At 54.3% G+C, this 57,671-nt stretch carries 49 protein-coding genes and 3 pseudogenes (2 of these 52 cut by a window edge); 25 read left to right on the top strand and 27 right to left on the bottom strand.

What is annotated here, in order from left to right; genetic code table 11:
* On the bottom strand, positions 1–624 hold the start of the coding sequence (locus B3729_RS04995; protein ID WP_286787280.1) for an ABC transporter substrate-binding protein. Its footprint begins 954 nt before the window's first position; the window shows 624 of its 1,578 coding nt (coding positions 1–624); it begins with the start codon at positions 622–624; its stop codon lies beyond the left edge, outside the window.
* Positions 625–974: 350 nt separating this feature from the next.
* Here B3729_RS04995 and rpmB point away from each other — a divergent pair, with 350 nt between their 5' ends.
* On the top strand, positions 975–1,211 hold the full coding sequence (gene rpmB, locus B3729_RS04990; protein WP_010796458.1) for a 50S ribosomal protein L28: 237 nt from the start codon (positions 975–977) through the stop codon (positions 1,209–1,211).
* An 11-nt stretch (positions 1,212–1,222) separates the two neighbouring features.
* Positions 1,223–1,378 (top strand): 50S ribosomal protein L33, encoded by a 156-nt coding sequence (rpmG, locus tag B3729_RS04985; RefSeq protein WP_010796459.1) that lies wholly within the window; start codon positions 1,223–1,225, stop codon positions 1,376–1,378.
* Between the two features lie 108 nt (positions 1,379–1,486).
* On the opposite strand, the gene B3729_RS04980 is transcribed toward rpmG, so the two are convergent.
* The 3 genes from B3729_RS04980 to xpt all read right to left on the bottom strand — a co-directional run bounded on the left by B3729_RS04980 (position 1,487) and on the right by xpt (position 3,830).
* Positions 1,487–1,885, bottom strand: a complete 399-nt coding sequence (locus tag B3729_RS04980) for a YkgJ family cysteine cluster protein (RefSeq protein ID WP_010796460.1) — start codon at positions 1,883–1,885, stop codon at positions 1,487–1,489.
* Positions 1,886–2,040: 155 nt separating this feature from the next.
* Positions 2,041–3,054, bottom strand: a complete 1,014-nt coding sequence (locus B3729_RS04975; RefSeq protein WP_074821168.1) for an SDR family oxidoreductase — start codon at positions 3,052–3,054, stop codon at positions 2,041–2,043.
* A 203-nt stretch (positions 3,055–3,257) separates the two neighbouring features.
* Entirely contained in the window at positions 3,258–3,830 is a 573-nt protein-coding gene (xpt, locus tag B3729_RS04970; protein ID WP_010796462.1) for a xanthine phosphoribosyltransferase, read from the bottom strand.
* Between the two features lie 378 nt (positions 3,831–4,208).
* Here xpt and B3729_RS04965 point away from each other — a divergent pair, with 378 nt between their 5' ends.
* The 3 genes from B3729_RS04965 (at position 4,209) to B3729_RS04955 (ending at position 7,834) form a co-directional block, all read left to right on the top strand.
* Positions 4,209–6,146: a RecQ family ATP-dependent DNA helicase gene (locus B3729_RS04965; RefSeq protein WP_286787362.1), complete on the top strand. Its 1,938-nt coding sequence runs from the start codon at positions 4,209–4,211 to the stop codon at positions 6,144–6,146.
* 305 nt (positions 6,147–6,451) lie between these two features.
* Complete coding sequence (locus B3729_RS04960; RefSeq protein ID WP_286787279.1) at positions 6,452–7,180, top strand: alpha/beta fold hydrolase; 729 nt, start codon at positions 6,452–6,454, stop codon at positions 7,178–7,180.
* A gap of 129 nt (positions 7,181–7,309) precedes the next feature.
* Positions 7,310–7,834: a cupin domain-containing protein gene (locus tag B3729_RS04955; RefSeq protein WP_286787361.1), complete on the top strand. Its 525-nt coding sequence runs from the start codon at positions 7,310–7,312 to the stop codon at positions 7,832–7,834.
* Here the strand turns inward: B3729_RS04955 and B3729_RS04950 are convergent, their stop codons facing one another.
* Positions 7,835–8,422 carry a 3-keto-disaccharide hydrolase gene (locus B3729_RS04950; protein ID WP_125888090.1) on the bottom strand — a complete coding sequence of 196 codons (588 nt, stop codon included), beginning with the start codon at positions 8,420–8,422 and terminating at the stop codon, positions 7,835–7,837.
* Positions 8,423–8,584: 162 nt separating this feature from the next.
* On the opposite strand from B3729_RS04950, the gene B3729_RS04945 reads away from it, so the two are divergent.
* The 4 genes from B3729_RS04945 to B3729_RS04930 all read left to right on the top strand — a co-directional run bounded on the left by B3729_RS04945 (position 8,585) and on the right by B3729_RS04930 (position 14,280).
* Positions 8,585–9,583: an SDR family oxidoreductase gene (locus tag B3729_RS04945; RefSeq protein ID WP_010796467.1), complete on the top strand. Its 999-nt coding sequence runs from the start codon at positions 8,585–8,587 to the stop codon at positions 9,581–9,583.
* Between the two features lie 152 nt (positions 9,584–9,735).
* Positions 9,736–11,535, top strand: coding sequence for a thiamine pyrophosphate-requiring protein (locus B3729_RS04940; RefSeq protein ID WP_286787278.1), 1,800 nt, complete (start codon positions 9,736–9,738; stop codon positions 11,533–11,535).
* A gap of 192 nt (positions 11,536–11,727) precedes the next feature.
* Positions 11,728–12,774, top strand: coding sequence for an asparaginase (locus B3729_RS04935; RefSeq protein WP_286787277.1), 1,047 nt, complete (start codon positions 11,728–11,730; stop codon positions 12,772–12,774).
* A gap of 303 nt (positions 12,775–13,077) precedes the next feature.
* Entirely contained in the window at positions 13,078–14,280 is a 1,203-nt protein-coding gene (locus B3729_RS04930; protein WP_286787276.1) for an MFS transporter, read from the top strand.
* A 45-nt stretch (positions 14,281–14,325) separates the two neighbouring features.
* Here B3729_RS04930 and B3729_RS04925 read toward each other — a convergent pair whose 3' ends face one another.
* Positions 14,326–15,729 carry a sugar porter family MFS transporter gene (locus B3729_RS04925; RefSeq protein ID WP_074821710.1) on the bottom strand — a complete coding sequence of 468 codons (1,404 nt, stop codon included), beginning with the start codon at positions 15,727–15,729 and terminating at the stop codon, positions 14,326–14,328.
* Between the two features lie 305 nt (positions 15,730–16,034).
* On the opposite strand from B3729_RS04925, the gene B3729_RS04920 reads away from it, so the two are divergent.
* The 4 genes from B3729_RS04920 (at position 16,035) to B3729_RS04905 (ending at position 18,993) form a co-directional block, all read left to right on the top strand.
* The gene (locus B3729_RS04920) at positions 16,035–16,637 is read left to right on the top strand and encodes a nitroreductase family protein (RefSeq protein WP_286787275.1); all 603 of its coding nucleotides are present in this window, start codon (positions 16,035–16,037) and stop codon (positions 16,635–16,637) included.
* 214 nt (positions 16,638–16,851) lie between these two features.
* Positions 16,852–17,043, top strand: a complete 192-nt coding sequence (locus B3729_RS04915; RefSeq protein ID WP_010796474.1) for a hypothetical protein — start codon at positions 16,852–16,854, stop codon at positions 17,041–17,043.
* Between the two features lie 356 nt (positions 17,044–17,399).
* On the top strand, positions 17,400–18,704 hold the full coding sequence (shiA, locus tag B3729_RS04910; RefSeq protein ID WP_286787274.1) for a shikimate transporter: 1,305 nt from the start codon (positions 17,400–17,402) through the stop codon (positions 18,702–18,704).
* A 64-nt stretch (positions 18,705–18,768) separates the two neighbouring features.
* Positions 18,769–18,993: a hypothetical protein gene (locus B3729_RS04905; RefSeq protein WP_286787273.1), complete on the top strand. Its 225-nt coding sequence runs from the start codon at positions 18,769–18,771 to the stop codon at positions 18,991–18,993.
* Positions 18,994–18,999: 6 nt separating this feature from the next.
* On the opposite strand, the gene B3729_RS04900 is transcribed toward B3729_RS04905, so the two are convergent.
* The 13 genes from B3729_RS04900 to B3729_RS04840 form a co-directional block, all read right to left on the bottom strand.
* Positions 19,000–19,680 carry a class I SAM-dependent methyltransferase gene (locus B3729_RS04900; protein ID WP_286787272.1) on the bottom strand — a complete coding sequence of 227 codons (681 nt, stop codon included), beginning with the start codon at positions 19,678–19,680 and terminating at the stop codon, positions 19,000–19,002.
* Positions 19,681–19,864: 184 nt separating this feature from the next.
* On the bottom strand, positions 19,865–20,074 hold the full coding sequence (locus tag B3729_RS04895) for a cold-shock protein (protein WP_010796478.1): 210 nt from the start codon (positions 20,072–20,074) through the stop codon (positions 19,865–19,867).
* A gap of 284 nt (positions 20,075–20,358) precedes the next feature.
* Positions 20,359–20,910 carry a sugar ABC transporter ATPase gene (locus B3729_RS04890; protein WP_286787271.1) on the bottom strand — a complete coding sequence of 184 codons (552 nt, stop codon included), beginning with the start codon at positions 20,908–20,910 and terminating at the stop codon, positions 20,359–20,361.
* 274 nt (positions 20,911–21,184) lie between these two features.
* Positions 21,185–21,715 carry a Dps family protein gene (locus tag B3729_RS04885; RefSeq protein ID WP_010796480.1) on the bottom strand — a complete coding sequence of 177 codons (531 nt, stop codon included), beginning with the start codon at positions 21,713–21,715 and terminating at the stop codon, positions 21,185–21,187.
* A gap of 317 nt (positions 21,716–22,032) precedes the next feature.
* Positions 22,033–22,650, bottom strand: coding sequence for an adenylyl-sulfate kinase (cysC, locus tag B3729_RS04880; RefSeq protein WP_286787360.1), 618 nt, complete (start codon positions 22,648–22,650; stop codon positions 22,033–22,035).
* A gap of 95 nt (positions 22,651–22,745) precedes the next feature.
* Positions 22,746–23,693, bottom strand: coding sequence for an NAD-dependent epimerase/dehydratase family protein (locus B3729_RS04875; RefSeq protein WP_286787270.1), 948 nt, complete (start codon positions 23,691–23,693; stop codon positions 22,746–22,748).
* On the bottom strand, positions 23,690–26,104 hold the full coding sequence (locus B3729_RS04870) for a rhamnan synthesis F family protein (protein ID WP_286787269.1): 2,415 nt from the start codon (positions 26,102–26,104) through the stop codon (positions 23,690–23,692). Before B3729_RS04870 ends, B3729_RS04875 begins: the two co-directional genes overlap by 4 nt.
* 33 nt (positions 26,105–26,137) lie before the next feature.
* Entirely contained in the window at positions 26,138–30,478 is a 4,341-nt protein-coding gene (locus tag B3729_RS04865; protein ID WP_286787268.1) for a rhamnan synthesis F family protein, read from the bottom strand.
* On the bottom strand, positions 30,475–31,887 hold the full coding sequence (locus B3729_RS04860) for an ABC transporter ATP-binding protein (protein ID WP_286787267.1): 1,413 nt from the start codon (positions 31,885–31,887) through the stop codon (positions 30,475–30,477). The genes B3729_RS04865 and B3729_RS04860 overlap by 4 nt, the downstream gene beginning before the upstream one ends.
* Complete coding sequence (locus B3729_RS04855) at positions 31,877–32,716, bottom strand: ABC transporter permease (protein ID WP_286787266.1); 840 nt, start codon at positions 32,714–32,716, stop codon at positions 31,877–31,879. Before B3729_RS04855 ends, B3729_RS04860 begins: the two co-directional genes overlap by 11 nt.
* Before the next feature lie 204 nt (positions 32,717–32,920).
* Positions 32,921–34,930 (bottom strand): DNA helicase Rep, encoded by a 2,010-nt coding sequence (gene rep, locus B3729_RS04850; RefSeq protein WP_286787265.1) that lies wholly within the window; start codon positions 34,928–34,930, stop codon positions 32,921–32,923.
* Positions 34,931–35,162: 232 nt separating this feature from the next.
* Positions 35,163–35,492 (bottom strand): hypothetical protein, encoded by a 330-nt coding sequence (locus B3729_RS04845; RefSeq protein ID WP_150348307.1) that lies wholly within the window; start codon positions 35,490–35,492, stop codon positions 35,163–35,165.
* Between the two features lie 275 nt (positions 35,493–35,767).
* Positions 35,768–36,478 carry a hypothetical protein gene (locus B3729_RS04840; protein WP_286787264.1) on the bottom strand — a complete coding sequence of 237 codons (711 nt, stop codon included), beginning with the start codon at positions 36,476–36,478 and terminating at the stop codon, positions 35,768–35,770.
* A gap of 198 nt (positions 36,479–36,676) precedes the next feature.
* Here B3729_RS04840 and B3729_RS04835 point away from each other — a divergent pair, with 198 nt between their 5' ends.
* The 4 genes and pseudogenes from B3729_RS04835 to B3729_RS04820 all read left to right on the top strand — a co-directional run bounded on the left by B3729_RS04835 (position 36,677) and on the right by B3729_RS04820 (position 41,793).
* A complete protein-coding gene (locus B3729_RS04835; RefSeq protein ID WP_286787263.1) occupies positions 36,677–37,549 on the top strand; it encodes an alpha/beta fold hydrolase in 873 nt (290 codons plus the stop codon).
* A 243-nt stretch (positions 37,550–37,792) separates the two neighbouring features.
* Positions 37,793–39,644, top strand: a pseudogene (locus B3729_RS04830) (cation:proton antiporter).
* 88 nt (positions 39,645–39,732) lie between these two features.
* Positions 39,733–40,338 carry a flavin reductase family protein gene (locus tag B3729_RS04825; protein WP_197872495.1) on the top strand — a complete coding sequence of 202 codons (606 nt, stop codon included), beginning with the start codon at positions 39,733–39,735 and terminating at the stop codon, positions 40,336–40,338.
* 138 nt (positions 40,339–40,476) lie between these two features.
* Entirely contained in the window at positions 40,477–41,793 is a 1,317-nt protein-coding gene (locus B3729_RS04820) for a Na+/H+ antiporter family protein (protein ID WP_286787262.1), read from the top strand.
* 126 nt (positions 41,794–41,919) lie between these two features.
* Here B3729_RS04820 and B3729_RS04815 read toward each other — a convergent pair whose 3' ends face one another.
* On the bottom strand, positions 41,920–42,795 hold the full coding sequence (locus B3729_RS04815; RefSeq protein WP_037030654.1) for a CAP domain-containing protein: 876 nt from the start codon (positions 42,793–42,795) through the stop codon (positions 41,920–41,922).
* A 156-nt stretch (positions 42,796–42,951) separates the two neighbouring features.
* Entirely contained in the window at positions 42,952–43,512 is a 561-nt protein-coding gene (locus tag B3729_RS04810) for a histidine phosphatase family protein (RefSeq protein WP_010796498.1), read from the bottom strand.
* A gap of 643 nt (positions 43,513–44,155) precedes the next feature.
* Between B3729_RS04810 and B3729_RS04805 the strand changes: the two genes are divergently transcribed.
* The 4 genes and pseudogenes from B3729_RS04805 to B3729_RS04790 form a co-directional block, all read left to right on the top strand.
* A complete protein-coding gene (locus tag B3729_RS04805) occupies positions 44,156–44,323 on the top strand; it encodes a general stress protein (RefSeq protein WP_073450083.1) in 168 nt (55 codons plus the stop codon).
* A 61-nt stretch (positions 44,324–44,384) separates the two neighbouring features.
* Positions 44,385–44,555, top strand: coding sequence for a general stress protein (locus B3729_RS04800; RefSeq protein ID WP_409438593.1), 171 nt, complete (start codon positions 44,385–44,387; stop codon positions 44,553–44,555).
* A 91-nt stretch (positions 44,556–44,646) separates the two neighbouring features.
* Complete coding sequence (locus tag B3729_RS04795) at positions 44,647–44,817, top strand: general stress protein (protein ID WP_010796500.1); 171 nt, start codon at positions 44,647–44,649, stop codon at positions 44,815–44,817.
* A gap of 116 nt (positions 44,818–44,933) precedes the next feature.
* Positions 44,934–45,083, top strand: a pseudogene (locus tag B3729_RS04790) (general stress protein); the annotation flags it as partial.
* A gap of 231 nt (positions 45,084–45,314) precedes the next feature.
* Here the strand turns inward: B3729_RS04790 and B3729_RS04785 are convergent.
* The 3 genes from B3729_RS04785 to B3729_RS04775 all read right to left on the bottom strand — a co-directional run bounded on the left by B3729_RS04785 (position 45,315) and on the right by B3729_RS04775 (position 48,729).
* The gene (locus B3729_RS04785; protein ID WP_286787261.1) at positions 45,315–45,986 is read right to left on the bottom strand and encodes a c-type cytochrome; all 672 of its coding nucleotides are present in this window, start codon (positions 45,984–45,986) and stop codon (positions 45,315–45,317) included.
* Between the two features lie 3 nt (positions 45,987–45,989).
* Complete coding sequence (locus B3729_RS04780) at positions 45,990–46,820, bottom strand: copper resistance protein B (protein WP_286787359.1); 831 nt, start codon at positions 46,818–46,820, stop codon at positions 45,990–45,992.
* A 151-nt stretch (positions 46,821–46,971) separates the two neighbouring features.
* Positions 46,972–48,729, bottom strand: a complete 1,758-nt coding sequence (locus tag B3729_RS04775) for a copper resistance system multicopper oxidase (protein ID WP_286787260.1) — start codon at positions 48,727–48,729, stop codon at positions 46,972–46,974.
* Positions 48,730–48,963: 234 nt separating this feature from the next.
* Here B3729_RS04775 and B3729_RS04770 point away from each other — a divergent pair, with 234 nt between their 5' ends.
* Complete coding sequence (locus B3729_RS04770; protein WP_286787259.1) at positions 48,964–49,401, top strand: YqaA family protein; 438 nt, start codon at positions 48,964–48,966, stop codon at positions 49,399–49,401.
* A 54-nt stretch (positions 49,402–49,455) separates the two neighbouring features.
* Here B3729_RS04770 and B3729_RS04765 read toward each other — a convergent pair whose 3' ends face one another.
* Positions 49,456–50,853: a NorM family multidrug efflux MATE transporter gene (locus tag B3729_RS04765; protein WP_286787258.1), complete on the bottom strand. Its 1,398-nt coding sequence runs from the start codon at positions 50,851–50,853 to the stop codon at positions 49,456–49,458.
* Positions 50,854–50,978: 125 nt separating this feature from the next.
* On the opposite strand from B3729_RS04765, the gene B3729_RS04760 reads away from it, so the two are divergent.
* The 3 genes and pseudogenes from B3729_RS04760 to B3729_RS24720 all read left to right on the top strand — a co-directional run bounded on the left by B3729_RS04760 (position 50,979) and on the right by B3729_RS24720 (position 54,060).
* Positions 50,979–51,905: a LysR substrate-binding domain-containing protein gene (locus B3729_RS04760; protein ID WP_219651435.1), complete on the top strand. Its 927-nt coding sequence runs from the start codon at positions 50,979–50,981 to the stop codon at positions 51,903–51,905.
* 184 nt (positions 51,906–52,089) lie between these two features.
* A pseudogene (locus B3729_RS24725) lies at positions 52,090–53,205 on the top strand (Cache 3/Cache 2 fusion domain-containing protein); the annotation flags it as partial.
* A complete protein-coding gene (locus tag B3729_RS24720) occupies positions 53,200–54,060 on the top strand; it encodes a methyl-accepting chemotaxis protein (protein WP_414704022.1) in 861 nt (286 codons plus the stop codon). The pseudogene B3729_RS24725 and the gene B3729_RS24720, both read left to right, overlap by 6 nt.
* Before the next feature lie 62 nt (positions 54,061–54,122).
* On the opposite strand, the gene B3729_RS04750 is transcribed toward B3729_RS24720, so the two are convergent.
* Positions 54,123–56,111 carry a BCCT family transporter gene (locus B3729_RS04750; protein ID WP_150348294.1) on the bottom strand — a complete coding sequence of 663 codons (1,989 nt, stop codon included), beginning with the start codon at positions 56,109–56,111 and terminating at the stop codon, positions 54,123–54,125.
* A gap of 110 nt (positions 56,112–56,221) precedes the next feature.
* A protein-coding gene (locus B3729_RS04745; RefSeq protein WP_286787256.1) for a YifB family Mg chelatase-like AAA ATPase crosses the window boundary here: on the bottom strand, positions 56,222–57,671 show its 3' portion. 56 nt of this gene lie beyond the right edge of the window; 1,450 of the gene's 1,506 nt are visible here — the last part of the coding sequence; its start codon lies off the right edge, out of view; the stop codon is at positions 56,222–56,224.

Below are 57,671 nucleotides of genomic sequence, written 5' to 3'. Positions count from 1 at the left end.
CTGAAAGCGGTGAAACACAAACGGGCCGGTGCCGATGGGCTCGCTGTTGAGCTGTTCGGGCTTGCCTGCCTTGAGCAGCTGATCGGCGTACTCGGCGGAATAGATCGAGGCGAACCCCATGCTCAGCGTGGGCAGGAATGTCGCATCCGGACGGTTCAGGACGATACGCACCTGATGGTCGCCAACCTTTTCCACTGACTTGATCAGGTCAGGCCACTGCATGGATTGCGCATGAGGATAGCCACCCTTGGCGACCCCGTGCCAGGGATGCTTGGGATCGAGCATACGCTCGAAGCTGAACACCACATCGTCCGCATTGAGGTCCCGACTGGGCTTGAAGTAGTCGGTCTGGTGAAATTTCACATCCGGGCGCAGCGTGAAATCATAGGTTAGACCGTCCTGGGAGACCTGCCACCGCTCAGCAAGGCTCGGGACCAGCTCTCCACGCGTCGGTTCGAACTCCACCAGTCGGTTCATTAACACATCTGCTGAAGCATTCGTCGTGGTCAGCGAGTTATACTGCACCACATCAAAGCCGTCAGGGCTTGCTTCGGTACAGACGCTCAATGTGGCGGCCTGGGCCAGCAGCGGCGCGAACAGCAGTGGCAAAGCGGCAAAGCGCATGGGGTGCTCCTTCTGAATAGGTAGGTGGCCGTCCATGGAGCTCATGGTGCCAAGGGTCTACGCTAGACCACTGCACCGTTCATCTCAATTCAATTTCACGACGAATGGTCGAATTGTTTTGGGAAGCCCCTCTGCAGCGCAGTATCCATGCGGGTCTCACCTGGTCGGCCCAATAGGTTATGTCCTTGATGTATCAAGGCTCTTCTGGTATAAAACAGCGCTCTTTTTTCGGGGCATGGCTCTGTGAGTGTTGCAGAAAAGCCGACACCGCCCCGACTAAACGGAATTTTCAAACGATTCAAGCGGCCAACCCATGCCGGGTTTGGCATGTGGTTTATGAGGGCTGAGGCATGTCTAGAGTCTGTCAAGTGACCGGTAAGGGTCCGGTTACTGGGAACAATGTTTCCCACGCTAACAACAAAACCCGTCGTCGTTTCCTGCCGAATCTGCACTACCATCGTTTCTGGGTTGAGTCCGAGAAGCGTTTCGTGCGTCTGCGCGTTTCTGCCAAGGGCATGCGTATCATCGACAAGCGCGGTATTGATACCGTACTGTCCGAGCTGCGCACTCGCGGCGAAAAATTCTAAGGAGCTTCATCATGCGTGAATTGATCCGTTTGGTGTCCAGTGCCGGTACCGGTCACTTCTACACCACCGACAAGAACAAGCGCACCAAGCCCGAAAAGATCGAAATCAAAAAGTTCGATCCGGTTGTGCGTAAGCACGTGATGTACAAGGAAGCCAAGATCAAGTAATTGATCCTGTCTTTCGTGACCGCTTCGGCGGAATCACGGCACACAAAAAACCCAGCCTAACCGCTGGGTTTTTTGCTTTCTGATATCGAAAAATGGTGTGCTGAAGCCTTAGCCCTTGGGCTTGTAGGCGCAATAGCCCGGACGCGGCCCAATCTGCGGGTGGTTGCGGCACGTATCGGGGCGCTTGTCGTAGATGGTGCACAGGCGGCTCTTGCGATCCAGATAGAGGCAGTCGTTATTGGCCAGGCGGGTCAGGGTAAAGATGCCGCTTTTCTGGTTGAAGCGTTCGACAATGCCTTCCTTCATGAGGCGCTTGGCGACATTCTTGGGCGGCTCGCCCGCTTCGAACTCATCCACTACACCAATCCGGATCAGGTCCTTGATGCGGACCTCTACGGGAAGCGTGCAGCAGGTAGCCATGCAATCACGGCACAGCCCTTTGTAGTATTTGGCCCAGGTATCAAGACGGTCGAGTTCGGCCGCGGCGACCAGTTGCGGTTTTTTCATGGATCAATCAGCAGGAGAAGCGGGGCGCGGATCATACCGGGCCTGACGAGCGTTTGCTCGCCGATTGATCGATCACATACGGCGATCCGTCGCTTTTATCGCGCGGTGCAAGCCCTGCCTGCGCGGGTGCTAAGCGGCCGGCAGGGTAGGCAGCGTCAGTGTCGGCGTCCTTTTACCAGCGCACCAATGACGAGACCGCCCAGAACAGCCAGGGCTGTGCTGGCAATTGGATGCTGGGAGGCCTGGGTGTATAGGCTGTGCTGCATCTTGGGACCGGGATTGCGGCCGCTGGCCTGACCGTAATTGCCTGGGGTGTAATCGGCCGAATACATCTCGCCCTCACGGTTATTGTCGGGGCGTCCGCTGGGAATGACATTAGCCAGGAGCTTCTCGCTGATGAGGTCATACAGCTGCGGGAAGTTTTGAGCGATCTTGGTCATGGTCTTGGCGGGGCTGCCGACAAACACATCGCGTTGCGGGTGAACGGCTGCCTTCAGGATGGCTCTGGCGACGGTTTCCGGGGTATAGATGGGCGGGGGAAGCACAGGCGCACTGGACAGGTAGTTCTTGGCGTGGTCGTTGAACAGCGTGTCGATGGAGGCTGGACGGACCAGCGTCACCGATACAGGTGCCTTCTCCTTGCGCAGTTCGACCCGCAATACATCCGTCATCGCCTTGATAGCGTGTTTGCTGGCGCTGTACATGGAGTGGTAGGGAAGCGGTGCAGCGGACTCGAGGCTACCGATGTTAATGATCGAACCGCCACGCTCACGCAGGTGGGCCGCCGCGATTTTTGAGCCATACACGGTACCCCAGAAATTGGTCTCGAACAGTTGGCGGCAGTCCTCGTCGCTGACCTCCTCAACCGTGCCCCAGACGGAGGTCGCCGCGTTGTTGATCCACGTATCGAAGCCACCAAAGCGCTCCAGTGCCTTGTCGGCCACCTTCTGCAGCTCGTCACGCTGGCCAACATCGGCAACAACCGTCACTACCGTATCGCCGCCTCCAAGGCTGCGCTCGATTTCCTGCAGCGCTTCTTCATTGCGTGCCGTCAGAACCAGACGGGCACCCTGCTGCGCAGCCATTCGGGCCGTCGCAAGACCGATACCACTGGAGGCACCGGTAATAACGATCACTTGCTCGTTGAGCGGTTTAAGCCTGACGTTCATGTGTCCTCCTTTCTGTGAGGAAAAGAAACCGAGCACAGCCGCTGGCTGTGTCGGGCATTCACATCAGTAGAAGGTCAGGCATTCAGTGAGGTTCCTTGTGCCGGGAACCGACTGTCGATCAATCGTGAAGGATCACAACCGTTTATGGCAAAAGACGGCTGTTTTCGTGCTAACGGCTTCGCGCGTCGCTATCGAGGCCAGAACTACTCGACGAACGTGACCTGTCCGCCTTCCAGCGATTTCACCCGAGCCAGGGACTCGACACGATACCCTTGTTTCTCAAGCTCCTGACGGCCGACCTGGAAGGACTTCTCGATCACGATGCCCAGTCCGGCGATGCTGGCGCCAGCCTGCTGGATGATGGAGATCAGTGCCTGGGCCGCCTTACCGTTAGCCAGGAAATCATCAATGATCAGGACGTGGTCGTCGCTGGACAGATGCGTCATGGAGATCGCGATGGTGCTCTCGACACGCTTGGTGAACGAGTAGACCGTGGAGGTCAGCAGGTTGTCGGTAAGCGTCAGGGACTGATGCTTGCGAGCGAAAATCACCGGCACACCCATCTTCAGACCAGTCATGATGGCGGGCGCGATGCCGGAGGCCTCGATCGTAACGATCTTGGTCACGCCTGCATCGGCGAACCGGCGGGCAAACTCGTCGCCAATTTCACCCATCAGGCTCGGATCGATCTGATGGTTTAGAAAGGCATCGACTTTCAGTACTTGGTCGGAAAGAACTTGGCCTTCAGCCTGGATCTTGCTTTTAAGGGTGTCCACACAGGTGTCCTTCAAAGGCGATCAGAGACGGTAAAAAGATACTGTCAACGCCTTGGTAAGAGGCGCTGCTGATCGAAATCGTTTAAGGGGAAAAGACAATTTTGCCGGATATTAAGACGTATCGACATACCACTAATAAAAAACAGCAGTAATTTTGTTTCATCTCATCGTTTTTTGGCGTTATTACGCCTGCAGATCACCTCTGAATTGACTCTGTGCATGGATTGTTTACAGCACACCGCCCATGTTGAACGCCAGCGTGATACAACCACTTTATCGAAAAGGCGCGTACCGCTTCGATGGCCTAAAGACTTCTTGCATGACAGCACCGGCTTGCTCACTCTTTAGCGATTACACCCATTTCCTGGAAGCGCTGTGATCGAGCAAACTCTGGCCGATGTGTTCGGCTATACCTCTTTTCGCCCTGGTCAGGGTCAGGTAGTTCGTACCGTCATGGCTGGCCGTTCGGCTGCTGCTATCTTTCCAACCGGCTCGGGTAAGTCGCTGTGCTATCAATTGCCCGCCTTGCTTCTGCCACACCTCACTCTGGTCATTTCGCCTCTGCTGGCCCTGATGCAGGACCAACTTGCGTTTCTGAAGGCCCGCGGGATCGCTGCTGCCAGTATCGATTCGGCACAGCGCCGTGAAGATATCCAAGCCACTATGGCCAGAGCCCGCTCCGGTGAATTGAAGATTCTGATGATCTCGGTAGAGCGGCTTAAGAATGAACGCTTTCGCCAGTTTATCGCCCAGGTACCTATTTCCTTGCTGGTAATCGACGAAGCCCACTGCCTATCCGAGTGGGGCCATAATTTTCGTCCTGACTACCTTAAGCTCCCTGATTATCAGCGTGATTTCAGGATCCCTCAGGTCTTGCTGCTAACTGCGACGGCAACGCCTCGGGTTATTGCAGACATGCAGGCCCGCTTTGGAATCGCTCATGACGATGTGGTGACGACCGGCTTCTATCGCTCCAATCTGGACTTGCAGGTCGAACCTGTCAGCGGGGAGGACAAACGACGTTATTTGCTGGATTGGATTGCGCCACGGACCAGTCAGTCCGGCATTGTTTATGTCACGCAGCAGAAAACAGCCGAGCAGCTGGCGGATGAGTTGGTACGTGCCGGGATTCGTGCCGGGGCTTACCACGCTGGCCTGACTCATGAACGGCGCGACAGCATTCAGCAGCAGTTCATGGCCGGCACACTGACCTGCATTGTGGCCACCATTGCCTTTGGCATGGGAATCGACAAGCGCGATATCCGTTACGTAGTGCATTACGACCTGCCCAAATCAATCGAGAGCTATAGCCAGGAAATCGGTCGCGCCGGACGTGACGGTGAGCGCTCCGAGTGCCTTGTACTGGCTAACCGCGATGCCTTGAATGTGCTGGAAAATTTTGTTTATGGTGACACACCGGAGCTGAGTGGTATCCGCAGCGTTCTTGAGGACCTGCAGGCGGCGCCGAAAGGCGAATGGGTGTTGCAGCTCAACAGCCTGTCCGATCAAAGTGACATTCGCCTGTTGCCGCTCAAGACTTTGCTCGTGCAACTGGAGCTTCAGGGCCTGATTGCACCGCAATACAGTTATTTCGCTGATTATCGTTTCAAATACCTTCGTGAACCAGAAGCCTTGATTGAACGATTTGAAGGTGAGCGTCGGCAATTTGTTGAGGCTATTGTCGAAACCTCTGTTCGGGCGCGTACCTGGTGCACGGTCAATTTTGATCAGTTGCACCGTGAGTATCGCGCTGAACGTAGCCGGGTAATCACTGCGCTGGAGTGGCTTCACGAGCAAGGCTGGATTGAGCTGGAAAGTAAGCAGATGACCGAGGTGTATCGTCGCTTACAGGCTGCAATCGACGTCGAGATACTAGGCGCTACGTTGCATCGGTACTTCCAGGAAAAAGAGCAGGCCGAGGTTGCGCGAACCCACGCCATGCTTGATCTATTCGCCAGTGACCGTTGCCTGAGCTACCGTCTGGCTGAGTGGTTTGGTGATACGCAGGCGCCTGAGCAATGCGGGCATTGTTCCGTCTGCCGCGGCACGGTGGCAGTCCTTCCAGCCCCGGCAGCCTTGCCGCCTTTGGATAGGCAAAACCCTGAAACGCTATGTGGCGCCTTTCGGGAGTACTATATGGCCTCCCGGGGAGGCGTACCCAGTGTTGAGTCCATGACACGGTTTCTATGTGGCCTCAACACACCCGCCTTCACTCGACTCAAAGCCAGAAGCTTGCCTGGTTTTGCTGCGCTGGAGGCTTATCCCTATGCGGAGGTAAGAGCTTGGCTGGCCCAGGCCGGCTTTAACGTCAAATGATGACGTGCCCGTGATGAGATCACTGCGTCCGCCCATAACAGACGCAACTGTGCCACGGCTGCCCTGTCATGAGGCTTGAGGGCCCCTTGCCAGGCTAGTCGCGCTCCTCCAGCGGGTGAGAGTCGATAGGGTGTGCCTGAATCAACGGCTTACGCGGTCCGGCGGTCTGTGGGCATCACTCTGTGGTGCAGGGCAGCTTGATGCAGGTGTGATCCATCCTGTTTTGCGCCGCCATAAGGGGTCAGTACTTGCATCGCTGACGAAGGCCGTATAGAACGCAGCTTTTGCTGCTGAAAAACCCTCTGATGATCACTTCTGCTGCCTCCTCCAGACCTGAGGCCCGCGTCCCGCTGTTGTTTCTTCCCGGACTTCTGTGCGATGCCGCCTTGTGGCGTTTGCAAGCCGAAGCGCTGGCCGACGTGGCCGATACGCACATTGCCAACCTGACCCGTGATGGAAGCATTCAGGGCATGGCGAGGCGGGTTCTGGCCGAGGCACCGGCCCGGTTTGCGCTGGCGGGGTTGTCCATGGGGGGATACGTGGCGCTCGAGATCATGCGCCAGGCGCCGGAGCGGGTTATGCGGCTGGCGCTTGTCGATACCATGGCCAGCCTCGATGCCCCTGAGCGTACCCGCCAGCGGGTCGGCATGAAGGCCCTGGCCGAGCGTGGACGCTTCTTGGGAATCAGCCCTCAGTTGTTGCCAAACCTGATCCATCCAAGCCGGATCGGTACGCCGGTTGCCGATGAGGTGATCGCTATGGGCAAGCGGGTAGGGCGCGATGCGTTTCTGCGCCAGCAGCAGGCTATTATCGATCGTCCGGATTCGATTCCGACCCTGGCATCCATTACTGTGCCGACGCTGATTGTCGTGGGTGAAAACGACAAGCTCACGCCTGTGGCTGAGGCGCAGAAGATGCACGCCGGCATCCCGGGCTCATGCCTGGAGATACTGCCCGAATGTGGTCATCTGCCGCCGTTGGAGTGGCCGGAGCGAACTACCGAGCTGCTGAGGAGCTGGCTGCACGGCCTGTGAAACTTCCCACCCGGATAGCCCTTCGAATCTGTTATACCTATCGGGGGAATAGCTATGGGTTCCACACGCTCTACCTACAATGCGGTGCTGTTTGCCTTGAGTCTTGCGCCCGCGGTGTCGGCGCTGAGTATGCCCGCCCAGGCGGGCGAGCCGGATCGGTTGTTCTTCAAGGATGATGGACGTATTCCCAACAGCACGTTTCCAGTGCTGGTCTATCGTGCCGTACCGCTTGAGGGTAAGGACAACGCCGCCGCCTTCGAAAAGCTGTTCGCTGCGAACGACTGGCCACCGCAATGGCGGGCCGGCATCTTCGACTATCACCATTACCACTCGACTGCTCACGAGGTGCTAGGTGTGGCATCCGGACACGCGCGGATCATTCTGGGAGGCGAGTCCGGCCAGGAACTGACGGTGGAGGCAGGGGATGTGCTGGTGTTGCCCGCCGGAACCGGGCACTGCCGCATCGAGGAAAGCGATGACTTCGTGGTCGTTGGGGCCTATCCGCGCGGGCAGGAGGACTATGATATCCAGCGTGCCAATGCCGCCACTCATGATGCCTCGGTTACTCGTATTGCTCACGTGCCCATGCCAGAGGCCGATCCGGTCACAGGCAAGGACGGCGTACTGCTTAAGGCATGGCGTCTACAGCAGTGATCAGAGCAAGGCTTCGACTTGCAGGCAACGAAAACACACTTCATCGCCATGGTGCTGAAGGATGATATGTCCCTCTGTGAGACCAAAATCAGGATTGTGTTTGAACTTACTCTGGCTGATGGCCTCACGCAGGGCAGTATCGTACAGGTCGTAGCGTAATACACATCGTCCAGCGAGCCAGTGTTCAACGTGGTTTTCGCGAACGATGAGTTGGCCGCTCATGAATTCACCGGGCTGAATCGGAGTGGGCTCGGTAGGTGCCAATAGCTGATAAAGCGCGCCATGGGTGGTAAGCGGATTCTGCCCGTCCGGGTGGCTGGCATTGTCCAAGAGCTGCATCTCTGGGCCGCCCTGCCAGGATTCGGGCCAGGATTCGGCAACCCGGTACAGCACCCCGGCATTTCCACCCGCCGCCAGGCTGAATTCAAACGTCAGGGAAAAGTTTCGATACGATTGCCGTGAGATCAGATCGACTCGCGCGGCAGCAGGATCGGCACGCAGGATTCCGTTGTCGTCTTTCCAGCTGCCAAGCGGGAAGTCTTCACCTTGATAAGCCCGCCACTGATGGGCATCGAGTACCTCGATCATGGTGTTGCGCCTCCTGTAAAGCGATACGCCTGACCATAAGACTGGCATCCCGTCTGCTCGGTTCATAGCCGTAAACCCGATGGGCGTCATCGCAGCGGAGTGAACTGGCTTCCTGACAGGGCAGTCCGTTGAAGACACCTCCAACAATGTCGGGGCATCAACATGGCGCATGAATCACCTGTAGTCGTCATCACGGGCGGCACGGCCGGTATCGGTCGCGCAACCGCTCACTATTTTGCTCAAGCGGGTTACAAGGTCGCAGTCATCGCCCGGGGCGAGCAGGGGCTGACCGAGACGGTTGCCGAGCTGGAGGCCTTGGGTGCCAAGGCGTTGGGCTGCAAGGCTGATGTGGCTGATGCCGCCCAGGTCGAGCAGGCCGCGGAGCGTGTGGAAACAGAACTCGGACCGATCAACGTCTGGGTCAATGCGGCCATGACCACAGTTCTTGGGGCTTTTGGCTCGATGACGCCGGAGGAATACCGCCGCGTGACAGATGTGACCTACCTGGGCTGCACGTACGGCACCATGGCTGCCCTCAAGCGCATGAAGGTGCGGGACCGTGGCACTATCGTGCAGGTCGGCTCGGCGGTGGCGTACCGGTCGATTCCACTGCAATCGGCCTATTGCGGTGCCAAGGCGGCCATTCGTGGATTTACTGATTCCCTGCGCAGTGAGCTGATCCATGACAAGAGTCGTGTCCGGCTTACCATGGTTCACCTGCCAGCCCTCAACACGCCGCAATTCGACTGGGCCCGCAACAAGTTGGGCAAGCGCGGCCAGCCACTGCCTCCCATCTATCAGCCGGAAGTCGCAGCACGGGCCATCTTTGATGCCGCCATGCGTGCGCCTCGCGAGATCTGGCTGGGCAAGACCACGATCCAGGCCATCCTGGGCAATATGGTGGCGCCAGGGCTTCTGGATACGGTCATGGCTAAACAGGCCTACAGCGGGCAGATGACCAACGAGCCGGAAAACCCCGAGCGGGCGGATTACCTGTTCGAGCCGGTCGAAGGGTTGCACCGCACCCACGGGCGCTTCAATCAAAAGGCCAGCAACAAGGCCGTTTCGGTGGATTCGGATATCGTCAGCATGGTGGCCCTTGTGGCTGCGGGTGCCGGACTAATGGCGTTGGCCAAGCTGCGTCGCCTGAAGCCCTTCTAAATGTCTGTGCGGGAGGCATAAGTCTCCTGCAGACGCAGAGGCTCACGGACGAGTCGGCCATCTATTTTCAGATACTGAGGACTTCTCGCCGAGTGAGCCTGTCTAGGTCAGTAAGCACCCATTCCGCTTACAGCCGATCTAGGGAGGTTCTCATGGCGATGACCGTCGGTGATTTCATAGTCGAACGCTTGTACCAGTGGGGCGTACGCCGCATCTATGGCTACCCGGGTGACGGGATCAATGGCGTCTTTGGCGCTTTGAACCGTTCGAACGAGAAAATCAAATTCATTCAGGCCCGCCATGAGGAAATGGCCGCCTTCATGGCAGCGGCCGATGCAAAGTTTACCGGCGAGTTGGGCGTTTGTATCTCCACTTCCGGCCCTGGCGCCTCGCATTTGCTGACCGGCCTTTACGATGCCCGCATGGACCACGTACCGGTGCTGGCTATCTGTGGTCAGCAGGCCCGAGCAGCCCTGGGTGGCCACTATCAACAGGAACTGGATCTGGTGTCCATGTTCAAGGACGTGGCTGGCGCGTTTGTCCAACAGGCTTCGGTGCCCTCTCAGGTCCGTCATTTGGTGGACCGTGCGATTCGTACGGCGGTAGGTGAGCGGCGTGTCACGGCCATCATCCTGCCCAATGACATTCAGGAGCTTGAGTACTCCGATCCGCCCCACAAGCACGGCACCATCCACTCCGGTGTGGGCTACAGCAAGCCCAAGGTCGTACCCTACGAGGCGGATCTGCAACGAGCCGCCGACGTCCTCAATGCGGGCGAGAAGGTTGCCATCCTGGTGGGCGCCGGCGCGCTGGGTGCAACAGATGAGGTAATCGCAGTAGCCGAAAAACTGGGTGCCGGCGTAGCCAAGGCGCTGTTAGGTAAGGCTGCGCTTCCTGATGCACTGCCCTGGGTGACAGGCTCCATTGGCCTGCTCGGCACCGAGGCGAGCTACAAGCTGATGAGTGAATGCGACACGCTTCTAATGATCGGTTCCGGCTTTCCTTATTCTGAGTTCCTCCCTGAAGAGGGCAAGGCTCGCGGCGTGCAAATCGACCTAAAGGCCGACATGCTCAGCCTGCGCTATCCCATGGAAGTGAACCTTGAGGGCGATTCAGCCGAGACCCTGCGTGCGCTATTACCGCTGCTGCACGAGAAAACGGATCGCTCCTGGCGTACCTCTATCGAAAACTGGCGCAAGGACTCGGACGAGACGCTCAAGGCCCGTGCACTCACGGATGCCAAACCGATCAATCCACAGCGGGTGGCCTACGAGCTGTCGCCGCGCCTGCCGGATCGCGCCATCGTGACGAGTGACTCGGGCTCCTGCGCCAACTGGTTTGCCCGTGACGTCCAGATGCGCCGCGGCATGATGTGCTCGTTATCCGGTGGCCTTGCCTCCATGGGCGCGGCAGTGCCATACGCCATCGCCGCCAAGTTTGCCCACCCAGACCGCCCGGTGGTGGCCCTGGTGGGTGACGGTGCGATGCAGATGAACAACATGGCCGAGCTGATCACGGTAGCGAAATACTGGCGCGAGTGGGGCAACGGCAAATGGATCTGCGCCGTCTTCAATAACGAAGACCTGAACCAGGTGACCTGGGAGCAGCGGGTCATGAACGGCGATCCCAAGTTCGAAGCCTCGCAGAACATTCCGGATGTGCCCTATCACCAGTTCGCCGAGTCCATCGGTCTCAAGGGTATCTATGTCGACAGCGCCGACCGGGTAGCTTCCGCCTGGGAAGAGGCACTCGCCTCCGAGCGTCCAGTCGTTATCACCTTCAAGACCGATCCGGATGTACCACCGCTGCCACCGCATTTCACTATCGAGCAGGCCAAGAGCTTTGCCTCATCGCTTCTGCATGGCGACCCGAATGAAGGCGGCATCATCAAGGAAACGGCCAAGCAGGTACTTAATTCAGTGCTGCCCGGACGCAAGAACAAAGACAAGTAGGACCGCCGTTTCGGCGCTGCCAATAGACCGGGGCGTGTAGCGAATGCAGCGCCCCGATCTATCAATGTACTCTCCCTTGGCAAGATGGATAGAGCAGGGCGATACCCATCGCTTGATCAGCAGGGCACAGTCCTTGCGTAAGGAAATACGTGGTCACAGCCACGTTTTCCCGGTTCACAGTAAGGACATTGCATGCCTGTTCGTTTTACCCCTGCGTTCCTGAGCGTCGCCCTTGCGCTCTCTACAGCCTCCCTGTTTGCCGCAGACGCCAAGTCCGGCGTCGTCATCTACGCCACTGGCGGCACCATTGCTGGCAGCTCGGCCTCCAGCACCGATACCACTGACTACGACGCCGGTAAGCTGGGTATCGAAACCCTGATCAAGGCTGTGCCGGAGCTGAATCAGGTGGCTACGGTGACAGGCGAGCAACTCGCCAACATGCCCAGCCAGGACATGGACCAGAAGACACTGATGAAGCTGTCAAAAACGATCAGCCAAAAACTGGAAGACCCGGCAGTACATGGCGTGGTCGTAACCCATGGTACCGATACGCTGGAAGAAACGGCTTTCTTCCTCGACCTGACCGTCAAAAGCGAAAAGCCTGTGGTAGTGGTGGGAGCGATGCGCCCTGCCACAGCTGTAGGGGCCGACGGGCCCATGAACCTGCTCGAGGCGGTCAGTCTGGCAGCCAATGACAAGGCCAACGGACGTGGCACCCTGGTCGTTCTGAACGACCGCATCGGCTCGGCCTTCTATACCACCAAGACCAACTCCACCACGCCCGACACCTTCCGAGCGGTCGAGCAGGGCTACCTGGGCAGTTTTGTCGGCATTACGCCCCGGTTCTACTATTCTCCTGCCACACCGACCGGCAAGAGGCATTTCGATATCTCCAAGGAAGAAAGCCTGCCCAAGGTCGTAATTCTCTACAGCTACCAGGACCAAGACAGTGCACTAATCGATGCAGCGATCAAGGATGGTGCAAAAGGCATTGTGATCGCCTGTACGGGTAACGGCTCCATCCCCACGCGCACCAAGGAGACAGTCAAACGGCTCATGGAGCAGGGCATTCCCGTGATCCGCTCCACCCGTACCGGCTCTGGGTTCGTCAGCAGGAAGGAAGAGGGCATTGGCAGCGGCTTTTTCAATCCTCAGAAGTCACGCATTCTCCTGTCGCTGGCCCTCGCAACCGGAGCGGACATGGCCACTATCGAGCGGTATTTCAGCGCGGCGGAATAGGACGCGGTTGTGGCCGATGTGGCTAGTCAGGTTGGCATATGTGGGAGGGGTATCGCTTCGCCTATCCTCTGGATGTGCCACTTACCGGCCTCGTCACAAACCGCTTCGTAGGATGGGTTGAGCAGAGCCATACCCATCATTTCATTCTCATAAGACACCCGTCGAGCTAGGCATTCCGCCAGGCTAAACCCTCTCCGGGCTGTCCTTCATACCGAACGCTTCGCCATCGCGTTCGGTCTACCGCTTTCCCGACCACCTCCGGTCGGGCTGTTCAAATAATGATCAATACGCCTAGGAGCAAGCATGCCTGCGAGTGCTTCACATCCCCGTCGCGCCTTTATTTGGGTGGCCTGTGCCTTTCTGATCACGATGATGGGTACCACACTGCCCACGCCGCTGTATGTGTTTTATCAACGGGAGATGGGCTTTGGTGAAACATGGGTGACGTTGATCTTTTCCATTTATGCGGCAGGCGTGATTGCGGCGCTGCTGGTGGCGGGAAGCTGGTCTGATCAGCTGGGACGGCGACCGATGCTGTTGGCCGGTATCGCGTTGTCGGCCATCAGTACGGTGATGTTTCTTTTCAGCCACAGCATTGGCGGATTAATGCTGGCACGGTTGTTCTCCGGTTTTTCCGCCGGGATTTATACCGGTACGGCCACCGTGGCGGTGTTGGAGCTGGCGCCTGAGCCGTGGCGCAATGTCTCGACCCTGGTGGCTACGGCTTCCAACATGCTCGGGTTGGGGTTGGGCCCTCTGGTGGCAGGCCTCCTATCGACGTATCTGCCCTATCCGATGCATCTGGTGTTCAGCCTGTACCTGATCTTATTGGTGGTTGCAGCAGTGGGTGTGCTGCTGGCACACGAGACGGTCCAGCGCCCGGCTAAGCCGAGGCTACGAATACAAAAGCCTCATCTGCCGCGGGAGGTGCGAGCCCTGTTTATCCCGGCTGCCCTCTCGGGGATGGCGGGTTTTAGCGTGGCGGGGCTGTTTACGGCCGTTGTGCCGGCCATTATGGGACAAGTCATGGGTCATACCCATGGCGTTACCATTGGCGCGGTTATCTGCCTGCTGTTTGTCTCATCCATCATCGAGCAGGCATTGCTGAAAAAGCTGCCCGCACACTTACACATGACGATTGGCTGCATTGCCCTATCACTGGGCACGGCCACTATTGGTGTCAGCATTGCCACTGCACAGGTCGGGTTTCTGCTCTTGGGAACGGTAATCGCAGGAGCGGGCCAGGGCATCGTGTTTCGAGCCGGTATGAACGCCGTGACAGGTGCCAGCCCACGTGAACACAAGGCAGCTGTAACCTCAACGCTCTTTGTGACCTATTACGTGGCGATGTCGGTGCCGGTGATTGGCGTAGGGGTATCGGCGGAGGCATTCGGGCTACGGCAGACAGGGGAATTCTTTGCTGCCGTGGTGACGCTGGTGCCGCTACTGGCGATGGTGATCATGTGGGTCGTGCAGTCCCGTCAGCGCAGGGCAGGCAGGGCGTAGGGAGAAATGGCCCAACCTCATGCGGTTGGGCCATGCCATGCAGCGTCAGTGGTCGTGGCGCTGCTGATAGGGGTAGAAGCGGTGCTCACGCAACTCGTGTTCGATCTTCTCCAGGCTCTTGCCACGGGTTTCAGGCACGAAGCGCCAGATGAAGACCAGAGCCAGCAACGAGATTCCGGCATAAACCCAGAACGTATGGGCAGCGCCCAGCCACGTTACTAGGCTCAGCGTAGTCAGCGTGACGACCAGATCGAAGAACCAGTGGCTGAAGGCCCCAACACTGGCGCCCTTGCCGCGCACGAACAGCGGGTAAACTTCCGAGTTGATCAGCCAGATGCACACACCGAAGCCGCCGCAGTTGAACATCAGGTAGGCCGCCAGACAACCCACGACCAGCCAGCGCTGCACGTCAGTGGTGGGGCCTGCACCCTGGAACAGGTAGCCCATGATGGCCAGCGCAATGATCGAGCCGGGGATCAGAATCAGCAGGTAGCGACGGCGGCCGATGCGATCCACCAGGAGGCTGCCGATCACGGTCATGATCACCACCAGGATGGTGCTGCAGCCAGTGGCCAGAACCGCCGTCTTATCGGAAAAGCCTGCCTGGGTCAAAATGGTCGGTGCGTAGTAGACGAGGGCGTTATTGCCGGTGATCTGCGAAAACATGGAGATGCAGGCGCCCACGAGCAACGCAGGGCGAACCCAGGGCTGGAGCAGGTCCCGCCAGGTGCCTTCCGGTGCATCGCTCACGGTCTTGATTTCGGTCAGCTCCCGGCGGGCAGCCGCCTCATCACCACGGACGCGCTCCAGGACCGCCAGTGCGTCCTGCTCGCGTCCGCGGGACAGGAGCCAGCGTGGACTTTCAGGCAGTACCGACATACCGGCGAGCAGGATCACGGCCGGAACCACGCCCAGTGCAAACATCCAGCGCCAGTGCTCGTCCAGCGCAAAGCCGGTGAAATAGGCGACGGTAATGCCGCTGACCACCATGAACTGGAACAATACCACCAGCTTTCCGCGATGCTGTGGCGGGGCCACTTCGGCAATGTAGACCGGAATGATCTGCGTCGAGCTGCCGGCACTCAGGCCAAGCAGAAAGCGCGACAGGATCAGCAGCGTCACGTTGGGCGAGACGGCCGATAGAATCGACCCGAGCGCGAATACTATGCCCACCAGGATGATGGTTCGGCGTCGGCCGAGTCGATCGGAGATTGGGCCGGTGCCCAGGCAGCCAAACAGCGCACCAAAGATGATGGCGCCCGTGACGAGCTGCTTGAGGGTGTCATTCAGCGCGAACTCACGGCCAAGGCCGAGCAGGGCGACGCCAATAATCCCAGTGTCGTAACCGAAGAGAAGGCCACCCAGGGCGGCAATGATTGCGATGAGAAGGACGAGGCCTTTACGCGCCGGAGCGGCAGGGGCCGAGAGGGTGAGCGTGGGAGATTCCATGTGATGCTGCCTGCTTTTATTGTATCCAGACGCGCCTGCCAGAGCAGGCGAACCGCTAAAAGACTGCTCTGACGCCACAGGGTTCAGAAACAAATTGTCATCAAACGGGATTCGATCACCTTTTTGCGCAATCGTTTCAGCAAAAATAGCTAGCGAAGCGGTATTGGCGATATCGATGGAATGAATCAGTACGCTTGATTGGATAAATACGCGGCTATCCTTTACGTTCTGCGCCACGATTTCTAAACGGCCGTTGCGGCTCCAAACGCTTGTGCTGGCCTGACTTTTATTTAAAGGAACGCAGTATGAATATCCTTGAAACCATCAATGCACGTCGCGCTATCCGTCATTACGATGCTTCTCACCAGATGAGCGATGACGAGCAGCGCCAACTGCTGAGCCATGCCCTGCTGGCGCCGACGTCGTTCAACCTGCAGCATGTGCGTCTGGTGGCAGTGACAGATCCGGCGCTGCGTCAGCAGATTCGTGCGGTAGGTTGGGATCAGGCCCAGATCACCGATTCCTCGTTGCTCGTCATCGTGTGTGCCGATGTTGCCAGCTGGGAAAAGAATGCCGCCCGTATCTGGAGCGAGGCTCCCCAGGCCGTGCAGGATTTCATGGTGCCGGCCATCGACGCGTACTACCGTGACAAACCACAGACCCAGCGTGACGAAGCCATGCGCAGCACCGGCCTGGTGGCCCAGACGCTGATGCTCGCTGCCAAGGGCATGGGCTATGACAGCTGCCCCATGGTCGGCTTTGATTTCGAGGCCGTTGGCCAGCTGATCAATCTGCCGGGCGACCATGTCGTCAGCCTGATGATTTCCGTCGGCAAGGCCGCCGAGCCGGCGCATGCGCGCACTGGCAAGCTGCCCTACGACGAAGTGGTCATTCGCGACCGCTTCTAAGCTGTCCTTTGTCAGGCGCCTGGTCTTCGAGAGCAGGCGCCTGTGATGAGAGCCGCTGCGTTCAACCATCCTGTGTATGAAAGTCGGATAGCCATCCGCTTTTCCAACAAGACATCCCTCGCCACACCAACCGATGATCGGTTGCAACCTCCCGCTGCGATTACCGGACTAAGCTAAAACAGCATTCATCGGTATTTCCTGGGAGGGACTCAAGATGATTACCGGTATTCCTGCACACACCTGCCGCCTGGCCAACTACAGCACCCTGCTTGCGGCCAATGAGCTCTGGTGCGCGGATCAGGCTCCTCTTAATGACCTGGACGAAGCCGATGGCGAGCTGGAGGATCTCGATCCCGAGACTCGCAGCCTGCCGGTAGAAGATCGCAAGAAGTTAATGGACGAATGATTTGCCGCTGCTCTGGCGTCCTGCCACGGGTGTCAATCGACTAACGGTCACGTTCTTCATGAGCTGTACGTGACCCCACAGTTGACCTCATAACCCCTCGCAACACACTATCCCGTCCTCCGGTGCGAAGCCTTCTCTTCGTATAGCCCATTAAAACTATAAGGACGTCCCCATGTATCTCTCTGCGCCTTGCCTGTTTGCTCCGTCCTGTATGACGTACGAGTAATCGGCCACCCCTGCGCCTGTTTCACACCTTCCCGTCTGCTTTCCTTCCTGTACCTGCAGTATGAGCATGCCGACGGGCGGATTTTTGAGCCACTTCTGACGGCTCGCCTCCTGTTATCAGTACCCAAGCCATGACCGCAATGACCCATGCAACCGACGCATCGCCCCCGGGGCGCTCCGATTCACAGGCCCGCAAGGCCGCCCTTGGCAGTTTTGTCGGGGCGGTTGTGGACTGGTACGACTTTCTGCTCTACGGCATCGTGGCGGCGCTGATTTTCAACAAGGAATTCTTTCCCAACGTAAGCCCGGCCATGGGGACATTGGCTGCCTTCGCCACCTTTGGCGTGGGCTTTCTGTTCCGTCCCCTGGGTGGTTTTATATTCGGTCACTACGGCGACAAACTTGGCCGCAAACGCATGCTGGTGCTGACGGTCATGCTCATGGGCATTTCGACCGCCCTGATTGGCCTGTTACCGACTTATGCGAGCGTTGGCTGGTGGGCACCTGTGCTGTTGGTTATTTTGCGTGCAATCCAGGGGTTTGCCGTAGGCGGCGAGTGGGGCGGCGCGGCCCTGATGGCCGTGGAGAGTGCACCGCCGCTCCGGCGTGCCTTCTACAGTAGCGGCGTGCAGGTAGGCTTTGGCGTAGGGTTGATCCTGGCCACGGGCAGCGTATCGCTACTTGATCGTTTTTTGAGCGACGAGGCCTTTCACAGCTGGGGCTGGCGCCTTCCGTTCCTGTTTAGCATCGTGCTTGTGCTGATTGCATTATGGGTGCGCTCCAACATGGAAGAATCCCGCGAGTTCGTGCGTGAGGTCAAACAGGCTCACAAGGCCGTCAAGCTACCCATCGTGGAGGCGCTACGTCGCCATCCACGCGCGTTTCTCCTAATCATCGCGCTGCGTATGGCTGAATTGTTTACCATGTACATCGTGACGACCTTTGCGCTCAGTTATTCGACTGCCAACCTGGGCCTTTCCCGCGAGCTGTTCCTGAATATCGGCCTGCTGGTGGGTGCCATCAGCTGCGTAACCATTCCCTGCTTCGCCTGGCTGGCGGACCGCTATGGGTTACGCCGTATCTACCTGATCGGCGCCACGATTGGTGTGCTCTCGGCTGTGCCCTTCTTCCTGGCCCTGGAAGCGCGCTCGATTGGCTGGATCGTGTTCTTTGCCGTCATGCTTGCCAACATGGCCCATGACATGATCGTCAGCGTGCAACAGCCGCTGTTCACGGAAGCCTTTGGCACCGAGTATCGCTACAGCGGGGCCGGTGTCGGTTATCAGGTTGCCAGCGTGGTGGGCGGCGGCTTTACACCGTTCATTGCCGCCTCGCTGGTCAGTGCCAACAACGGGTCCTGGCATCTGGTCGCGGCGTATCTGGCTGGCGGCTGCCTCGTGTCCTTACTCGTAGCGGCACGGATGCGCCATCGGTAAGCGGTTGCAACCTATCCTCGGGTGGCTGGACTAAACAAAAGAGCCCAGCCATGAGGATATTCCGATGCTGACGTACCCGAACCTTTCAGCGTTCGCGCCTTATCCGGCCGTTATAGGCCTCTTTTGTGCTGATCAGGCGCCTTTGAACGACCTCGACGAAGCCGATAGCGAGCTGGAAAGCGAACTCGATCCTGAGACCCGCCCGGAAGACCTGCCTGAAGAAGCGCGCGAGAACCTGGAAGAGCCAGCCAAGATTCCTGGCCCGATTCCGGACCCCGGCCCGCTGTAGAGAGACTTAACCGACGGCGAGGCCCAGTGTGGCCTCGTCCCGATGAAAATGCAGGAATGATCCTTTATAGGCTTCGCCGGTACTCAGTACACAGTCTGCTCGCGTACTCCGATACGAGTATTCCAGCTCCTCCATCTCACGACAGAAGCTGGAGCGCTGGCGGCGGTCTGGGTCGACAATGATGATGTCCACTTCATCCGCCGAATGTCGGTCAATGAAGTCGGCCAGGATGGCAGGCTGGTCGCGCTCGTAGATCAGGTCACTGCCGATGATGAGATCAAACTGGCCCAGGTCCAGGTCGGTTCTGCCCCAATCTGCCGCCTGGTATTTGATCGGTCCCAGGTTGTTGAGCCGCAGATTCTCGTTCAGAAAAGTCGGGATCAATGGGTGGTAGTCACTCACCGTCATGTTGCCGCCTCGGCTATGCACTACGAGGCTGGCCAAGGCGAGACCCGCCCCCAACTCCAGGATACGTTTGCCCTTGAGATCAATGGTCTGCATGGCTGTGGCCAGTACATAGCTTGAAGGCCAGACCTGACCAAACAGCGGCCAGCTTTCGGGCGAGATGCCCAGCAGCTCCGCTTCGCCGTTGGGGTCATAGTATTGCTGATGGTCTTTTAGGGATTGGATGTGAAAATCCACATCACCAACGGTGACGGTTTGATATTTGACTCGATAACCGGACATGCTGATCCATTAGGTTGGATGATGTTGGCGTCAAGACAGGGCTTGATCGAACAGGCACCACTCTGAAAGAGCAGCAGTACAGGACGAAGGGCTTGCCATTGAGGCGATAGCGGCGAACAGCCGACTTTAAAAAACGCAGGCAATAAAAAAGCCCCGCTAGGCGGGGCTTTTTGGATCAGGCGTCTTAGACGACTTGAACCTGATCAGCCTGCATGCCTTTCTGGCCCTTGACGGCCACGAAAGAAACGCGCTGACCTTCGCTCAGGCTCTTGAAGCCGGCGCTTTCGATCGAACGGTAATGAACGAACAGGTCAGGACCGCTCTCAGGCGTGATGAAGCCGAAACCTTTCTCATCGTTGAACCACTTGACGGTACCCGTTTGGCGAGTAGACATGATGTATCTCCAAGGTAAAAGTAAGACTGCGGCGCTGAACCGTTCAGGCCGAGACTGAGATGCGAAAGTAAAACGAGCCAAGGAGATGAAACGTGAAGCAGTACATCAAGCCAGGGTATCGAAGTGACAATTGCAGAGCAGTGACGTCACCATACGCGCTTTTGAGCCGTTGTATACCTTTATTTTCCAGCAAGCAGCGGCAGTAGGCACAATTCTCTTATTTATCAACGCTCTGCCTGTTTAATTATTTTTGTGTTTCTCGCCTTCTATTACCGGGCCCTCGTTCAGAGCTCAACCGTTACCTGTGTAATGCCATAGCCAAGCCGTTCTGCAAACTCTTCAAGAAAGGTGGGCTGAAAGACGGCTTTTGCCCAGCCGTTGAAAATAAAGCCCAGATTGGAAAAGCCACAGGGCTGCAGGAACAGGAACCCGTTGATGTCATCTTTGTGTCCACATTCGGGGCAGCGAAAATTATCGGTATGGCCGGGCATCCAGTCTTCCAGGCTATCGAACAGCGCCTCACCGATCTCCTGTCGGCACTCCGGGCAGCCCGCCTCCTCCTTGAATCCCTTGTCCGGCGTAAAGATGCAGCGGCGAGTGATGATTTCCAGTCCGTTGACAGGATGACCGAACGGCAGACGTTCGGGGTATCTGACCACCCGTTCGGCACCTGGAGCAATGCCATAGGCCATGCCCCGCGAGCCGCGGCCGCAGGTCGTTACCTGTTCCTGCACGATGTCCCTGCGTATCAGCCAGCGCAGCGCGCTCAATGCCTTGGCTTCATGGCTTGGCAGGGTGGAAATGGATGGAACGAGGATAAGCTGGTTATCGTACATACGTGCGGTCTGTGTAGGGGCTGGGAAGACGCGGCCTGAACAGGGTTACATTCACGTTCGGGTCTTAAAACAACAAACCGTTATTTTCGCTCAGATCGACCCGTTGTGCAGGAGATGTTATGCAGGTGCCGAAGCAGCACGATTCATGACAGTTGCCACGCTGTATGTAAACAGCAGGCATAAAAAATCCGGAACCCCGCAGGATTCCGGATTGATCGGATTCGGCTGTATTTAGGCGTCTCTACAAAAGAGAGCCAAAGCCTACCAATAATACTTACTTACCGACAGTTTTGCCCAGGAACCAGGCGCGCTCTTCAGCTTGGTCGATCCACTCTTCCAGCAGGCTGGTGGTCGCCACATCGTTACCATCACTGGTCAGGGTGTGGGTAGTGCGCATGAACGCAGCCAGCGCCTGGTTATCGGCATGCAGCTCTTCCAGCATCTGCTCAGCGGTCAGGTCTTCAGCTTCGCTGCTGGCCAGACGCTTTTGCTGCACCATCTGCTCCAGAGAGCGAATGGTAGGCTGACCGATCTTGCGTGCACGCTCGGCCATGGGGTCAGTCATGGCGAACAACTGGGTTGCCTGCTCTTCCAGCAACAGGTGATAGTCGCGAAAGTGGGTGCCGTGCATGTGCCAGTGGTAATTCTTGGTCTTGATGTACAGGGCGAAGACATCCGACAGCAGGACACTTAGCGCCTTACCAATTTCACCCTGTTGAGTCAGGGTAGCGTCCTGACCAGTGGACGCGCGGGCATTAATGGTTTCAACGGATTTCAGTTCTTGCTTGGCATTTGCAGTAGCCATATCTAGACCTCTCTGTTGAGAACGATACAAAGGCCATCATTAAGGCCGTACATAGCTTGTATATATGTGAACTCTAAAGGCTAGGATAGTTCATTATAGTTATAATTTTTTAGCTCAATTTCTTGGCTAAAGGCTGCGGTTGCTTTAGCGCTATTCTTTGTAAATTATTTTTTACTTCTGAAGTCAGTGGTTCGTGCTTCTCTAATTACGCTTAAATTATTTATTATAAAGAGAGGAGCTTTAGCTTAGTTGGTAGGTAGATGCTATATACTTCTCCATGCTTTAGAAAACTTGCAGATAATTTAAATTTATTAAAGCTAGAGATGAGCAGGCCAAAAATCTTTAGATATTAAGTTGATATGTTCGATTAGTAAATTAACGCATTGATCAATAGTCAGTATCTCGGTGTTAAGCAACAGGTCAGGCGCTATAGGTGGTTCATAAGGTGAGCCGATGCCTGTAAAATCTTTGATAAGCCCCATTCTAGCTTTTTTATAAAGACCTTTGCAGTCTCTTTTTTCGCACGTATCTAAACTAGTATTTACATATACCTCATAAAAGCGTGATTTCCCAATAATTTCTCTTGCTAGTAATCTGTCTTTAGCTAAAGGTGAAATAAAGGCACTTATAGTTATTAGGCCTGCATTGTTCATTAAGTTGGATACTTCTGCTACGCGTCTTATGTTCTCAGAGCGATCTTCTTCACTAAATCCTAGATCTTTACAAAGCCCATGCCTAAGGTTGTCTCCATCTAATACAAAGGCTAGTTTATTTATATTCAACAAGGCTTTTTCTAAAGCAAAGGCGATAGTAGATTTTCCTGATCCGCTAAGGCCTGTGAGCCAAATGGTGACAGGCTCTTGACGTAGAATGTTAGACCTAATGCGAGGTAGGACTAAACTGTTTTGCCAGACAATATTTTTATCTTTTATCATAAAACCAAAATTTAAAATAAAGTTGTATAAATGGGTTTCTGTAAGCCTGCGTTGAACGCGGTGGTATAGTTGCAAACACTACCATGCTGTAACTTCTAATCTAATTTATTATTCTTGTGCAACTGGTTAGCCATCCATTCAGCAGTTCTAGCTATACCATCTTTCAGATGCACAGTAGGTGACCATCCTAACTCATGCTGGGCTAAGCTGTTTCCTAACACGCTAACCGGAACATCGAATGGCCTTCCAGGTAGGTAATTACAATGTATAGGTTTCCCTAATACATCCTCAATTGTGCTTACCAATTGATTTAAACTAGTTCCTCTACCGGAGCTAATATTAAAAACCGATTTAGATCCATCGTAGTGAACAATTTTTGCAAAGGCATCTGCTACGTCGCCAACATATAGATAATCACGCGTAACAGTACCGTCCCCCCAGATATCAATAGCTTTATTCTGCAGAGCTCTACTAAGGAAAACTCCTACCGCCCCTTGCGCTGTTTCTATTCTTTGCCTCTCTCCAAATGGATTTGTTACGCGTAAAATATGGGCTTTAATCCCATGCAAATGCTCATACATTAATAAATATTTTTCTATGGCTAGTTTTGTTATTCCATAAGACACTAGGGGTTCAGTAGGATGTCTTTCATCAATAGGAAGGTAGCTTGGAGGGCCGTATACTGTTCCTCCTGAAGATATAAATACGATTCGTCGTACGCCCTGAGCATCCATGGCATTTAACATTTGTAAGGTAGCGACTAAATTAGTCTGCACATCATAAAGAGGATCGTCATTTGAACTTTTAGGCAAAGTAGTTGAGACAAGGTGTAATACGACATCCGCGCCTGAAACCGCTTGGCTTACGTCATGAGTGCTCATGAGGTCGCCTGTTACCCATTCAACATGTTCAATTGGTCTGAACTTTCGATAAGGTTCTATGCGAGGCCTTTCAAAAATCCTTAGCTCATGGTTATCCATAAGCAAGCGATCAGCGATAGCTGAACCAATAAAACCACCGCCGCCAAAAATCACAATCTTCATCTTGATACACCTGAAATATAAGTCACTGCACTATAACTGTTTGACTTTTCTAAGACCAACGGAAATATTCTTTCCAGTGCATGAAGCAACGAGCCATCATAGGGCAGCGGTTCTTTAGGATAGTCCTGCCAGCTGAGATTCAAATCCCATAGTGGCTTTAGGGCCGCTACTCTAGCCCAAAACATTGTACCAACGGGAAAATTGAAGTGCTCTGGTAGCTCCTTCAGTTTCAGTCGTGCCTTTAACTTTTCAGCGAATAGCTTATTGGCCCCCCAGCCGATAACATTAGGATCATCAGGAAAAACTAAACCTAAACTTGAATCATTTGCAAAATGACTAATTATGATATCAATCATTTTATTATAGTTATTACCTAATAAATTATCTTGCAAGAACTCATACCAAGTTTTTCCTATCTCTTTATCTGCAATATCGGCACTTGCTTTAGTATGCATGTGTCCTATTAAGTCATAGGAACAGATGTCATTTCTGAATGTGGTCAGGAACGGTCCTATGTCTCTACCAATGTTAGGTACAACTTCAATTTTATTGACACGCCCTTGGTAGTTGGATAGATATTTTTCAATGAGATCTAGAGACGCGCTATCTTTTACACTTATAAAGAGATCAGGATGGAAGCTGTTCTTGTTAATTCTATTTAAAAGCTCGGGAAATAATGCTGGGTAATAAGCGTGTATATGTAAGGCTACTTTGCCTTGGAATTTATTCGATAATGAAATTGTTCGGCTTTTTGGTGTAATTACTTTTTGGAGCCAAGGACCTTTAGGGCATCCTGCTCTCAAATAATCTGCATAGGGGTCACCGCCCCTTATACTTGTGCCGTGTCGTTCAGTGTATACATCTGGATGAAAACCTGGAAAAGGCTTACGCTTACCAATACCGCTAGCCCATGACCTAATGTAAACTCGTAATGAACTATCAAGGTCGTTTGTACGGGGATAGCAGAATTCGATATTAAGGTCTCCGTATTCTCTAACAGTTTCTAAATCAGCTTTCTCCTGTATGTTTTTCATGGCTACATTTCTAGCTAGCTGGTCTAGCTCTTTAATGTATTTTTCCATGTTAAAGTATTTTGTAGCAGTGCTCTTTGAAACTTGTGAAGTGTGCTTATAGTGGTCTTCAGAAAAAATAAGATTAATAGCCTTTTCAGCCATGTCTTTTGTATCAAGGTAGCTAGCTACACAGCTGTTGGAAATAGTTGCTTGTTCTAAGAACTCAGATATACCAGTCGTTTTTTCAAAGCAGACTATAGGTAAACCTGCTGTTAAGGCGTCAATAGCTACGTTTGGTAGAGGATCTAAGCGGGATGTTAATAAAAGAATTTTTGCTAAGCTATATATGCTTTCTATTTCTTCTGTTTCTCTTAAAAAGGTTACTGTGCTTTCTAAGTTTGATCTTTGAATTTGATCTTTTAGGTAAACAGAATAGTTGGCGTCATGTATTGGATCATATCCCTTACCGATCCAAACAAAATGAAAATTAGAGTTTGGACGTTTGCTTACCATATGGGCCGCACAATCAATAAATAAATCCACCCCTTTGCGAAGTTGTACTGAGCCTGCACCAAGGATCAGTATTTTTTCTTCCCTGATAATTTTTTCAAGCACTTTGTCTTTGATTAATTCTAATTCATAAGTGTCTCTTTTATGGATTGAGTTTTTCTGAACAAGGGTACATTTTCCCTGAGGGATAATAGGAGAGTTTTCAATTTTTAATTCAGGGTGGTCCTTAATTGCACTTTGTAGAGTTAGTTTCGTTGAGAATACGGTTGAGTTAGACCAAAATATTGCATCCTTAAAAGCTCCTAGAGGTCTAGTATATGCAGAGAACTCATGTAGTAAGCTTATCGTAGGGATTAATCTGTTCGCTAATGAAGGAAGTACAAAGCGGGACTCTATACTGTTTACAAATGCATATTTTATTTCTAATTTATCTAGATTTTTCTCAAAAAAACCATTGAGCGCCCACGGGTTCCTACGTAAGTCTATTGGGCCAATTAGTATGTTGCTAAGTTTTGAGAAAGATTCTTTTAAAGGGCCGTCGCCTAAAATTATAGTTATTATATTATAAGTATTAGCAAAGCCTTTTACCAAGTTAAGACTTAGAACTGGCGCGCCAGTGAGCGAGGCTTCATGACTTACTATTAGAATAGTTTCTCGCTCAGGTGATAAATTTTCAAAACTACCGGACCAAATAAGCTTTTCAGGCTTGGCTAGACGGCCCTCCCTTAAACCATACCGAAGATAGTGTTCGGCAGGGTCAATGCCTGCATTTCTTACGTCTGGATACTGCTCTAAATAAAATAATCTATCAAAATTTTTTGCTTTTCCTGCTATATGTAGAAGGGTTGTAGCAACAATTCTTTTTAATATGCTCACTATTAATAACATTAGCCTATCCCTGTACTATCTGGCTAAGACATATTAGCGAGATACATCTTTTACATAAGTAAGTAAGACTTCAAAGCCGGCCTCTTTGCATACAAGAGGAAAGAGACGCTCTAGCGCGTGCAGCATGCTACCGTCATAAGGTAGTGGCTCTGCTGGGTAAAGGTCCCAGCTTTTGAATTCATTAAACATAATTTTTAAAGCTTGAGAGCGAGCCCAAAACATAGTTCCAACAGGAAAGCTAAAGCTTTTAGGGAGTTCGTTGAGATGCAAACGGTGGGCTAGGTTTTCTGCATAGGATTTATTTAGGCCCCAAGATACGACATGTGGATCATCAGGAAATACTATGCCTATATTCTTCCTAGATCTCATAGTGGCTAATATTGTATCAGCCGCTGTTAAGTCGTCACTGCCTATTAAATTGTCGAGTAGGAAGCGATACCATGTCTGCCCCATTGTTTGGTCTGCGACATCAGCAGTTTTTTTAGTATGCAAATGTCCTACAAACTCATAATTTAGTAGTTTTTCACCGAAGGCTGTTAAGAAAGGGCCAATATCCCTGCCGCAGTTTTTTACAGCTTGAATAACTACAACCTTTCCTTGGTAAGACTCTAGTAGAGCAGAAATATGATTTACTGCAGAATTATCTTTAGTGCTAATGAAAAGGTCGGGTAATAACTGGTTTTTCTCAAGTCGAGATAATATTTCTGATAAAAGCTCCGGATAATATGCATGAATATGCAAAGCCACTTCACTATTTTGAGGGAGCTCTGATTTATTGTTTGAAAGCGAAAGGGTAGGGCTCAGCCAAGGCCCTTTAGGTTGACCATCGCGTAAAAATTCTGCAAAAGGATCCGCTCGTAACTCAGAACCTCCTTTATGCTCTAAGTAAATTTCGGGGTTGAAACCAGGAAAGGGTTTTCTTTTATTTATACCGGTAGCCCACGAACGGACATACTTTCGTAATATTTCAGCGTGAGTTTTGTCTTTTTCATCAGGTGCAGTAAGGAAGCCAAAGTCAGTTAAATTAGATTTAGCAATTTCTTCAAGATCCAGCTGTTCTTGATTTGATAGATTAATAACATGGTGAGCAATATTTTTAATTTCTTTAATATACTTCTTCATATTGAAATATTCTAAAGATTTATTTTTCGACGCATCACTAACGGTATTATATAGTTCCTTGTTGTTAACTAGCTTCAAAATTTTACTAGCCATGTCTGATGTATCTAAATATTTTGCCACACATGAATCTTCTAATTTAGCAGATTTTAAAAAGTCTACTATTCCTGTTGTCTTATCGAAGCAGACAACAGGCAGACCATGTGCCATTGCGTCAATAGCTACATTAGGTAAAGGATCTAAACGCGAAGTCAGTAAAAGTAAATCTGCTTGCTCATATACAGCATCTATAGCAGAGGTCTCTTCAATAAACGTCAGGTTTTTTTCCAAGCCTGCACGGTGAATTTGATCAGCTAAATATACTGAATAAGAGGCGTCATTTTCTGAGTCGAAGCCTTTACCAACCCAGACAAATCTACATTTGCTTCCAACGGCCGATTGCGCAATTTTTGAAGCACAATCTATAAAAAGGTCAACGCCTTTACGAAGCTGCACATAACCTGCGCCTAATATTATGAAAGAATCTGTATTGCCATTATTATTAGGTCGCATAGCATGTCGAATGCGCTTGATCTCGTCTTCAACTAGTTTCTCATCAACTTCATCATTTGGTACCAGGCTACGCCCTTGCGGAAGCACATGAAAATTACGATTCCTCATCTCAGGATATTCTTTCTGTGCACTTTCTAATGTAAGGGATGTGGAGAAAATCGCTTCTCCTGACCAAAATAGCGCTTCATAGAAAGCATGTCTAGGTCTGGTATATGAAGCGAATTCATGGATTAGACTTAAAGTAGGTACGAAATTCTTAGCTAAGCTAGAAAGAACAACACGAGATTCAATGCTATTGATTATTGCAAAATCAAATTTACACATACTTACTAGCTGATTCATCATGAGCTCAGCAAGTATAGGATGCCCTCTTAACTCCAAAGGTCCTATACAAATAGCACCAGCTTTGTAAAATTCATTTACTAGAGGACCTGGCCCAAGTAATAAGGCTACTACATTATTTTCCTTAATCAACTCCTGGACGATGTTTAGACTTAATACAGGCGCGCCTGTTCTTGATGCTTCATGACTAACGACAAGAATTGTTTTCTTATTTTGAGAGAGTTTTTCAAGGTTTCCCTTATAAATCAGATCGGGCATTCGGCCTAAGCGTTTTTCACTTCGGCCATGGTTTATATAATGCTGATACGGATCTATCCCAGCGTTCTTTAAATCAGGATATAAGGCAAGATAGAACTCAGGATCAAGTTCGTTATCATGTAAGTAGTGTTGTCTATGAAGTTCACTTTCTACATTATTCAGTTGTGCTGATTCTACACCGTGAATTTCAATGCTTTCGTTGTTAGATGTTTTTTCCATTAATGGATTTAGATTTATATTATTTAAGACATCATGTTCTTCGATTGAATTATCATTTTTTTGCGCTTCTTTAACCGAGTGATCTCCATGCTCTATCGTTCGGACCATGCCTCCGCCATATTCTGTATTTTTGTTAGGCTTCCTCCTTTCTAATGCTCCGTATAAAATAAAGTGGTCCTCTGCGGAGATTTTAGAGGCCGCTACGTCCTTGTATTGACTTAAGTAAAAACTCTTATCGAAATCATAAAATTTCGTAAGTAAATGATTTAAAGGGTGAGCTTTAGATTTAACTTTGCTTAGGTTTTTTATAGATGTTGAAAAGCGCCAAACCTTAGACTTTAATATTGCCTCTAAAGTGCTGGAGGAAAATTTTGAATATTTTTCAAGATAATTTATATGCTCTGAGAGTTTAAGCTCTGATCTGGTCTTCTGCTCTATTAAAGAGAGATATGATTTTTCTTTTTCTTTCTCAGCTTCGATCTCTGAAAGGAAAGAAGCTATTTCTTTATCTTTTTTTGCAAGTAAATTATTTAAAGCTTCAATTTCTTGTGACATTTCTTCGGTTTTTCTAATTTGTAGCGAGGTGTATAATTTTTCCTTTTCTTTTCCGCTATTAATTTCTGAGAGAAGAGAGGATATTTCTTTTTCTTTTTCAGTAAGTGAATTTTTTAATGCTTCAATTTCTTGGGACATGGCTTTTATTCTACTGCTTTGTAGCGCTAGATTATTATTTTGCTCTGTAATAATTTCTTGTGTTTTTTTCAGTTGATCAATAGTGCTTTCTATAAGGCTGCTTTGGTTGATGATTTCCTTTGCACGATCATCTATTAAATTTTCTAACTCTATATTTCTATCAGCAGCGCTTGCGAGTTTTTGTTCTAAAGAAATTATATGGTCATTTAGCTCTTCAATATTTTTATTAGCTAACTGTAGTTTCGTTTCCAGGCTTAGATAGTTTTCTGTTATGTGCTTAATAGAGCTATCTCTGCTTACTATTTGCTCATTTGCGGAAATTAGACTACTCTCCCTTTTGGCTATAAGTTTAAGGGCTGGCTCGATTTCATTTAAATTTTGAAGAAGCCCATTAATAGAGTTGATATATTGGGGAGAGCTTATATCGATATGATCTAATGCCGCTGTGTGTAAAAAATTATAAGTTCTCTTCACGAGTTCTGGGACATCCTGGGCGGTCTCTAGGTCGTCTTGAGTATGCGCCGTATGCCTTAAGGAATTATCTATAAAGCTTTTTTCAAATTCTTGAAGCTCATCATTCGATACTTTTAAATCTAAGGCTTCTGCTATACGGGTAAGCTGATCTCTAGGCGCACTGAGAACTTGGTCATAACTAACAATGACATGGTTTTCATTCTTTACTATGTTTAATGCGGGCAGTACATGCTCTAGCCACAAATAGTAAGATTTGGAGCTTTCAAACCCATTTCTCTTTTCGAGGGAGGCCGCGACACTGAGGGGGTTTCTTAAAGAGATTACGTATCTTATATCTATTTCTAATGTCTCAAAAACCTTTTTCCAAAAAGGGAGTAGTCTGGAAATTCGAGGATCCTTAACTCCCCATAAAGAAGTGTTTTCAATTTTTTTCTTTAAGATACCAACAGCACGGCTAAGATGCTCTTGGATAATAGGCTCGCTCATAAAAGCTGATGAAGTAAGTCCTAATCTATCGTAGGCTGAGCCAATATCTCTTAATAGAAGCTCGTTTAGCTGGATAACGTCTTCGTCCTCCCAAAAGCCTTTAGGATTATCAAAGCCAGCCGGATGCAACTTGTCTCCTAAAGATACTCCTAGCGCTTGAAGGCTGCGGGTTATAGTGCTGGTCCCACTTCTATGCATGCCTAATACAACAATAATTTTTTTGCTATTCATATGTTATCAACGCCAGAAATTTCAAAGTTAGGTTCACAGCTAAAATCAACAAGGCTGGTTGCCAGTAAATTTTCTTCTGGCTGAACCCTGAAGGTCGCTACATCCAACAATCTATGAAGATATGTTTCTGCGCCGTCTCTTGTTCCCTGTACTCCTGCATTTAAGAAATACAGGCCTGGGTTTAGGGCGCAGGTAAATTTGAATTGCACTATTATCTTTTGCCCAGCGGCGACATAGGGTATTCCTTCGCTAGTTTTACTAGCGGAAATTGCTCCGCCTAACTCAATCCCACTAAGGCTTTTTATAAGCATGCCGAAACGTACTAAAAAAGCTGGTTCACTAAAGGACACGGTATATTTGTAAAAATAGTTTTTCCCGCGAATTATGTTATTAACTTTTTTGCCGTCTAAAGTTTCGATTCTTGGTGCCTCAATACAAGCGCCTTTTTCTTCATAAGCTATTGTACTTGAAGGTACAAGCGACGCATCAAAAGTTTCATTTTGATGGAACTCATCTAATTTTAATTTTTCGGTTTTTTTGTTTTGACTATTCTTATTTTTAGATGAATCAATAGATCCATTTAATATACTGTTTCTTATTTCTTCGCGGTTCTGTGGTGATGCATATAGCAACTTTTGATATTTGCCTACTACTTCTTTAGGGGCAGCGTCAATTAGTAGCTGGCCAGAGTCTATAAGTATAGCTCTATCACATAATTCAATTACTGTACCACCTGAGTGGGATACAAATAGTATGGTTGCACCGTTTTTCTTTATCTGCTCTATACGAGAGAAGCATTTTCTCTGAAATAATTCATCTCCTACCGAGAGCGCTTCATCAATAACTAGTATCTCCGGATCAGCGTTTATAGCTACTGCGAAAGCTAAGCGCACACTCATGCCGCTTGAGTAAGATTTCACCGGTTGCTCAATAAAATCTCCAATATCTGCGAAATGGACAATAGCTTCGAATCGCTGGTCAATTTCCTCTTTACTTAACCCAAGAACTGCTCCATTTAAATAAATATTTTCTCGACCTGTAAATTCTGGGTTAAAGCCGGAGCCTAGCTCAAGCAGTGCAGCTACTCTTCCATTTGTTTCTACTCTTCCGGACGTGGGTGTCAATGTCCCACAAATAATTTGTAGAAGGGTAGACTTACCGGATCCATTCTTTCCAATAATTCCAATCGTCTCTCCTCTATATATTTTAAAGCTTATATCGCGTAGAGCCCAAAATTCCTTATAGAGCTTTAGGTTTTTATTAAATATCGGAGCGAAAATTAACTGTTGGAGCCTGTGTCGCGGAAGGTCATAAATATGGAAGCATTTGCTCAGCGCTGTGACGTCAATAGCTAAACTGTCTTTTAATGACACTGTGTAAGGCTTAGTCTGATTTAATTCAGAGGACATCTGAAAATCCTTTACGTGTTATTTGAAACCAAGCATAACCAAACCAAGCTACAGCTAAAGCAGAAATAAAATATACTAATAATCCTAGAAAGTCAGGCAAAATTCCTTCGACTAAGACCAGTCTGGCCTGCTCTATTATGAAGGTTAACGGGTTTGCCAAAATAAATGGCTGAAATTCTTTTGGTAATGCACTGATAGGGAAAAATACAGGAGATAGAAACAGCATTATGGTTGTTACTATCCCAATAGTTTGTGCTACATCTCTAAGGTAAGTTCCTATGGATGCTAGAAACAGGGCCAAGCCTATCGTCAAGATCATTAAAGGAATAAAAATAATAGGTATAAGAAAAGCTGTTATTGGCGGAAGGCCTATAAAAATTGTCTGAGCGACTAATAGGACTACAGTGCTTATAATTGCATGGAAAAATGCTGTTCCCATGGATATGAAAGGCAGTATTTCAAGAGGAAATATTACTTTTTTTACATAATTTGAGTTGCTTATTATTAGGCTAGGGGCTTTGTTTAGAACCTCTGCAAAGATGCCGTGAATGATCAGTCCTACAAAAAGCATAATTGCAAATATTGCTTGGTTACTCTCGCTCTGTACGTTGCTAGTGCTCCATTTGGCTTTAAAGACAACTGAGAAAACAAATGTATATACACTCAACATGAGAATAGGATTCAAGAACGACCATGCTAGGCCTAATGCAGAGCCTCTATAGCGTCCGATCACTTCCCGCTTCGTCATTTGTAAAATTAATTGTTTGTTGCTCCATAAACTAGAAATAATTGATTGAGGCGAGACAGGCTGTCTTGTGTGCGGGTTCATTGCTCTTGACCTTGCGTTGTTTTGCTAATTTTTAGTTTATTTTTATACCTTAATTTAAAATTAGGTAAAATTTTATTAAAAGTAATCCGCAAAAAAGTTTCTCTAAAAGCCATATAAATATGTTCAAAAGTTTCTGTTTTTTACAAGGCTTAGATATAGTTTCACATTACCTGACTGATTGGCAGATGTAGATACTACTATGCTTTATCGCTTGAGCATCGCCCTCATCGCAGCCAGTGCGTCATTGCCCCGCGCCGCTTTGACTTCTACCGGAGCATCTTCCTGTCCTTCCCACTCTAGGTCTTCAGGTGGTAGTTCATCAAGGAAACGGCTCGGGGTGCAATCAATCACCTCGCCGTATTGCTTTCGCTTGGCGGCAAAGGTGAAGGCCAGCGTCTGGCGAGCGCGGGTAATACCTACATAGGCCAGACGGCGCTCTTCCTCCACGCTGTCCGTCTCGATGCTGGAGCGGTGCGGAAGAATTTCCTCCTCCATGCCCATGATGAACACGTAGGGAAACTCCAGACCCTTGGAAGCATGCAGCGTCATCATCTGCACACCATCGGCGCCTTCCTCTTCCTCCTGCTGGCGTTCAAGCATGTCCCGCAGGACCAGCTTGGCAATGGCCTCTTCAATGGTCATGTCGCCGTCTTCGTCCTTTTCGAGCGTGTTCTTCAGCGCGTCGATCAGGAACCAGACGTTGCCCATGCGGAATTCGGCCACCTTGTCGCTGGAGGCGTTCTGGCGAATCCAATTCTCGTAGTCGATGTCCATGACCATGCTGCGCAACGCCATGATCGGGTCATTCTGGGCGCACTGCTGGCGCACGCCATCGATAAAGCGCTTGAAGCGGGCAAGGCGCTCGGTGTAGCGCGCGTCCAGGTGCTCGGACAGGCCTATCTCGTCGGCTGCGGCATACATGGAAATCTGCCGCTGCGTGGCGTAGTTGCCGAGCTTTTCAAGCGTTGTCGAGCCGATCTCGCGGCGCGGTACGTTAATCACGCGCAAAAAAGCGTTGTCATCGTCCGGGTTTACCAGCAGGCGGAAATAGGACATCAGGTCCTTTACCTCCTGACGGGAGAAGAAACTCGTGCCGCCTGACAGCCGATACGGAATCTGATGGTGCTGGAGCTTGAGCTCCATCAGCTTGGCCTGGTGGTTGCCTCGGTAGAGGATGGCAAAGTCTGAGTATGGTCGTTGCGTCTTCAGGTGCAGGGTAAGGATTTCCAGCGCGATGCGCTCGGCCTCGGCATCCTCGTTGCGGCAGCGGATCACGCGGATCGGATCACCATGACCCATCTCGCTCCACAGCTGTTTTTCGAACACGTGCGGGTTGTTAGCGATCAGGATATTTGCGCACTTGAGAATACGGCTGGTGGAGCGATAGTTCTGCTCCAGCATCACGACCTTGAGCGAAGGAAAGTCATCCTTGAGCTGCATGAGGTTTTCCGGCCGTGCCCCACGCCACGCATAAATGGACTGGTCATCGTCGCCCACCACGGTGAACTGCGCGCGACCCTGCACCAGGAGCTTGACCAGCAGGTACTGGCTCGCGTTGGTGTCCTGGTATTCATCCACCAGCATGTAACGGATGCGGTTGCGCCACTTCTCCAGTACGTCGGGGTTGTCCTGGAAGAGCTTGACCGGCAGCAGGATCAGGTCGTCAAAGTCTACGGCGTTATAGGCCTTGAGCGTGCGCTGATAATGCAGGTACACCACGGCGGCCGTCTGCTCCTTGGGCGTACGGGCCTTAGCCAGCGCTTCCTCAGGCAGCACGAGGTCATTCTTCCAGTTGCCGATGTAGTTCTTGATCTCATCGGCGCCGTCGTCTCCGGAATACTCCTTCTGCATGATGTCCGTGAGCAGCGCCTTGATGTCGCCCTCATCGAAGATGGAGAAGCCCGGCTTGTAACCCAGCTTGGCGTATTCCTTGCGGATAATGTTTAGGCCCAGGTTGTGGAAGGTCGATACGGTCAGACCCTTGCCTTCCCCTCCACGCAACAGGCTGCTGACCCGCTCCTTCATCTCCCGCGCGGCCTTGTTGGTAAAGGTCACGGCACAAATGTACTGGGCGCGGATACCGCACTGCTGGATCAGGTAGGCGATCTTGCGGGTGATCACGCTGGTCTTGCCGGAACCGGCACCGGCCAGCACCAGGAGCGGCCCGCTGATGTAATTTACGGCTTCCTGTTGACGAGGATTCAATCGGGACATGGAGACATCGAGGGCTGGTGGAACAGGCGGCGCATTCTACCAGCGGTGATGGCACGATAGGGCACCGGTTGGCTGACGGTAGTCATATAGCGCCGCAGCCTGGATCGAAGCACCTGACCCGTAGGCAAGGCGATACCCATCAAGGGGGGAGGCGTCTGATATATCCAGGCAGCACCAAGACGTATCAGCCGTCGTTCCGTTTAAGCACTACGGCACTCCTGGCACTTACAACTTAGCGTCCAATTGCCCGCAGTGCTCGCTCCTTGGAAATTGCCATCAGCGTAGGGGGCGAGTCTTGTATTTGAAGGTAAAGGAAATATCGGCCTTGCTTGTCATACAGGATGCGATGGACCTCGAACGGTTTTTGATTAGGTCCAGTGCTGATGCCAGGGTAAAGCTTGTCTTGAAGAATTTCGAAGGTATGTACGTTATGTTGGCGCAGGACGTTGAGAAATAACGGATTGATATCTTTCGCCAGCTGTTTCTTTTTTGACCTGTCGCCTTCACGAATTAACAAGAAACAGAACAGTGCCACCACCGCGCAGACAAGCAAAATAGCCATTTAGGTGTGACATCCTTGCCAGCTAGGCTAATGAGTAAGCGTTAGAGTAGAGCTGCATCTATCGCGTATGTTCAGCATTCTTACCAAAGTTGCATATTGTATTGCTTCTATAAGCGTAACGGGCGCTAGCCAGCGATGGATATCGTTACACTCCATCCATCTTACCGCGACGCTGCCATCCTTATAGGATGGGTTAAGCGAAGCGATACCCATCAAGGAAAAGGCATCCGGCATGGCCGTGCCAAGCGCCTCCTTCCAATCACGCCTGCACTTTATCAAGGTGCGGGTGCTATGAACCTCAGCCTTTTCGGATATCCCACCAATTCTGGATTCAATACGGGACTGTCCAGAAACACCGCCATGCTTGTCCCTACCACTTGGGCGGATTTCACGAGCAGCTCTTGCCCATCTCCCAGGCGTACGGTTGCGCCGGGCTTGAAGCCCTTGCGGTTCATGGTAGTAACGGGAATGGAAAAACCGGCTGCCTTTCGATACACGCCCTTGAGCCAGTCCTCGTTCGTAAGGTTATTGATACGCGTGCTGAACTCTTCCTGCGGCACGACCTTGGGCGGGACGGGATCGCCGCCATTGAGCCCAACCGTCAGCCGACGCGGATAACCTACAGCGCTGCCATCCAGCAGCGGACCCTCTACCCATACGGCCATGTTCTTGTCGCCAACCTGCACCTGCTTGACCGACACAACCGCTCCCGTTGCCAGGAGCACCTTTGCTCCAGGCTTGAACGCATTCTGGTTGGTCTGCGTGGCCGGAATCGAAAAGCCGGCGGCCTTGCGATAGACCCCGTTCTGCCAGTCCTCATTAGTGAAGTCATTGATGGAGCTGGTAACGGAGGTATTCACCTGACTGACGGCTACCGACGTAGCGGTAGACGGCTCGGCAGCCAGCGCCGCATGGCTCCCCAAGGCTAAGGTCGCGAAGGCCAACGCGTTCAGTAAGGGGCGGGAAAGGAGAGTAGGTAGTCTCATATTGTTTTAGGGTATGAGTGACGGAGCCCCTTTGAGTGCAAAAATGTGAAATAAATCGCTGTTGGCAAAAAAATAATGGCCGTTTGCCAACGATGGTTAAAACAGCGTGTCGTCCACCTTTTTAGGCACCGGCTCTTTTCAACGGGGCCGCTAATCGGTACACCGGATAAACCCGACCTTAACCTGGAGCGCCCACCCATGTTCTCTGGTTTTCAAAAAGCGCAGTGCCATGTCAACGGTATTGATATTGCCTACCGGATCGGGGGTAGTGGGCCGGGATTGCTCCTGCTGCATGGGCATCCGCAAACGCATATTATCTGGCGCAAGGTAGCGCCTATACTGGCTGAGCGATTCACCGTTGTGGCGGCGGACCTGCGTGGTTATGGCGATAGCGGCAAGCCGCCTGCTGACCCGCAGCACCTGACGTATGCCAAGCGCACTCTGGCGCAAGACAATATCGAGCTCATGCAAACGTTGGGCTTCGACACATTTGATCTGCTCGCCCATGACCGCGGCGCCCGAGTGGCCCACCGTCTGGCGATGGATCACCCCGCCGCGGTACGGCGAATGATCCTGCTCGACATCGCCCCTACGCTGGCTATGTACAACCAGACCGACGAAGCCTTTGCTCGCGCCTATTGGCACTGGTTTTTCCTGATTCGCCCGGCGCCGCTGCCAGAAACCCTTATCGACGCCGACCCGGATCTCTACCTGCGCAGCGTTATGGGCACTCGCAGCGCAGGCCTTGCACCGTTCATGGATGGCGCGTTTGAAGAGTATCTGCGCTGCCTCAAATTGCCCGGCACGGCCAGAGGCATCTGCGAAGACTACCGGGCTAGCGCCACGATTGACCTTGAGCACGACCGCGCTGATCGCGCCGCCAATCGAATGCTGACCATGCCCACCCTTGCACTCTGGGGCGCTGACGGCATCGTAGGCAAATGCTTCGACCCGCTCGCAGAATGGAAAAAGGTAGCGACCGATGTGCAGGGCAAGGCGCTACCCGGTGGGCATTACTTGCCGGAAGAAGTGCCGGAAGCCTTATTGGATGAGGTAACGGCGTTTTTGTAGACATGAATAAAAAGGAGGGTGGGTGTCGGCTCACTCGTCAGGCTGACTGTTTAAGTTTGCATACCTGCAACGCCTCGAGTGATTCGGGGCGTTGTCGTTTCCGGCCTTTATCTCGCAATTCGTGGCAGGCGGGATGCCGACGTAAGGTCAGGAATTGCCGCAAAGGCGCTACGGTCTAGTCATGACAGCTTTTTGCGCTGTCCCTCGCTTGATGTTTTCCCCCCTCGTATTTCAAGGACCGTTATGCACGAACAACAGCTCTTGTTCGCCTTTGCCGGTATCGGCGTTATTGCCTTGATGTGCCAGTGGCTGGCCTGGCGGCTGCGCTTGCCGGCGATTCTGTTTCTGTTGGTCTGCGGCATCCTGGCGGGTCCGGTTACGGGCTGGCTCGATCCGCAGGCGCTGCTGGGACCCCTCCTATTTCCTGTCGTCTCGATGGCAGTGGCGCTGATCCTGTTCGAAGGCAGCCTTACGCTGCATCTGTCCGAATGGCGGGAAATCGGCAGTGTGGTGCACCGTCTGGTGACGTTCGGAGCGCTGGTGACGTGGGCGGTCATTACTATTGCTACGCACTACCTGCTCGACTTTGCCTGGGATCTGGCGCTGCTGTTTGGCAGCATGACGCTGGTAACCGGCCCGACGGTGATCGTGCCGATGCTGAGGGTAGTGCGCCCCCGGGCGTCGGTGGCCAATATCCTGCGTTGGGAAGGCATCGTCCATCGACCCTATTGGCGCGCTGCTGGCGGTAGTGGTGTACAGCTTTGTGGTCGCCCATGATGCCGGTAGCGGGGTCAGCCAGAGCCTGACGACGTTTGCCGCGGTAATCGTGTGCGGCTGTGTGTTCGGTCTGGCCGGAGGCTGGCTGCTGGGGCAGGTACTGAAGCGGCAGTGGTTGCCGGATTACCTGTACAACCTGGCGAGCCTGGCAGCGGTGTTGGGCGTCTTCATCGTATCCAATCACTTTGTGCATGAGTCGGGTCTCCTGGCGGTTACGCTGATGGGCATGTGCCTGGCGAACATGAAGGATGTCGATGTACGGGAGATCCTGCATTTCAAGGAGAACCTGAGCGTCCTGCTCATTTCCGGGCTGTTCATTCTCCTGGCGGCGCGGCTGGACCTGAATGCCTTGCTGGCGCTAGGACCTGCGGTACTCATCCTGCTGCTGGTAATCCTGTTCGTGGCGCGACCGCTGAACGTGCTGGTCTCGACCTGGGGGTCGACGCTGTCGTGGCGCGAGCGGGTACTGCTGGGCTGGATTGCGCCGCGTGGGATCGTGGCGGCCGCCGTCTCGGCAATCTTTGCGATCCGCCTGACCAGCGAAGGAAATGATGATGCCGCCTTACTGGTGCCGCTCACCTTTGCAGTCATCATCGGCACGGTGGTGCTGCAAAGCGCAACGGCTCGTCCGCTGGCTCGTCTGCTCAAGGTGGCCGAACCCGCGCCGACCGGCTTTCTCATCATCGGTGCCAACCCAGTAGGTCGCGCCTTGGGCAAAGCCCTGCAACAGCTGGGCGTGCGCGTCATGTTGACCGATTCGAACTGGGACAACATCAGTAGCGCGCGCATGGATGAGCTGCCCACTTACTTTGGCAATCCGGCGTCTCAGCACGCCGAGGCGCACATGGATCTGGTAGGGATCGGCCGTCTGCTTGGCGTATCTCCCGCGGGCGAACTGAACACCCTCGCCAGCATGCGGTTTCGCCATGAGTTCGGTGCCAACGAGCTGTACACCGTGTACAGCGGCAAGGACAGCCAGCGAAGCGACAAGCACCGCGCGAGTGAAGAGCACCGTGGTCAGGCGCTTGGCAGTCCGGCCCTTACCTATCCACAGCTGGCCGGGCGACTGGCGCGGGGAGACGAGATCCGAACCACGCGGCTAACGGACGGTTTTGGCTGGGCTGACTATCAGGCGCTGCATGAAGGCAAGGCGCTGGTACTGTTCGCCCGCGATCCGCAGGACAAGATCCGTGTTGTCACACCGGACAGCAGCTGGCAGCCCCAGGCCGGCTGGACGGTGGTGGCGCTGATCGAGCCAACGGAGGATGACGTCGCCCGTGAGCCGGCAGCCAACGTCGCGCCTACGCTACCGGGCTGATCACGCCCGGCGTAGCCCTTATGATGATGGCATTCTTCTACGCCCGGCCGCTGAATAGGGCCGTGTCTCATCTTTCTGGAGTCCCTTCATGACCACAACCACCCGCCGCCCCGTTCCTCTTCCCAAGGCCTATCGGCTGCTTAACCATGGGCCGACAGTGCTGGTCAGTGCGGCACACGAAGGCAAGCGCAACATCATGGCGGCGGCTTGGGCGATGGCGATCGATTTCGAGCCGCCCAAGGTGGCGGTTGTCCTGGATAAGTCCACCTGGACGCGGGAGCTGCTGGAGCAGTCCGGCACCTTTGTGCTGAACGTGCCGGTGGTGACGCAGGCGGACATCGCCCAGACCGTGGGAACCACGTCGGGCCGCGAGCTGGACCGGGGCGGAAAGGATAAGTTTGCGCTGTATGGGCTGGAGACCTTCACCGGTGAGCAGGTCGAAGCACCGCTGCTGGAAGGCTGCGTGGCGTGGCTGGAGTGCCGCCTGCTGCCGGAGCCGCACAATGAACAACAGTATGATTTGTTCCTGGGTGAAGTGATTGCTGCACAGGCCGACGAGCGCGTCTTCAAGGAGGGGCACTGGTCATTCGAGGGGCACGATGAGCTGCGCACGCTGCACCATATTGCGGGCGGACACTTTCTGGTGATTGGCGATTCGGTGGTGGGAACGCCGTTGTCACCCAAACAGGAATAGCCCCTCATTCACTGACCCGGCAGCCTGCCGGGTCAACCTTGATGCCTGCACTTCGGCATCCGTTTTTGACTCCATCTACTGCATTACGGCAGAGTACGCGCCTTTTTGGGTAGGCTTGCACTCCGCTGGAGGATGGTAATGAATGCAGTAGTCGCGGCCGTAGGACTCATGTTGGTCCTCAGCCTGTGCCGCGTAAACGTGGTGATCGCCATGGTCGCCAGTGCGCTCGTCGGCGGGATGCTGGGCGGGTTGGGAATGGATGGCACGCTCAAGGCCTTCAATACGGGGCTGGGTTCAGGTGCCACGGTGGCGTTGTCCTACGCCATGTTGGGGGCCTTTGCGGTCGCCATCAGCAAATCCGGGCTGGCGCATGCGCTGGCGAGCAAGGTGCTCGTCATGGTCGGTCGCAGCGAGAACAAGGGCGGCGGCATTGTGAAATGGATCTTGATGGCCCTGATCCTGGCGGTTTCCATCTCGTCGCAAAACATTCTGCCGATTCACATTGCCTTTATCCCACTGCTGATTCCGCCGCTCCTGTATGTGCTGACACGTCTGCAGATCGACCGTCGGCTGATTGCCTGTGTGATGACGTTTGGTCTGGTGACGCCCTACATGTTTCTGCCGGTGGGGTTTGGCACCATCTTCTTGAACGACATTCTGCTGGCCAATGTGGCAAAGGCGGGCGTGGATATCAGTGGTATCAGCATCACGCACGCGATGGCCATTCCGGCGCTGGGGATGGTGTGCGGGCTGGCAATCGCCTCTTTCAGCTATCGCCGCAAGCGTGTCTATGATCTGGCGCGGCTGGAGCAGGCCGAGCATGTCGAGGCGAGCTACAACCCCAAGAGTCTGCTGATGGCGGGTGTGGCGGTTGCGGTCGCCTTTAGCGTACAGCTGTGGCTGGACTCCATGATTATCGGCGCACTCGCCGGTTTTCTGGTGTTCTCGGCCTCAGGCGTCGTGCGGTGGAAGGAGTCGGATGACCTCTTTACCGAAGGCATGAAGATGATGGCGGCTATCGGCTTTATCATGATTACCGCCCAGGGCTTTGCCGAGGTAATGACCGCAACAGGACAGGTGAAGAGCCTGGTGGATGCGTCTGCGGACTGGATTGGCCATAGCAAGGCGGTAGGGGCATTTCTGATGCTGCTGGTAGGCCTTCTGGTCACCATGGGGATTGGTTCGTCATTCTCGACGGTCCCGATTATTGCCGCGATCTTTGTGCCGCTCAGCGTGCAGCTGGGCTTTAGCCCGCTGGCTATCGTGACCCTGATCGGAACCGCAGGTGCGCTGGGTGACGCGGGTTCGCCAGCGTCTGACTCCACCCTTGGCCCAACCGCCGGCCTCAACGTGGACGGTCAGCACAACCACATCTGGGATACCGTGGTGCCCACTTTCCTGCATTACAACCTGCCGCTGATGGTATTCGGCTGGGTTGCCGCGATGGTGTTGTAAGCCTCGCTGCATATAAAAAAGCCGCCCATTCGAGGCGGCTTTTTTGTGGGTTAAGAATGTAGGGCGTAGCGTTTGTTGATGGGTTGAACAACGCGATACCCATCATTCCCACATCCTGCCCCTTACTCAACGCGGTGTCCCAAACACCTGCGTCCAGTAGATGACCTCGCTGCTCTTGGGATTGACGGCATAAGCCGTACCCATCTGGGTGTAGTCCGGGTTCATGATGTTGCTGCAATGGCCAGGGCTGGCCAGCCAGCCGGAGACAACCTGCTTGGGTGAGCCGGGGCCACCGGCAATGTTCTCGCCGATCCGTCGCCATTGATAACCCTGTTGCTGGGCGCGCTTGTCCACCTGACTGCCATCCTTGCCGGCATGGCTGAAGTAATCGAGCGAGGCCATCTCGCGGCTGTGAGCGAGGGCGGCGTTGGCCAGCTTGGCATCCCAGGTGAGCGGCTTGGCACTCTTGAAGGATTGACTCCCGCAGCGGCGCGGCTTGGCGCGCGCCTCGTTGACCAGCCTGAGGACTTCCTTACCGGCAGACTGCCAGTCGCCGATATTGCCCGACAACACCGGCTGGGCCAGGACGATTTGCCAGCGATTACCCGAACGCGAGACGCCAACCTCGGCGTAATGTGAGTCCAAGAGCGCCTTGCAATAACTTTGGGTCAACACCTGCATGGCAGCTTCCGCCCCGGCCGGTGCCGAAATAGCCATGGCTTGCACCTGGGCTGCCTGATAACCCGCCCCGCGCAAGACCTCACGCAGCTGCATGCCCTGTGAAAGACGCACCTGGGCCAGTTTTTCGTTGGCGGCCAGTGGGCCAGCAGGAGCCGTACGCTGCCCGTTACAGCGTTGTGGCGCAGCACGGTACTGGTTGATCAGGCTGATGAGCTGACTGCTGTCGCTGGCCTGCGCAAAAGGCATCATGGACAGGTTTGCCAGCAGCGCGGCCCCCATCACGGTGGATAAACGAAGCGTGGAGCAGGACGAAGTAGGCATGATAGTCATTGGCTGAACGGCAACCGATAGAAACAGTGGCTGCTCCAGGCTGGAACAGTCATCACCGCGCAGGCATGACGATACGTCAATTTGCCTGTATGGGATCTGAAAAAAGCGATTTTCGTTTAGCCAATCACTGGAGTGTCATAGATTGACTCATGCCTTCCTGTAAACGGTAGGGTGCCAGAAGTCCTTCAGGATCAAGTGAAGCGGTCCGGCCCAGCCCTGTTTACGCAAGTGGTGAGCGATCAGCACGTTCATGATCCCATGGCCCATCAACAGAACCGAGCCATGTTCCTGGGCGAGGGCGATCAGCTTGTCGGCGGCCTGCTTGGCCCGTCGGTTGGACGCAAAGATGGACTCAGTGTGAGTGGATAAGCCCAGAAACCAGGCTGATCGCAGCATCAAACGCCACATTTTTACGGGGAGTTTGGGCCAGGGGAGATCGAACCCAGGCAGGTGTGCTTCAGCAAAGGTTTTGTCGCACGTATAAGGACGCTCACCGGCCAGATGATTGAGCGATTGCATGCAGCGTGACAAGGAGCTGCAGACCAGCACACCGGCACTGCTCGCCAGCTCGACGAGATCGGCTGGAAGCTTACGGCAGAGTACATCGGCCTTCTGGTAGCCCTCGACCCACTCCATCATCTCTCGGGGTGATAGCCATTTCGTGCCGGAGTGATCGGGTTTGCCATGGCGTACAAGGGTGATTTGCATGAAGTCTCCGCTCCCGCGGGTGAGTCCGTTCAAAGGCAGGCGATACCTGTGAAGCGATATGACGGCTGCGCTCGCGTTTTATTCCGTAGGGGATAAAAAATAGCTGCCCTGAGTGTCGTCGAGTCATGAAATTGAGCGTCAGTAACGGAATGCTCAAAAGTTTTCTGACCGGTCAGGATGGACTGCGTTTGAGTATGTCTTGGGTTACGCATTCGAACTGATTTCGCTCTTGAATGGACATGCAAGTTCGATCGATTCCAGGAAAGTTTTGAAATATTCCGCTGCTTCAAACGAGTCCGGCCTAACGCCTAACTACATGTCTATTTGCATGTAAAAGTACATATTAATGGACGCCAAAACGAAACGGTTACCGCTCCGCTATAAAGCAGACTAGATGCCGCCTTGATGAGTATTGCCTCATTTTGGTGCCAGTCACCTGAAACCTAAAAACACTTATAAATCAGCCGCTTCGCTTGTTCTGAGTGGTAGCTGAACAGCTCCTGTACCGCTCGTCTGCACCTGATCGAGACGGTTAAAAAGCAGGAACTCCCTTCAATAACAACCCTCAGAAATTACGAACGCTGACGGAAAACGGTTAGCGAAAACACAAGGCATGACGTCCCAATCCATTAGGAGAAAGACAATGGCAAACAGTAACTCAGGCAACTTTGCAAACGATCGTGAAAAAGCATCTGAAGCTGGAAAGAAAGGTGGTCAGAACAGCGGCGGTAACTTCGCCAATGACCGCGAAAAAGCTTCCGAAGCGGGCCGCAAAGGTGGTCAGAACAGCCACGGCGGTGGTCGTAGCTAATTCCTGAGCCGAACAGGTTTTTACAGTCCGCCCCAATCCGAAAGAAACGAGGAGCAAGACCATGACTCAGAATTCCAATCCGGGCAACTTTGCCAACGATCGCGAGAAAGCGTCTGAAGCCGGTAAAAAAGGCGGCCAAAACAGTGGCGGTAACTTTGCCAATGATCGTGAAAAGGCTTCCGAAGCAGGCAAGAAAGGTGGTCAGAGCAGCCATGGCGGTGGCCGTAGCTGATTGATCACTAAGAGGATGGAGCATGTGATTCCATCCACTCTGAACTGAGATGTTTATCAGTCCAGTCCCAATCCGAAAGAGGAGCAAGACCATGACTCAGAATAGCAATCCAGGCAACTTTGCAAACGATCGTGAAAAAGCGTCCGAAGCTGGCAAGAAAGGCGGACAGAACAGCGGCGGTAACTTCGCCAATGATCGCGAGAAAGCATCCGAAGCAGGTAAGAAAGGCGGTCAGAATAGCCACGGCGGCGGCCGTAGTTAAGTGACCCCAAACAGGCGAAGTCTTGTGCTTCGCTCACCTAGCTGAACTGACACGTTGTATTTCAGTCCAGTCCCAATCCGTATATGAGGAGAAAGACAATGGCAAATAACAACCCAGGCAATTTCGCAAACGATCGTGAGAAAGCATCTGAAGCAGGTCGTAAAGGCGGTCACAACAGCGGCGGCAACTTTGCCAATGACCGTGAAAAGGCTTCCGAAGCGGGCCGCAAAGGTGGCCAGAATAGCCACGGCGGTGGCCGTAGCTAAGTAGTATCAGGGGCAGTGGCGTCAAGCCATTGCCCCATTTCTTCATCCGTCCTGTTCTTGGCCGGATTCAGTTTCTACTTTATGCAGCAGTCATGAGCATCCGTACGGCAGCTCTGTATGGCATATCGTCTGCCTCCTGATTTCGTACACCCCACTCTGTTTACAAGGCGCTGTTACCAAGCGGCTTTAAACAGAATTTAAGCCGTTTCGAGTTATCCACATGCCTTTTATTTAATGCACATGGTCTTCGCCATCAGCGTGCTTGTGTATAACTCGGGGTTGGTGAGTGGATGGAGCAATCTTTTCCACAGGCTGATTTTCCTGGGCTTCACGCCCACCTTGTGGATAGCTCAGCGTTCCGTGTGCATGATGGTCTAGTTGTCCACCGCTGTGAGAATGCCCTTCGCTGGAAGCTACTAATACATGGTACTGCTGGGCATCCAAGGTTGGCAGTTTTTGCAGGAATGCGACAAGTCCCCAGATATAGTCGTCGCTCATGCTTTTGCCCCAAGCCGGCATACCGGTGGCCTTGACGCCATGCTTGATAATCCAGAACGCCTCTGCCGGATCGGTGATTCCCTGCTGGCTGAGGTTGGGAGGAGGCGGATAAAGGCCTTTGCTCAGCTCCGTCTCATTGATTCCGGGTGCAAGATGGCAGGCGGCACACATCGCATCGTAATTACCCGCGCCGCTGCGAATCAGTGCCTTGCTTTCCAGGTTGGGGACCGTAATCCGTTCGGATCGCACTTCAATGGAGCGATCACGCAACATGACGATCAAGCGGTGTACCGGCTCTACGTGAGGCGTATCCGCTCCTATGTTGATCACACCTGAATAGACTGCCACTGCAATGAGCGCCAGAACGGCAAGCGTCAGCAGCAGGGCAGCCTTCAGGAAGGTCATGGGTTAGAACCACATACGAACACCGGCTACCAGCCGGGCATCGTGAGTGTCTTCGCCTTCTTCTCGGGCATAGGATGCCGTCTGACCATGGGTGTTGTTCCATGACACGCCAACATAGGGCGCAAACTGCGGGGTGATTTCGTAGCGCAAGCGCAGACCGAACTCGGTTTCGGAAATACCGGACCCCGTGCCACGGGCCTCATCGTTCTTGCCGTAGAAGTTGAGCTCGGTATGCGGCTGCAAGATGAGATTGTTGGTCAGCATCATGTCGTACTCGGCCTCTATGCGCAGACCGGTCTGGCTGCCTTCGCCAAGGAAGGCTGTTATTTCCAGATCCAGATCCTTGATGGCTTCGCCCTGGATACCAAACGCTGCCCATGTTTGAGGCGAACCGGGTTTGAAATCCTGCCGGACACCGGCCACCGTTTCCCACCAGGGCGTGATGGCATGTCCCCAGAGTGCCTGAATTTCGGCTTCTTCGGTATGACCGTTGGTACGCTGGCCTTCGGAGCGGAAGTTAAATCGGTTTACATCGCCACCAATCCAACCTTCGGCCTGCCAGTTAAGCGTGCTGCCCTCCTTGGCGTCCTGCCACTCCAGTTGATCGAAGAGCAGGTAGCTGTGGATGGCGCTGTCATGCACGGCATGGCCGGCGAGGGGAGGAAAGGCCGCCTCGCGCATGGCCGCGGTGACAGGCGGGATGGGTGTACGGCTCTGGGATGTGGCCGTGCTGTCTGGAGTAGGGCTGCCGTGCGCCATGCCGTCATGATTCATCGAGTGGGGGTCCATGGGGCCGTGCGACATCCGGCTATGATCCATCTGCCCATGATCCATGCCACCATGCGCGTGTTGCACCTGGGTCGGATTTCCCGTGGCGCCAGCCTGAGAAGCCGGATCTGCCGCCTGGGCAACAGAGATGCTGCCCAGTACCAGCGCAAACGTACAGGCCGACAGGCGGGTCGATAATGTGCTCACAGGCCTCTCCTTAAACATCGACAATAACTTCGCGGAACATGCCGGTTTCCATGTGGAAAAGCATGTGGCAATGATAGGCCCAGCGGCCAAGCGCATCGGCGGTCACGCGGTAGCTGCGCTTCGAGCCGGGCGGCATGTCGATGGTGTGTTTGCGGACCTGGAAGCGGCCGTGTTCGTCTTCCAGGTCACTCCACATGCCGTGCAGGTGGATGGGATGCATCATCATGGTGTCGTTGACCAGCACAATACGAACCCGCTCGCCGTAAGTAAGCCTGATGGGCTCGGCATCCGAGAATTTCATCCCGTCGAATGACCAGGCAAAGCGCTCCATATGCCCCGTCAGGTGCAGCTCCAGGGTGCGGGTTGGCTCACGGCCATCCGGGTCGGGAAAGGTACTTTTGAGATCGGCATAGGTGAGGACACGGCGGCCGTTGTCCCGCAGGCCCATTCCGGGGTCGTCCAGTTTGGGGGCAGGCATCATGGTCTGCATGTCTACCAGTGGATTGCCGTCTTCGCTGGCCGGGTGCGTCTGCATGGCTCCGGTGTCATGTCCGCCGTGTGGTGTGCCATGGTTCATGGCGCTGTGATCCATGCCGTGACTGCCGTGATCCATCCCTGCGTGGCCCTGGGACGACGGTGCGCTGTGGTCGCCGTGACCCATGTCCGCCATGCTTACCAGCGGGCGGGGGTCCATGTCTGGTACCGGTGCGTTAAGGCCTTCGCGAAGGGCCAGCGTGCCGCGGGCATAACCGGTGCGGTCTAGGGACTGGGCGAAAATCGTGTAGGCCTGCTGGTCGGACGGCTCGACAATGACGTCATAGGTCTCCGCCACCGCGATACGGAATTCGTCTACGCTGACCGGCTCGATGGGTTGGCCATCTGCCGCCACGACTGTCATCTTCAGACCGGGAATGCGCACATCGAAATAGGACATGGCCGACCCATTGATGAAGCGCAGCCGAATCTTTTCCCCAGGCTTGAAAAGGCCGGTCCAGTTGCCGTCAGGCGCTGCCCCGTTCATGAGATAGGTGTAGGTAGCGCCTGTCACATCAGCCAGATCGGTAGGCGTCATCCGCATCTCGGCCCACATTGCGCGGTCCTTTACCGTGGCGGACCAGCCTTTCTCGCTCACATCGTTGACGAAGTCGACCACGGTGCGCTGGTTGTTGTTGTAGTAATCGGCCTGCTTCTTGAGCGTCGAGAGGATGTGCTCGGGCTTCTCATCGCTCCAGTCTGTCAGCATCACTACATAATCACGGTCATAGGCAAAGGCCTCCGGTTCACGCGGCTCGATGATCAGCGGGCCATAGACCCCCCGCTGCTCCTGAAAGCCCGAGTGGCTGTGATACCAGTACGTGCCGTGCTGCTGGACCTTGAAGCGGTACTCGTACAGACCGTCAGGTGCGATGCCGCTAAAGCTCAGCCCAGGTACGCCATCCATCGTGGCCGGCAGGATGATGCCGTGCCAGTGGATTGAGGTGGCCTCATCGAGTTGGTTGCGAACGCGCAGCGTAACGGTATCCCCTTCGCGCCAGCGCAGAAGCGGGCCGGGCAGGCTGCCATTGATGGTCAGGGCGGTGCGCTTGGCGCCGGTGATGGTGACGGGCGTTTCGCCAATGACCAGATCGAATTCGGTGCCGGACAGCACGGTGGGTTGTCCTGGGCTGGTCAATGCCCAAACGGGGGTTCGCCAGAGGCCTAGGCCGCTCAGCAGACTGCCTGCTGCCAAGCCTTTTACGAACGTACGCCTCGATGTAGTGGATGCCATGCAGTTGTTATCCCGTCGGTGGGCCGTGAGGGCCTTGTTCTTTTCACATAATCCGTTTCGGCTGAGGCATATAAACCGCTTCGCCGCTGCCTGTGGACGTTGCATAGACTGCCGATACGGCTGAGCGCTCCGTAACATCCGGAAATATTTAGCCGCCCTCTGGCCGATGCCGTATCGATAGCCTGAGGGGATGACAGTAGCGGAGCCAGGAGATGGTGGAAACAGGCAGAGCGCATGGCTGAGCTGACGGTATATGTCGGGTTGTTTCTGGTTGCCCTGGCCGCTGCTACCTTGTTGCCAGCCCAGTCTGAGGCAGCGCTGGCCGCGTTGTTATTACAGGGCAGTTATTCCGTGCCCTTGTTACTCTTGGCGGCGATTCTTGGTAATACGCTGGGCTCGGTGGTGAACTGGTTTCTGGGGCGCTCAATCGAGCACTTTCGGGACCGCCGCTGGTTCCCTGTTTCGCCCCGTCAACTCGAACGCGCGCAACGGGGGTATCGCCGTTATGGACGCTGGTCGCTGCTACTGAGCTGGGTACCGGTCATTGGCGATCCGCTGACGCTGGTAGCAGGCGTTATGCGCGAACCGCTGCCCGTCTTTATCCTGCTCGTCGGCTTCGCCAAGACGGCGCGTTATCTGGCCGTCTCGGCACTGGTCCTTGGCTGGTGCTGAGCGGACCGCATGTCACCGCGGCTGCCATGACTGGCAATCCTCGAAAAAGCGCGCTTAACTCTGGGTAGCCCATTGTTTTTCCGCAGGCGATTCGACGTTCTCATGACAGAGCAGGCCCCGCATATGCCGCTCGAAGGCCCAGGTGAGCGCAACCGCTGCACAGGCCAGACCCAGAGCCATTCCCCACCAGACGCCACGGGCATCAAAGCCTAATACCAGCCCTAAGAGCCAGGCTGAGACAATTCCCACACAGCAGTAGCAGATCAGGCCGATCAGCATGGCTTGGCGAGCCTGCCGGATACCCCGCAGCGCGCCCGAGGCGATGCCTTGGATACCATCGAAGAACTCAAACCAGGCGGCGATCGCCAGCAGGCTTACGGCCAATGCCATAACGGTGCGGCCGGCAGGGTCGTCCCGATCAATGAACAGACCCACCAGGGTCTCCGGCATGAGCCAGAATGCAATGGCGACGGCCAGCATGCAGGTGGCGCCAACGGAAATGCCGATACGGCCAGCCAGACGTGATTCTGCAAACCGGCCTGCGCCAAAGTGCAGCCCGACCCGCAGGCTGGAGGCATAGGCCAACCCCACCGGAATCATGAAGGCAACGTACACCAGCTGATTGGCGATCTGGTGCGCGGCGAGCTGAGTGCTTCCCAGCGCGCCCATGCACAGGGCAGCGGCGGCAAACAGGGCGGTCTCGACGGCATAGGTGCCGCCGATGGGCAGGCCCAGGCGCAGGGTTTCGCTGATAGCGCCCCGGTTGAGGCTGAGCAGTTTCCGCGCGATCGGGTAGGCTGCATAGGCACTGCGTGCCCGGATGGTCAGTGCCATGGCCAGTGCCATGACGGTCATGACCAGTGCCGTGATCAGGCCGATACCCTTCAAACCAAGAAACGGCAGACCCATCCAGCCTTCGATAAAGGCCAGATTGAGCACCAGATTGGCCAGTGCGCCGCCAATAGCAATCGACATCACCGGCCCAGGGCGACCGATACCGCTGGTAAAGCCGCGCAGGGACATGAACACCAGATAGCCGGGGAGGGCAAAGCTTACGGCGTGGATAAAGCCCATGGCTTCGCCTGTTGTCGCCGGAGCCTGCCCCAGGGCCAGCAGCGCCGGTTCCAGACTCCAGAGAATAAGCCCGGCGATCAATGCAAGGCCAAGGGCGATCCAGACGCCTGCGCAGGCGACATCTGTTACGCCCTCGGTATCATCTTGACCGTGCCGGATTGCCACCAGATTACCGACCGCGGCGATGATCCCCACGCAAACCACCGTCACGAAGGAATAAGTGGCGGCCCCTAGTCCTCCACTGGCCAGCGCCTCGGGGCCGAGGCGGCCCATCATGACCGTGTCGGTAAAGACCATGGCCACGTAGGCCAGCTGGGCGGTAATCAGTGGAACGGCCAGACGAGCCAGCGCGGACAGTTCGGTACGTAGCAGGGTCATGAATGAGTCAGACTCACAAAGGCAGAGAAGACGTCTGCCGGTCAGGCAGAAAGGCAGGGTGATTGTGGGTACACTTGGGCTGGCCCACAAACCGAAAATAAACCTGCCTGCCATGAGTTTTAATCATGTCTGAGTCGACTCGTCTTCCTCCGCTTTATGCCTTGCGCGCCTTTGAGTCGGCGGCCCGGCATTCGTCTTTCACGCGTGCCGCGCAGGAGCTTTCACTGACCCAGAGCGCCGTGAGCCGACATATCCGCACCCTGGAGGCCCATTTTGGGTGTCGACTGTTCGAGCGCTCGGGACGGCAGCTGACCCTTACGGAGCCAGCCAAACTGTTGCTGCCGGGCATCAGCGAAGGTTTCGAGGCCTTGGGCCGGGCGTGCTCCGTGTTGTCGGTGGACGAAGGTGCGCTCCGGCTCAAGGCGCCTTCCACATTGTCCCTGCGCTGGTTGCTGGCGCGGCTGTCCCGCTTTCGGCAGGCGAATGAGGGGATTGAAGTGCAGCTGACCAGTGCCTGGATGGACAGTGATCATGTCGACTTCATCCACGAACCCTTCGATTGTGCGGTGCTGCTGAGCCACGGTCGTTTCCCGGAAGAGTGGGAAAGCACCTTGTTGTTTCAGGAATGGCTGATTCCAGTTTGCTCGCCTGAAGCCGCAGCGGAGGGTCCCTGGGATGTACAGCGGTTGCGGGAGACCGAGCTGCTGCATCCCACGCCCGATCGTCGCGATTGGCGTCGCTGGCTTCAAGCTATGGCGCTGTCGGACGACATACCGATCAGAGGCGGACAGGTATTCGATACGTTAGAGCTTGGAATGGCGGCCGCTGCCCGTGGGTATGGGGTATCCATTGGAGACCTGGTAATGGTCTCGGAGGATCTTCAGCTTGGGCGGACGGCGCTCCCCTGGCCTACAGCGGTGGCGAGTGGTGAGGCGTATTACCTGGTATGGCCCAAGGCTCGACGCAACCCAAAGCGTTTCTCTCTGCTGAGGGATTTTCTTCTGGCTGAGGTCAACGCCATGACCTTACCTGATGTGACCTACCACTCATAAGGAACATCCCGACGGCTATCGTGCTGATGGGTCAAGTTGTCTCACAACCCGCCGATAATCAAACGACCGACTTAGAAGATTCGCCCCGAAGAGGGCCTTGCGTGTACAGCATCTCAGGTCGTCAAAGCCAACCTAACGCGAATGCCAGTCGGGGAATGCTGGTGTTCTTGAGGAGAATACCCCCATGTCGGGACGTCGTTTCGGTATCGCCGGGCAGCTTGCGCTTGCTCTGACGGTCATATTGGTTGTGGTTATCACAGGAAGTGGATTGTTTGCGTTGCGCTCCCTGAGTGTTTCCACTGAGGAAAGTCACCATCATCACCTGACGGGTGAAGGTCAGCTGCTGGCCAATCAGCTCAACACCTTTCACGATACGCTGAAAATCAGCACGCAGCGCCTGGCTGGACTGTTTGAGCGGCGTTTCGGCGCGGGTCTTACACGTGACACTAACGAGCGGGTTACTGTTGGCAGTGCCTCGACGCCTGTGCTTCATCTACAAGGCGCCCGCTTGAACGGCGACTTTACCTTGGTTGATGAATTCACCACGCTGACGGGCGGTGCCGCTACTGTTTTTGTTCGCGATGGCAATGAATTCATCCGTGTAACCACGTCAGTTAAAAAAGAAGATGGCTCGCGTGCTATTGGTACGCAGCTAGACCATAAGCATCCGGCTTATGAAAAGCTGCTCAATGGCCAGCAATATGTAGGACGCGCCGTATTGTTTGGCCGTAACTATATGAACCAATACACACCGGTGCGTGATGCTTCGGGTGAGCTTATTGCTGTGCTTTATGTCGGTTTTGATTACACCGAGGCTCAGAAAAAGCAATTCGATAGCCTGGCGGCGTTCCGGATTGGTCGCGAAGGTTCTCTGGCTATTCTGGATGAGCAGAACAAATGGCTGATCGCTCCTGCCGGTACTGCAGCGCCTGATGCGGCGCTGGCTGCCATCGGCATGGCCAAGAAAGATGATTTCATCGACTGGGAAGATGACAAGCAAGCATTCCAAAGTGTTGTCGTCCCCGTACCGGGTGATAACTGGAAAGTGGTCGCAACGGTACCTGTCGCTGAAGAACAGGAACTGCTCTGGAACGTAGGCCTTAAACTGGCGTTTGGTAGTGTACTGGCACTGGTTCTCGCTATCCTGGCTTCTGTACTGATGCTGCGCCACAAGCTGAAACCACTGGGGCACCTCGTCAAACAGGCCCAGGCGCTAGGCGAAGGTCAATTGAGTGTCCGTCTGAAGGTTGAAAGCCACGATGAAATCGGCAAGCTTTCCCACAGCTTCAACCAGATGGCTGAAGCCCTGTCGAACACGGTAGATCGCGTACGTCATTCATCCCACGATGTGACTACTCGCTCCGATCAGCTGAGCACCCTATCCGGTGCTACCCAGCGCCGTTCGGCCGAGCAGTCTTCCCAGATCGACAGCATGGCGAGCGCCGTGGAAGAGTTCAGCGCCACTGCACAGAACATTGCCGACAGCATGCGTAAAACCGAGCAGCTGACTAACGAAAACGCCGCTGAGACTCGTAACGGTACGGCCTCCATGCGTGCTGCCTCGAAAGCGCTGGAGCAGATCGCCCAATCGCTGGGCACGACGGCTACTGTGGTCAATACCCTGGGCGAGCGTTCCCAGCAGATTGGCGGGATCATCAGCGTGATCAGTGGCATCGCCGAGCAGACCAACCTGCTGGCGCTCAACGCCGCCATTGAGGCTGCGCGAGCGGGTGAGCAGGGCCGTGGCTTTGCCGTGGTGGCTGACGAGGTTCGCAGCCTGGCCGGCCGCACCAGTCAGGCAACGCGTGAAATCTCCGAGATGATCGGTTCGGTGCAGGAAGAAACCAACCGCGCCATGAGCTCTATCGATGAAGGCAACCGCCTGATGCAGCAAGGTCTGTCGCTTAACGGTGACGTTGCCCAGGCCCTGCAGCGTATTGAAGCGCAGATCGACCAAGCTGTGGAGCAGTTCACCAGCATTGCCCAGGCCACCCAGGAGCAGAGCAGCACAGCGACTGCCCTGAGCCGCAACATCCAGACCATTGCCGTCGATAACGCCTCCCAGCGTGAAGCGGCGGAAGAGCTGGCCAGCACGGCCTATGAGCTCAAGCGTCTGGCGGAAGAGCTGAGCCATGAGGTAAATCGCTTCAGCTGATTGATGCGGTAGCAGGCACAAAAAAGCCGGTGCAGAGGCACCGGCTTTTTTATGGGTAACGATCAGCGAACGATATGCAGGAAGTGCATGTGCCGCTCGTACTGATCCAGGATGTCGCCAATCACGTCGTCCCGGCTCCAGCCCATCACGTCATAATCCTGACCGCCTTCCTTCAGGTGCACATCGGCGCGGAAGTATTTGCGATCCTCGCGCTCGTTCTGGTCGCTCTGTGTGTCCCCCATGACAAAGCTCGGCATGGCATACGCACGCGGGCGAACCTCATACACGAACTCAGGGTTCTCCTCAGGACCGACCTCAATACGTACCCGGCCATCGTCGCCATCTTTTACGCTGACAAGATAGCTCTGCTTACGCAGCTCTTCAGCAACAGATTCACACGCAGGCTTAACCACCTCCCCGATGAAGCGCACCACGTGGGTACGACGCGGGAACATGGCCAGATTACGCAGGCGACGCTGCCAGCCACCGGCTGAACGAGGCGCAGGGCGAGAGATATTCAGCGCCTGGTAGCGGATGCCCCGTTTGGTGGCATCGAGCTTGAGCGCCTTGAGTAGGCCCCACATCGAACAGAGCAGTGCGATGGTAAAGGGTAGCGCCGTGGCAATCGTGGCTGTTTGCAGGGCCTTGAGACCATCGGCCAGGAGCAGCGCAATCGCCACGACGCCCATGGAGGCCGCCCAGAAGACTCGTTGCCAGACCGGCGTCTTGTCCATGCCGCCGGAGGCGAGCATGTCGACTACCATCGCGCCGGAGTCCGCCGATGTTACGAAGAACACCACGACCATGATGATAGCCACCATGGAAATAGCCGACGCAAAGGGAAAATGCTCGAGGAAGGCAAACAGCGCCAGGGAGCTGTCTTTGTTCACGGCATCGCCTAGTGACGTAATGCCCTGCCAGGAGATCATGTGAATGGCGGTATCACCAAATACGGTCATCCAGAACAGCGTAAAGCCGGCCGGTACCAGCAGCACCCCGGAGACAAACTCGCGGATCGTGCGGCCGCGGGAGATGCGGGCAATGAACAGACCCACAAACGGTGACCATGCCAGCCACCAGCCCCAGTAGAACAGCGTCCAGCCGCCGATCCAGTCGTTGGGCTTATAGGCATAGAGGTTAAAGGTACGGCTGACAATCTCGGTCAGGTAGCCACCGGTATTCTGCACAAAGGTTTGCAGAATGAACACGGTGGGCCCCAGGACCAGCACCATCAGGAGCAGCAGCACGGCCAGTCCCAAGTTCAGCTCCGACAGGCGACGAACCCCCTTGTCCAGGCCGGTAACCACCGATAGGGTCGCCAGGGCCGTAGTCGCAATGATCAGGCCGATCTGCACCGGCACCGACACTTCCAGACCGAACAGGTAGTTGAGACCGGTATTGATCTGCGCGACGCCAAAGCCCAGGGATGTTGCCACCCCTAGAACGGTACCCAGGATGGCGAAAATATCCACCGCATGGCCGATTGGCCCGTAGATACGTTCACCAATCAGGGGATACAACGCTGAGCGCAGCGTTAGCGGCAGCCCGTGACGGAAGCTGAAGTACGCGAGGATCAGCGCCACGATGGCGTAGATAGCCCAGGCATGCAGGCCCCAGTGGAAGAAGGTGATGATCAACGCCTCACGGGCGGCGTCCACCGTGCCAGACTGGCCAGTGGGCGGCGACAGGAAGTGCATGACCGGCTCGGCCACGCCAAAGAACATCAGGCCGATCCCCATGCCCGCCGAAAACAGCATGGCAAACCAGGTCGTGCTGCTGTAGTCCGGCTCGCTGTGGTCCGGGCCGAGCTTGATGTCGCCATAACGGCTGACGCCCAGAAAGACTACGGTCAAGAGGATCAGCGCCACCGCCAGAATGTAGAACCAGCTGACGTTCGTAATGATCCAGGACTGAATGAGACCAAAGACGCTTTGCGCGCTCTCGTGAAAGGCACTGGCATAGATGACCAGGATAAGAATGAGCAAGGTCGAGCCCCAGAAAACCGGGGGATTGAGGGTACGGGTAGGTGGTGATTGGCTTTCGGTGGCCATCAGGCACTTTCTCCTTTTCTGTCGGCGCCAAGGTGGCTGCAAAGGAGTGCCTAGCCGACCCGCTCCGAGGGTCGGCATTGAAACACGAGGTGGTTGTCGCTCAGGTCACCTCAGGCACTCGCGGGTCTGTACTGCAATGCTTCAGCCAGATGAGACCGCAAAATCTGCGGCTCTGCTGCAAGATCGGCTAACGTACGTGCCACCTTGATCACTCGGTGCAGGGCGCGCAGGGACAGCCCCAGCCGTTCACCTGCGCTCTCGATCCACCGCTGGTCGTCTGCCGTCAATGCACAGTGTTGGTGCAAGGCACGCAAATCCAGAAAGGCATTCGCCACCCCTTGGCGAGCCAGTTGCCGCTCACGGGCGGCGGCGACCTGTTCGGCAGCCTGTTGCGTTGTAAGGCGGCCGGAATCGTTCTTGGTGTCAGGGCCGCCCAGACGCACACTTTCCCGGGCGACAGTGATATGCATGTCGATCCGGTCCAGCAGTGGACCGGAAAGTTTACCACGATAACGTTGTACCTGATCGGGCGAGCAACGGCAGCGGCCGGCCGGATCACCCAGATAGCCGCATGGGCAGGGGTTCATGGCGGCGACCAGTTGGAAGCGGGCCGGAAAGCGGACACGGTCCCGGGCACGGGAAATCACGATCTCGCCACTTTCCAGCGGCTCGCGCAGGACTTCCAGCACCTTGCGGTCAAATTCGGGCAGCTCGTCCAGAAACAGCACGCCCTGATGCGCCAGAGTGATCTCGCCCGGGCGAGGGCGACTACCGCCACCCACCAGGGCGGGGCCCGAAGCCGAGTGATGCGGCTGCCGGAATGGCCGCTGCGGCCAGTGAGCCATGGGCGTGTGGCTGGCGACCGAATGAATCGCAGCCACTTCCAGGGCTTCGAATTCATTCAAGGGCGGCAGCAGACCGGGCAGGCGGCTGGCCAGCAGGGTCTTTCCAGTCCCAGGAGGGCCTGCCAGCAAGAGGTTGTGCGAGCCTGCCGCTGCAACCACCAGGGCGCGTTTGGCAGCCACTTGGCCCTGCACGTCAACAAGGTCGGGGTAGGGTTGCTCCTGCCGTCTCAGCCCCTGGGCCTCGTACGGCGTAAGGGGCGTCTGCCCGGTAAAGTGCGCTGCGATCTCCAGCAGATGGCCCACCGCGATGACTTTAAGCCCGCCAGCCAGACTGGCTTCCTCGGCGTTTTCATGGGGCACGATCAGTGTGCGTCCGGCTTCCCGTGCGGCAAGCGCTGCGGGTAATACGCCCTGGGCGGGGCGCAGTGCACCAGAGAGCGCCAGCTCACCCAGGCATTCGATATCGGCCAGGGCATCTGCGGGTAGCTGCGCACTGGCCGCCAGAATGCCAAGGGCAATGGCCAGATCGAAGCGGCCACCATCCTTGGGCAGGTCGGCAGGAGCAAGGTTTAGGGTGATGCGTCGTGCCGGAAAGTCGAAGCCTGAATTGAGGATGGCGCTACGCACGCGATCCTTACTCTCCTTGACGGCGGTTTCCGGCAGGCCGACCAGGGTCAATGCGGGCAGACCGTTGGCCAGATGCGCTTCTACAGTG

It is taken from the genome of Pseudomonas sp. UBA3149 (genome assembly GCF_002364655.1).
GTDB lineage: Bacteria > Pseudomonadota > Gammaproteobacteria > Pseudomonadales > Pseudomonadaceae > Chryseomonas > Chryseomonas luteola.
Note: the sequence above shows the minus strand (reverse complement) of the source record. Positions and strands in the feature narration are given on the sequence as shown.

Bases quoted from the DNA above. Each gene is read 5' to 3' on its own strand.
- rpmB (WP_010796458.1), top strand. From the start codon at position 975: ATGTCTAGAGTCTGTCAAGTGACCGGTAAGGGTCCGGTTACTGGGAAC.
- rpmG (WP_010796459.1), top strand. From the start codon at position 1,223: ATGCGTGAATTGATCCGTTTGGTGTCCAGTGCCGGTACCGGTCACTTC.
- B3729_RS04980 (WP_010796460.1), bottom strand. From the start codon at position 1,885: ATGAAAAAACCGCAACTGGTCGCCGCGGCCGAACTCGACCGTCTTGAT.
- B3729_RS04975 (WP_074821168.1), bottom strand. From the start codon at position 3,054: ATGAACGTCAGGCTTAAACCGCTCAACGAGCAAGTGATCGTTATTACC.
- B3729_RS04960 (WP_286787279.1), top strand. From the start codon at position 6,452: ATGATCACTTCTGCTGCCTCCTCCAGACCTGAGGCCCGCGTCCCGCTG.
- B3729_RS04955 (WP_286787361.1), top strand. From the start codon at position 7,310: ATGCCCGCCCAGGCGGGCGAGCCGGATCGGTTGTTCTTCAAGGATGAT.
- B3729_RS04950 (WP_125888090.1), bottom strand. From the start codon at position 8,422: ATGATCGAGGTACTCGATGCCCATCAGTGGCGGGCTTATCAAGGTGAA.
- B3729_RS04945 (WP_010796467.1), top strand. From the start codon at position 8,585: ATGGCGCATGAATCACCTGTAGTCGTCATCACGGGCGGCACGGCCGGT.
- B3729_RS04940 (WP_286787278.1), top strand. From the start codon at position 9,736: ATGGCGATGACCGTCGGTGATTTCATAGTCGAACGCTTGTACCAGTGG.
- B3729_RS04935 (WP_286787277.1), top strand. From the start codon at position 11,728: ATGCCTGTTCGTTTTACCCCTGCGTTCCTGAGCGTCGCCCTTGCGCTC.
- B3729_RS04930 (WP_286787276.1), top strand. From the start codon at position 13,078: ATGCCTGCGAGTGCTTCACATCCCCGTCGCGCCTTTATTTGGGTGGCC.
- B3729_RS04925 (WP_074821710.1), bottom strand. From the start codon at position 15,729: ATGGAATCTCCCACGCTCACCCTCTCGGCCCCTGCCGCTCCGGCGCGT.
- B3729_RS04920 (WP_286787275.1), top strand. From the start codon at position 16,035: ATGAATATCCTTGAAACCATCAATGCACGTCGCGCTATCCGTCATTAC.
- B3729_RS04915 (WP_010796474.1), top strand. From the start codon at position 16,852: ATGATTACCGGTATTCCTGCACACACCTGCCGCCTGGCCAACTACAGC.
- shiA (WP_286787274.1), top strand. From the start codon at position 17,400: ATGACCGCAATGACCCATGCAACCGACGCATCGCCCCCGGGGCGCTCC.
- B3729_RS04905 (WP_286787273.1), top strand. From the start codon at position 18,769: ATGCTGACGTACCCGAACCTTTCAGCGTTCGCGCCTTATCCGGCCGTT.
- B3729_RS04900 (WP_286787272.1), bottom strand. From the start codon at position 19,680: ATGTCCGGTTATCGAGTCAAATATCAAACCGTCACCGTTGGTGATGTG.
- B3729_RS04895 (WP_010796478.1), bottom strand. From the start codon at position 20,074: ATGTCTACTCGCCAAACGGGTACCGTCAAGTGGTTCAACGATGAGAAA.
- B3729_RS04890 (WP_286787271.1), bottom strand. From the start codon at position 20,910: ATGTACGATAACCAGCTTATCCTCGTTCCATCCATTTCCACCCTGCCA.
- B3729_RS04885 (WP_010796480.1), bottom strand. From the start codon at position 21,715: ATGGCTACTGCAAATGCCAAGCAAGAACTGAAATCCGTTGAAACCATT.
- cysC (WP_286787360.1), bottom strand. From the start codon at position 22,650: ATGATAAAAGATAAAAATATTGTCTGGCAAAACAGTTTAGTCCTACCT.
- B3729_RS04875 (WP_286787270.1), bottom strand. From the start codon at position 23,693: ATGAAGATTGTGATTTTTGGCGGCGGTGGTTTTATTGGTTCAGCTATC.
- B3729_RS04870 (WP_286787269.1), bottom strand. From the start codon at position 26,104: ATGTTATTAATAGTGAGCATATTAAAAAGAATTGTTGCTACAACCCTT.
- B3729_RS04865 (WP_286787268.1), bottom strand. From the start codon at position 30,478: ATGAATAGCAAAAAAATTATTGTTGTATTAGGCATGCATAGAAGTGGG.
- B3729_RS04860 (WP_286787267.1), bottom strand. From the start codon at position 31,887: ATGTCCTCTGAATTAAATCAGACTAAGCCTTACACAGTGTCATTAAAA.
- B3729_RS04855 (WP_286787266.1), bottom strand. From the start codon at position 32,716: ATGAACCCGCACACAAGACAGCCTGTCTCGCCTCAATCAATTATTTCT.
- rep (WP_286787265.1), bottom strand. From the start codon at position 34,930: ATGTCCCGATTGAATCCTCGTCAACAGGAAGCCGTAAATTACATCAGC.
- B3729_RS04845 (WP_150348307.1), bottom strand. From the start codon at position 35,492: ATGGCTATTTTGCTTGTCTGCGCGGTGGTGGCACTGTTCTGTTTCTTG.
- B3729_RS04840 (WP_286787264.1), bottom strand. From the start codon at position 36,478: ATGAGACTACCTACTCTCCTTTCCCGCCCCTTACTGAACGCGTTGGCC.
- B3729_RS04835 (WP_286787263.1), top strand. From the start codon at position 36,677: ATGTTCTCTGGTTTTCAAAAAGCGCAGTGCCATGTCAACGGTATTGAT.
- B3729_RS04825 (WP_197872495.1), top strand. From the start codon at position 39,733: ATGACCACAACCACCCGCCGCCCCGTTCCTCTTCCCAAGGCCTATCGG.
- B3729_RS04820 (WP_286787262.1), top strand. From the start codon at position 40,477: ATGAATGCAGTAGTCGCGGCCGTAGGACTCATGTTGGTCCTCAGCCTG.
- B3729_RS04815 (WP_037030654.1), bottom strand. From the start codon at position 42,795: ATGCCTACTTCGTCCTGCTCCACGCTTCGTTTATCCACCGTGATGGGG.
- B3729_RS04810 (WP_010796498.1), bottom strand. From the start codon at position 43,512: ATGCAAATCACCCTTGTACGCCATGGCAAACCCGATCACTCCGGCACG.
- B3729_RS04805 (WP_073450083.1), top strand. From the start codon at position 44,156: ATGGCAAACAGTAACTCAGGCAACTTTGCAAACGATCGTGAAAAAGCA.
- B3729_RS04800 (WP_409438593.1), top strand. From the start codon at position 44,385: ATGACTCAGAATTCCAATCCGGGCAACTTTGCCAACGATCGCGAGAAA.
- B3729_RS04795 (WP_010796500.1), top strand. From the start codon at position 44,647: ATGACTCAGAATAGCAATCCAGGCAACTTTGCAAACGATCGTGAAAAA.
- B3729_RS04785 (WP_286787261.1), bottom strand. From the start codon at position 45,986: ATGACCTTCCTGAAGGCTGCCCTGCTGCTGACGCTTGCCGTTCTGGCG.
- B3729_RS04780 (WP_286787359.1), bottom strand. From the start codon at position 46,820: ATGGATCATGGGCAGATGGATCATAGCCGGATGTCGCACGGCCCCATG.
- B3729_RS04775 (WP_286787260.1), bottom strand. From the start codon at position 48,729: ATGGCATCCACTACATCGAGGCGTACGTTCGTAAAAGGCTTGGCAGCA.
- B3729_RS04770 (WP_286787259.1), top strand. From the start codon at position 48,964: ATGGCTGAGCTGACGGTATATGTCGGGTTGTTTCTGGTTGCCCTGGCC.
- B3729_RS04765 (WP_286787258.1), bottom strand. From the start codon at position 50,853: ATGACCCTGCTACGTACCGAACTGTCCGCGCTGGCTCGTCTGGCCGTT.
- B3729_RS04760 (WP_219651435.1), top strand. From the start codon at position 50,979: ATGTCTGAGTCGACTCGTCTTCCTCCGCTTTATGCCTTGCGCGCCTTT.
- B3729_RS24720 (WP_414704022.1), top strand. From the start codon at position 53,200: ATGGCTGAAGCCCTGTCGAACACGGTAGATCGCGTACGTCATTCATCC.
- B3729_RS04750 (WP_150348294.1), bottom strand. From the start codon at position 56,111: ATGGCCACCGAAAGCCAATCACCACCTACCCGTACCCTCAATCCCCCG.